59 protein-coding genes (2 of these 59 cut by a window edge) are annotated in these 57,671 nt (G+C 37.1%); 29 read left to right on the forward strand and 30 right to left on the reverse strand.

What is annotated here, in order from left to right; all coding sequences use genetic code 11:
• On the reverse strand, positions 1-1,213 hold the 5' portion of the coding sequence (locus P1K33_RS06845; protein WP_284652174.1) for an LTA synthase family protein. Its footprint begins 881 nt before the window's first position; the window shows 1,213 of its 2,094 coding nt (coding positions 1-1,213); the start codon lies at positions 1,211-1,213; the stop codon falls past the left edge of the window.
• Positions 1,214-1,355: 142 nt separating this feature from the next.
• On the opposite strand from P1K33_RS06845, the gene P1K33_RS06850 reads away from it, so the two are divergent.
• From P1K33_RS06850 to P1K33_RS06880, 7 genes are all read left to right on the forward strand, one after another.
• Complete coding sequence (locus tag P1K33_RS06850) at positions 1,356-2,024, forward strand: response regulator transcription factor (protein WP_284652175.1); 669 nt, start codon at positions 1,356-1,358, stop codon at positions 2,022-2,024.
• Positions 2,025-2,026: 2 nt separating this feature from the next.
• Entirely contained in the window at positions 2,027-3,409 is a 1,383-nt protein-coding gene (locus P1K33_RS06855) for a sensor histidine kinase (RefSeq protein WP_284652176.1), read from the forward strand.
• Between the two features lie 71 nt (positions 3,410-3,480).
• Positions 3,481-3,978, forward strand: a complete 498-nt coding sequence (locus tag P1K33_RS06860) for a DUF2231 domain-containing protein (RefSeq protein ID WP_284652177.1) — start codon at positions 3,481-3,483, stop codon at positions 3,976-3,978.
• Positions 3,979-4,166: 188 nt separating this feature from the next.
• Positions 4,167-5,309, forward strand: coding sequence for an alpha/beta hydrolase (locus P1K33_RS06865; RefSeq protein ID WP_284652178.1), 1,143 nt, complete (start codon positions 4,167-4,169; stop codon positions 5,307-5,309).
• 3 nt (positions 5,310-5,312) lie between these two features.
• Positions 5,313-6,734 carry a leucyl aminopeptidase family protein gene (locus P1K33_RS06870; protein ID WP_284652179.1) on the forward strand — a complete coding sequence of 474 codons (1,422 nt, stop codon included), beginning with the start codon at positions 5,313-5,315 and terminating at the stop codon, positions 6,732-6,734.
• A gap of 3 nt (positions 6,735-6,737) precedes the next feature.
• Positions 6,738-7,955, forward strand: coding sequence for an ATP-grasp domain-containing protein (locus tag P1K33_RS06875; RefSeq protein WP_284652180.1), 1,218 nt, complete (start codon positions 6,738-6,740; stop codon positions 7,953-7,955).
• Between the two features lie 3 nt (positions 7,956-7,958).
• The gene (locus P1K33_RS06880; protein ID WP_284652181.1) at positions 7,959-8,504 is read left to right on the forward strand and encodes a hypothetical protein; all 546 of its coding nucleotides are present in this window, start codon (positions 7,959-7,961) and stop codon (positions 8,502-8,504) included.
• Here the strand turns inward: P1K33_RS06880 and P1K33_RS06885 are convergent.
• The 7 genes from P1K33_RS06885 to P1K33_RS06915 all read right to left on the reverse strand — a co-directional run bounded on the left by P1K33_RS06885 (position 8,501) and on the right by P1K33_RS06915 (position 15,570).
• Positions 8,501-9,694 (reverse strand): hypothetical protein, encoded by a 1,194-nt coding sequence (locus P1K33_RS06885; protein ID WP_284652182.1) that lies wholly within the window; start codon positions 9,692-9,694, stop codon positions 8,501-8,503. The two genes, P1K33_RS06880 and P1K33_RS06885, sit on opposite strands and share 4 nt — an antisense overlap.
• Before the next feature lie 9 nt (positions 9,695-9,703).
• Positions 9,704-10,528 (reverse strand): type 1 glutamine amidotransferase, encoded by an 825-nt coding sequence (locus tag P1K33_RS06890; protein WP_284652183.1) that lies wholly within the window; start codon positions 10,526-10,528, stop codon positions 9,704-9,706.
• 100 nt (positions 10,529-10,628) lie between these two features.
• A complete protein-coding gene (locus tag P1K33_RS06895; protein ID WP_284652301.1) occupies positions 10,629-11,735 on the reverse strand; it encodes a carboxylate-amine ligase in 1,107 nt (368 codons plus the stop codon).
• Positions 11,736-11,766: 31 nt separating this feature from the next.
• Entirely contained in the window at positions 11,767-12,714 is a 948-nt protein-coding gene (locus P1K33_RS06900) for an ATP-grasp domain-containing protein (RefSeq protein ID WP_284652184.1), read from the reverse strand.
• A gap of 63 nt (positions 12,715-12,777) precedes the next feature.
• Positions 12,778-13,491 carry an alpha/beta hydrolase-fold protein gene (locus P1K33_RS06905; protein ID WP_284652185.1) on the reverse strand — a complete coding sequence of 238 codons (714 nt, stop codon included), beginning with the start codon at positions 13,489-13,491 and terminating at the stop codon, positions 12,778-12,780.
• A gap of 245 nt (positions 13,492-13,736) precedes the next feature.
• The gene (locus P1K33_RS06910) at positions 13,737-14,129 is read right to left on the reverse strand and encodes a glyoxalase (protein WP_284652186.1); all 393 of its coding nucleotides are present in this window, start codon (positions 14,127-14,129) and stop codon (positions 13,737-13,739) included.
• Between the two features lie 115 nt (positions 14,130-14,244).
• Positions 14,245-15,570 (reverse strand): OmpA family protein, encoded by a 1,326-nt coding sequence (locus P1K33_RS06915; protein WP_284652187.1) that lies wholly within the window; start codon positions 15,568-15,570, stop codon positions 14,245-14,247.
• A gap of 202 nt (positions 15,571-15,772) precedes the next feature.
• On the opposite strand from P1K33_RS06915, the gene P1K33_RS06920 reads away from it, so the two are divergent.
• The gene (locus P1K33_RS06920; protein ID WP_284652188.1) at positions 15,773-16,165 is read left to right on the forward strand and encodes an acyl-CoA thioesterase; all 393 of its coding nucleotides are present in this window, start codon (positions 15,773-15,775) and stop codon (positions 16,163-16,165) included.
• On the opposite strand, the gene P1K33_RS06925 is transcribed toward P1K33_RS06920, so the two are convergent.
• Both P1K33_RS06925 and P1K33_RS06930 read right to left on the reverse strand, forming a co-directional pair.
• Positions 16,159-17,421, reverse strand: a complete 1,263-nt coding sequence (locus tag P1K33_RS06925) for a mechanosensitive ion channel family protein (RefSeq protein WP_284652189.1) — start codon at positions 17,419-17,421, stop codon at positions 16,159-16,161. The genes P1K33_RS06920 and P1K33_RS06925 overlap by 7 nt on opposite strands.
• On the reverse strand, positions 17,414-17,698 hold the full coding sequence (locus P1K33_RS06930) for a DUF3817 domain-containing protein (RefSeq protein WP_284652190.1): 285 nt from the start codon (positions 17,696-17,698) through the stop codon (positions 17,414-17,416). The genes P1K33_RS06925 and P1K33_RS06930 overlap by 8 nt, the downstream gene beginning before the upstream one ends.
• A gap of 83 nt (positions 17,699-17,781) precedes the next feature.
• Here P1K33_RS06930 and P1K33_RS06935 point away from each other — a divergent pair, with 83 nt between their 5' ends.
• The 4 genes from P1K33_RS06935 to P1K33_RS06950 all read left to right on the forward strand — a co-directional run bounded on the left by P1K33_RS06935 (position 17,782) and on the right by P1K33_RS06950 (position 22,659).
• On the forward strand, positions 17,782-18,297 hold the full coding sequence (locus tag P1K33_RS06935; RefSeq protein ID WP_284652191.1) for a DUF6155 family protein: 516 nt from the start codon (positions 17,782-17,784) through the stop codon (positions 18,295-18,297).
• Between the two features lie 77 nt (positions 18,298-18,374).
• Positions 18,375-19,901, forward strand: coding sequence for a DEAD/DEAH box helicase (locus P1K33_RS06940; protein WP_284652192.1), 1,527 nt, complete (start codon positions 18,375-18,377; stop codon positions 19,899-19,901).
• Between the two features lie 243 nt (positions 19,902-20,144).
• The gene (locus P1K33_RS06945) at positions 20,145-22,061 is read left to right on the forward strand and encodes a DUF294 nucleotidyltransferase-like domain-containing protein (RefSeq protein ID WP_284652193.1); all 1,917 of its coding nucleotides are present in this window, start codon (positions 20,145-20,147) and stop codon (positions 22,059-22,061) included.
• A gap of 1 nt (position 22,062) precedes the next feature.
• Positions 22,063-22,659: a 3'-5' exonuclease gene (locus P1K33_RS06950; RefSeq protein WP_284652194.1), complete on the forward strand. Its 597-nt coding sequence runs from the start codon at positions 22,063-22,065 to the stop codon at positions 22,657-22,659.
• Between the two features lie 65 nt (positions 22,660-22,724).
• Here the strand turns inward: P1K33_RS06950 and P1K33_RS06955 are convergent, their stop codons facing one another.
• Both P1K33_RS06955 and P1K33_RS06960 read right to left on the reverse strand, forming a co-directional pair.
• Positions 22,725-23,219, reverse strand: coding sequence for a CAP domain-containing protein (locus tag P1K33_RS06955; RefSeq protein WP_284652075.1), 495 nt, complete (start codon positions 23,217-23,219; stop codon positions 22,725-22,727).
• 320 nt (positions 23,220-23,539) lie between these two features.
• A complete protein-coding gene (locus P1K33_RS06960) occupies positions 23,540-23,821 on the reverse strand; it encodes a hypothetical protein (RefSeq protein WP_284652195.1) in 282 nt (93 codons plus the stop codon).
• Positions 23,822-23,882: 61 nt separating this feature from the next.
• Between P1K33_RS06960 and P1K33_RS06965 the strand changes: the two genes are divergently transcribed.
• The 4 genes from P1K33_RS06965 to P1K33_RS06980 are packed head-to-tail and all read left to right on the forward strand — an operon-like array spanning position 23,883 to position 28,070.
• A complete protein-coding gene (locus tag P1K33_RS06965; protein ID WP_284652197.1) occupies positions 23,883-24,776 on the forward strand; it encodes an aldose 1-epimerase family protein in 894 nt (297 codons plus the stop codon).
• 19 nt (positions 24,777-24,795) lie between these two features.
• Positions 24,796-25,356 (forward strand): GNAT family N-acetyltransferase, encoded by a 561-nt coding sequence (locus P1K33_RS06970; RefSeq protein WP_284652198.1) that lies wholly within the window; start codon positions 24,796-24,798, stop codon positions 25,354-25,356.
• A 9-nt stretch (positions 25,357-25,365) separates the two neighbouring features.
• Entirely contained in the window at positions 25,366-26,535 is a 1,170-nt protein-coding gene (locus P1K33_RS06975) for an ABC transporter ATP-binding protein (RefSeq protein WP_284652199.1), read from the forward strand.
• Positions 26,536-26,546: 11 nt separating this feature from the next.
• The gene (locus P1K33_RS06980; protein ID WP_284652200.1) at positions 26,547-28,070 is read left to right on the forward strand and encodes a hypothetical protein; all 1,524 of its coding nucleotides are present in this window, start codon (positions 26,547-26,549) and stop codon (positions 28,068-28,070) included.
• Here the strand turns inward: P1K33_RS06980 and P1K33_RS06985 are convergent.
• On the reverse strand, positions 28,067-28,297 hold the full coding sequence (locus tag P1K33_RS06985) for a VF530 family protein (protein WP_284652201.1): 231 nt from the start codon (positions 28,295-28,297) through the stop codon (positions 28,067-28,069). The genes P1K33_RS06980 and P1K33_RS06985 overlap by 4 nt on opposite strands.
• A gap of 58 nt (positions 28,298-28,355) precedes the next feature.
• On the opposite strand from P1K33_RS06985, the gene smpB reads away from it, so the two are divergent.
• Positions 28,356-28,808 carry an SsrA-binding protein SmpB gene (smpB, locus tag P1K33_RS06990; RefSeq protein WP_284652202.1) on the forward strand — a complete coding sequence of 151 codons (453 nt, stop codon included), beginning with the start codon at positions 28,356-28,358 and terminating at the stop codon, positions 28,806-28,808.
• Here the strand turns inward: smpB and P1K33_RS06995 are convergent.
• A complete protein-coding gene (locus P1K33_RS06995; RefSeq protein ID WP_284652203.1) occupies positions 28,805-29,446 on the reverse strand; it encodes a protein-L-isoaspartate(D-aspartate) O-methyltransferase in 642 nt (213 codons plus the stop codon). The genes smpB and P1K33_RS06995 overlap by 4 nt on opposite strands.
• Before the next feature lie 156 nt (positions 29,447-29,602).
• On the opposite strand from P1K33_RS06995, the gene P1K33_RS07000 reads away from it, so the two are divergent.
• The 10 genes from P1K33_RS07000 (at position 29,603) to P1K33_RS07045 (ending at position 38,323) form a co-directional block, all read left to right on the forward strand.
• Positions 29,603-30,568: a Gfo/Idh/MocA family protein gene (locus tag P1K33_RS07000; RefSeq protein WP_284652204.1), complete on the forward strand. Its 966-nt coding sequence runs from the start codon at positions 29,603-29,605 to the stop codon at positions 30,566-30,568.
• Positions 30,569-30,631: 63 nt separating this feature from the next.
• Positions 30,632-31,519, forward strand: a complete 888-nt coding sequence (locus P1K33_RS07005; RefSeq protein WP_284652205.1) for a 3-hydroxyacyl-CoA dehydrogenase family protein — start codon at positions 30,632-30,634, stop codon at positions 31,517-31,519.
• Positions 31,520-31,592: 73 nt separating this feature from the next.
• Positions 31,593-32,810: a DUF1015 domain-containing protein gene (locus P1K33_RS07010; RefSeq protein WP_284652206.1), complete on the forward strand. Its 1,218-nt coding sequence runs from the start codon at positions 31,593-31,595 to the stop codon at positions 32,808-32,810.
• 5 nt (positions 32,811-32,815) lie between these two features.
• The gene (locus P1K33_RS07015; RefSeq protein WP_284652207.1) at positions 32,816-33,166 is read left to right on the forward strand and encodes a hypothetical protein; all 351 of its coding nucleotides are present in this window, start codon (positions 32,816-32,818) and stop codon (positions 33,164-33,166) included.
• A gap of 17 nt (positions 33,167-33,183) precedes the next feature.
• A complete protein-coding gene (locus P1K33_RS07020) occupies positions 33,184-33,843 on the forward strand; it encodes a YggS family pyridoxal phosphate-dependent enzyme (protein ID WP_284652208.1) in 660 nt (219 codons plus the stop codon).
• A 23-nt stretch (positions 33,844-33,866) separates the two neighbouring features.
• The gene (locus P1K33_RS07025; RefSeq protein WP_284652302.1) at positions 33,867-35,228 is read left to right on the forward strand and encodes an exonuclease domain-containing protein; all 1,362 of its coding nucleotides are present in this window, start codon (positions 33,867-33,869) and stop codon (positions 35,226-35,228) included.
• A 79-nt stretch (positions 35,229-35,307) separates the two neighbouring features.
• Entirely contained in the window at positions 35,308-36,231 is a 924-nt protein-coding gene (gene miaA, locus P1K33_RS07030; RefSeq protein WP_284652209.1) for a tRNA (adenosine(37)-N6)-dimethylallyltransferase MiaA, read from the forward strand.
• Positions 36,232-36,283: 52 nt separating this feature from the next.
• Entirely contained in the window at positions 36,284-36,946 is a 663-nt protein-coding gene (locus P1K33_RS07035) for an Ig-like domain-containing protein (protein ID WP_284652210.1), read from the forward strand.
• Between the two features lie 2 nt (positions 36,947-36,948).
• A complete protein-coding gene (locus tag P1K33_RS07040; protein ID WP_284652211.1) occupies positions 36,949-37,575 on the forward strand; it encodes a hypothetical protein in 627 nt (208 codons plus the stop codon).
• A gap of 10 nt (positions 37,576-37,585) precedes the next feature.
• Positions 37,586-38,323, forward strand: coding sequence for an acyl-[acyl-carrier-protein] thioesterase (locus tag P1K33_RS07045; protein ID WP_284652212.1), 738 nt, complete (start codon positions 37,586-37,588; stop codon positions 38,321-38,323).
• A 31-nt stretch (positions 38,324-38,354) separates the two neighbouring features.
• Here the strand turns inward: P1K33_RS07045 and P1K33_RS07050 are convergent, their stop codons facing one another.
• The 13 genes from P1K33_RS07050 to P1K33_RS07110 form a co-directional block, all read right to left on the reverse strand.
• Positions 38,355-39,056, reverse strand: a complete 702-nt coding sequence (locus P1K33_RS07050) for a response regulator transcription factor (protein WP_284652213.1) — start codon at positions 39,054-39,056, stop codon at positions 38,355-38,357.
• A gap of 10 nt (positions 39,057-39,066) precedes the next feature.
• Positions 39,067-40,650: a sensor histidine kinase gene (locus P1K33_RS07055; RefSeq protein WP_284652214.1), complete on the reverse strand. Its 1,584-nt coding sequence runs from the start codon at positions 40,648-40,650 to the stop codon at positions 39,067-39,069.
• 70 nt (positions 40,651-40,720) lie between these two features.
• Positions 40,721-41,305 carry a dephospho-CoA kinase gene (gene coaE / locus P1K33_RS07060; RefSeq protein WP_284652215.1) on the reverse strand — a complete coding sequence of 195 codons (585 nt, stop codon included), beginning with the start codon at positions 41,303-41,305 and terminating at the stop codon, positions 40,721-40,723.
• On the reverse strand, positions 41,302-42,306 hold the full coding sequence (locus P1K33_RS07065; protein WP_284652216.1) for a glycosyltransferase family 2 protein: 1,005 nt from the start codon (positions 42,304-42,306) through the stop codon (positions 41,302-41,304). The genes coaE and P1K33_RS07065 overlap by 4 nt, the downstream gene beginning before the upstream one ends.
• Positions 42,307-42,416: 110 nt before the next feature.
• Positions 42,417-45,068 (reverse strand): T9SS type A sorting domain-containing protein, encoded by a 2,652-nt coding sequence (locus P1K33_RS07070; RefSeq protein WP_284652217.1) that lies wholly within the window; start codon positions 45,066-45,068, stop codon positions 42,417-42,419.
• A 105-nt stretch (positions 45,069-45,173) separates the two neighbouring features.
• Complete coding sequence (gene fabV, locus P1K33_RS07075; protein ID WP_284652218.1) at positions 45,174-46,367, reverse strand: enoyl-ACP reductase FabV; 1,194 nt, start codon at positions 46,365-46,367, stop codon at positions 45,174-45,176.
• 67 nt (positions 46,368-46,434) lie between these two features.
• A complete protein-coding gene (gene recN, locus P1K33_RS07080; RefSeq protein ID WP_284652219.1) occupies positions 46,435-48,087 on the reverse strand; it encodes a DNA repair protein RecN in 1,653 nt (550 codons plus the stop codon).
• Positions 48,088-48,128: 41 nt separating this feature from the next.
• Positions 48,129-49,016: a type IX secretion system protein PorD gene (gene porD / locus P1K33_RS07085; RefSeq protein WP_284652220.1), complete on the reverse strand. Its 888-nt coding sequence runs from the start codon at positions 49,014-49,016 to the stop codon at positions 48,129-48,131.
• Between the two features lie 28 nt (positions 49,017-49,044).
• The gene (gene coaBC, locus P1K33_RS07090) at positions 49,045-50,250 is read right to left on the reverse strand and encodes a bifunctional phosphopantothenoylcysteine decarboxylase/phosphopantothenate--cysteine ligase CoaBC (protein ID WP_284652221.1); all 1,206 of its coding nucleotides are present in this window, start codon (positions 50,248-50,250) and stop codon (positions 49,045-49,047) included.
• 5 nt (positions 50,251-50,255) lie between these two features.
• Positions 50,256-50,576, reverse strand: a complete 321-nt coding sequence (locus P1K33_RS07095; protein ID WP_284652222.1) for a DNA-directed RNA polymerase subunit omega — start codon at positions 50,574-50,576, stop codon at positions 50,256-50,258.
• A 6-nt stretch (positions 50,577-50,582) separates the two neighbouring features.
• Positions 50,583-51,377 (reverse strand): outer membrane protein assembly factor BamD, encoded by a 795-nt coding sequence (locus P1K33_RS07100; RefSeq protein WP_284652223.1) that lies wholly within the window; start codon positions 51,375-51,377, stop codon positions 50,583-50,585.
• 109 nt (positions 51,378-51,486) lie between these two features.
• On the reverse strand, positions 51,487-52,371 hold the full coding sequence (dapA, locus tag P1K33_RS07105; RefSeq protein ID WP_284652224.1) for a 4-hydroxy-tetrahydrodipicolinate synthase: 885 nt from the start codon (positions 52,369-52,371) through the stop codon (positions 51,487-51,489).
• 1 nt (position 52,372) lies between these two features.
• Positions 52,373-52,891, reverse strand: coding sequence for a DUF6913 domain-containing protein (locus P1K33_RS07110; RefSeq protein WP_284652225.1), 519 nt, complete (start codon positions 52,889-52,891; stop codon positions 52,373-52,375).
• Between the two features lie 48 nt (positions 52,892-52,939).
• Here P1K33_RS07110 and P1K33_RS07115 point away from each other — a divergent pair, with 48 nt between their 5' ends.
• Together P1K33_RS07115 and P1K33_RS07120 are read left to right on the forward strand one after the other, a co-directional pair.
• Positions 52,940-53,719, forward strand: a complete 780-nt coding sequence (locus P1K33_RS07115; RefSeq protein WP_284652226.1) for a 5'-nucleotidase C-terminal domain-containing protein — start codon at positions 52,940-52,942, stop codon at positions 53,717-53,719.
• A gap of 1 nt (position 53,720) precedes the next feature.
• Positions 53,721-54,635, forward strand: a complete 915-nt coding sequence (locus tag P1K33_RS07120) for a bifunctional metallophosphatase/5'-nucleotidase (RefSeq protein ID WP_284652227.1) — start codon at positions 53,721-53,723, stop codon at positions 54,633-54,635.
• On the opposite strand, the gene P1K33_RS07125 is transcribed toward P1K33_RS07120, so the two are convergent.
• The 3 genes from P1K33_RS07125 to P1K33_RS07135 all read right to left on the reverse strand — a co-directional run.
• Positions 54,621-55,304 (reverse strand): hypothetical protein, encoded by a 684-nt coding sequence (locus P1K33_RS07125; RefSeq protein ID WP_284652228.1) that lies wholly within the window; start codon positions 55,302-55,304, stop codon positions 54,621-54,623. The two genes, P1K33_RS07120 and P1K33_RS07125, sit on opposite strands and share 15 nt — an antisense overlap.
• Before the next feature lie 69 nt (positions 55,305-55,373).
• Positions 55,374-57,371 carry an NAD-dependent DNA ligase LigA gene (gene ligA / locus P1K33_RS07130; protein ID WP_284652229.1) on the reverse strand — a complete coding sequence of 666 codons (1,998 nt, stop codon included), beginning with the start codon at positions 57,369-57,371 and terminating at the stop codon, positions 55,374-55,376.
• A 148-nt stretch (positions 57,372-57,519) separates the two neighbouring features.
• Positions 57,520-57,671 carry the 3' end of an OmpA family protein gene (locus P1K33_RS07135; protein WP_284652230.1) on the reverse strand. Its footprint extends 1,783 nt past the window's final position, so 152 of the gene's 1,935 nt are visible here — the last part of the coding sequence; its start codon lies off the right edge, out of view; the stop codon is at positions 57,520-57,522.

The following is a 57,671-nucleotide window of genomic DNA, read 5'->3' on the forward strand; positions in this document are numbered from 1 at the left end:
TAGAAAATTTGTTTTTATTGTCTCTGCGCTTTACAACACTCTCTGCTGCACTTGGAGGCAAACACAAAGTCACCGCTTCCAGTCCCCGAACCGTTCTGTTGCCCACAGCGTATAAATTGGTGAACTGTAAACTTTGTTGGGCCAATGAATCGAGGAAAGGCGTAATGTGTTTTTCATTGCCATATTCTGTCATAAACTCTTCGCTCAAACTTTCCACCGTAATCAAAACCACATTCTTGTGGAGTTCAGCAGCATTTGATTTAATTGTCCTTAAAGTACTTTGACCACTAATTCCCGGTATTTCCTTTTGTAAAAGTGAAAAAGTTTCGGCTGTAGGTATGGTTTTATAGAATTTATCAAATTCCAATTCGTTATTCATAAACGCCAAATAGAACTTATATATACCGCTGGCTTGCAACTCATTGGTATAAACATTAGCGCTGTTTTCCTGTTTGGACAAAAGCGGAATGGCAAACAAAGAAACAGCAAACAAAGCAACATAAATTCCGAAACCTTTCATTTTATTCTTAAACAAAGGCAAATCATTAAGGAAAGGTTTTGATTGCTTTACAATGACATACGTTATAAAAGCAGTTATGAGCCCAACACCTATAAGTAAAGGAATTACAGGGTAAGATTCCATGATATTGCCGATAACAGTATTGGTATAAACCAGATAATCAACGGCTATGAAATTGTAGCGAACGCCAAACTCGTTCCAAAAGAAAAACTCACTAATGGCATTCTGAACGATAACCAAAACGAAAATGAATACCGCCATGGAAAAAAGGACCAATCTTATGGTTTTGCGATGCTTTGGCAAGAAAAGCATCAATCCAAAAAAGATAGTTTTGACCGCAATAAAACTGATTCCGACTTCCGGTAACGAACCGCCATATTCATTAAGTATCGTATTAAAAAATGAAACATAAATCAGCAATGAAATCAATCCAACAAAAATGACTAATCCCCAAGGTTTCTGGTATTTGACATTGGACAAAAACAATAAATAAAGCCACAAAAAAGCACTACCAACAATGAATACAAACAAATCAGAAGCAGAACCCAATACAAATATTTTAATGATTTCGAGGACATGAAAACAGGATTGTGTGATAGGATGGAAGAGTAATACAACCCTCAGGATGATATTGACAATAAGAAACAGAAAAAGCAGATTAAGGAATGGAGAGTGTTTTTTGAAATAGCTCATATAAATGTGACTAATGGTTAACTGATGTTACTGTAACCGTTTAGAACTCAAATACCCTAAATTAATTTTGACTTAAAAACAAAACCTCGCTCGCATTAAAAACATAAAAAGTACTACTTTAGCACAACAAACCCAATGACTCATGAAACACATCCTAATAGTCGAAGATGAAGACGGAATCGTCCTGTTCTTAAAACAAGGCTTAGAAGAAGAAGGTTATCAGGTTTCGTCAGCCAACAATGGAAAATCCGGTCTCGAACTTTTTCAAAGCGAAAAGTTTGATTTGGTTCTATTGGATTGGATGATGCCAAAAATGACCGGGCTTGAAATCTGCAAAGCCATCAGACAGCAAAATACCAAGATTCCCATTATATTCCTAACCGCCAAAGACACTGTTCAGGAAACGGTTGAAGGATTAAAAGCTGGTGCTAATGATTACATAAAAAAGCCATTCAGTTTTGATGAACTGGTTGAACGCATCAAAGTACAATTGCGTGAACAACCCGAAAATGAAATACTAACGCTTGGTCCGGTGGAAATCAACCTGCAAAAACATCAGGTGACTGTCGATAAAAAAGAAGTGTCACTAACCCAAAAAGAGTTTGATTTATTGCATTATTTGGTAAAAAACAAAGGAACTGTTTGTTCCCGAACCCAAATTATTCAGGACGTTTGGGATATTCATTTTGAATATGATACCGGTGTAATTGATGTTTTCATGAATGCTATACGCAAAAAACTAAACCTAAAAGTAGATGAAGATTATATCAAAACCATTCGTGGTGTTGGTTATATCGCTAATGACGAATAAAAATGCAACAGCTTTCCTTTAAAAACCGAATCGCCTCCAATTATATCATCACGACCGCATTATTGATTTTTGTGGTTTTCTTTGTGATTTATTCCATCGTGCGATTTAGTGTCTATATCAGGGTGAATAACGAAATTAAAACCGAAGTTGCCAAGCATTTAAAAGAGATCGAGGTTATTGAAAACTGTGTTTTATTGGTTGAAGAAGAAGAATGGAAAACCAGCCAGTTTAACAAAATTGAAGTCAGCCCTGCTTTTATTCAGTTTGTTGATGAATTAGGTGCGCTGGTTGAAAAATCACCCAATCTGAAGAAAAAACAACTGACCTATAAACCCGATGCTCCGGTTAATGAACTGTTTGATACAAGATTGGACAATATTTCAGTCAGACAAATCCAGGTTCCGCTGTATCAAGGCACCAAAATCATCGGCTATCTGATTGTGGCCATGTCATTGGAAGATTCAGCGATGGTATTACACAACCTGTTTGTCATTCTTTTAGTAGCCTATCCAATCATCTTGATTGTATTGTTCCTTATCGCCCGATTTATTGCCGGTAGAAGCATCAAGCCGATTAGTTCCATTATTGAGACTTCAAATGTAATCACCAAAGACAACCTGAAATCCAGAATTCCATTGCCACAAAACCGTGATGAGTTGTTTATTTTGTCACACACCATCAACAATTTACTGGATAGGGTTGAGAATGCCATTGAACGCGAAAAACAATTCACATCTGATGCATCACACGAACTCAGGACTCCATTAGCAGTTATTAAAGGAACTTTAGAAGTGTTAATTCGTAAACCCCGTAATCCTGAGGAATATAAAGAAAAAATAGACTTTTGTATTAGTGAGGTAAACCGCTTGAATCATTTGGTAGACGAACTGCTTTTGTTGGCTCGTTTTGAGAATCAAAAACAAACTTTAAAGATTGAACGGGTTTCTTTAAATGCCATTTTCCTTGATGTCATATCCCGAAATACAACCATCATTGCAGAAAAGAAAATCAAGTGTATTGCCAATTTCTCTAAAGATTTCTACATCAACACTGATTCCTATTTACTTTGCATCATCGTCAATAACATCCTGACCAATGCGGTAAAATATTCAAAACCAAATGACACGATTAATTTCGACATTTTAGAAAGCGAAAACGAATTGATTTGTTCTGTTTCCGATCACGGAATAGGCATTGCTGAAGAAGATTTGCAGAAAATATTCGACCAGTTTTATCGTTCTAAATCCAATGAACATCCCGAAATCAAAGGAACCGGACTAGGATTGTCTATTGTGAAAAGATTGTCTCTTTTGCTTCAAATCGATTTACAGATTGAAAGCAAAGAAAACGAAGGTACCAAAGTCATTTTAGGTTTTACTAAATAGTTAATAACTGATATTTATCATTTTCTGGGAAGTAAATTAGCAGTATTTTTGACTAAACTAAACAACAAACTATGAACGAAGCACACTTACACATGTTAGTCAACCATTTTCCAATTATCGGGACGATTTTTGGATTGGGAATTTTAATTGCCGGTATTGTTTTTAAAAATAATGCAGTAAAGAATACAGCTTTTGTAGTGTTAATTGTTTCAGCTGTCTTTGGCTTTGCCGCAATGTCAACCGGTGAAGGCGCTGAAGAATTGGTGGAAGACATGCCAACTGTTGGCAAAAAAATCATTCACAACCATGAAGAACTCGCCGAAAAATTCATTTTGGTGTTATACATCACTGGTGCTTTTGCTTTACTGTCTTTAATCGCAACCGTTAAAAAGCATTCTAAAGCCAAATTATTCACCTGGATCACATTGCTGCTAACTATAGTTACCGTAGTTTTGGTAAAGGAAGTTGGTACTTCAGGCGGTGAAATTCGCCACACCGAAATCAGAGCCAATGCCAATAATTTGCAAACTGCAACTCCGGAAAACGGAGATGAACATGAAGAAGATTAGACTCTTTAAACATTATAAAACACAAACCTAATAGCCAATTCTGTTAGGTTTTTTTATTTTAAAGCCATATAAATTGGAATATTTCAATAAAAAATGCGCAATACAGAATATCTACTAATTTTGTCAAAACGCTTTGCCATCAAACGGCAATAAAGTATATTTACGTTTTACGTAAAATGAAATTAAGCATGCGCAGAGCGGAAGACAATGTAGCGGAAGATTTAGCAATCAAGAAAATTATTGAACCCCAACTCAATATTATTTTAACTACTGACGAAGACGACGAAAGACCGGTTTATATCTCCGGAAACTTCAATAACTGGGAAACCCAAGACAAAAAATTTGAAATGGAACGTGTCGGACAAGGTTTGTATCACTACAAGTTTGCCCACGATTTTACTTATCCAGACGAGCTTTTATACAAATTCACCCGTGGAGACTGGAGCGAAGTGGAAATTGACAAGTTCGGAAACAGAACTGAAAACAGAAGTTGCAAGCAGCACAATGGTGTTCGTAAGGAACATGTGGCCAAATGGCGCCACAATTGGTTGCCATTTAAATCAAAGTTTCTGCCCAAAGTACATCTGATTTCCGAAGAATTCGAAATCCCGCAATTGAACAAAACCCGTAGGGTTTGGGCATTATTACCGCACGATTACGATAAATCCACTGAGACGTATCCCGTGTTGTATTTACAGGATGCCCAGAATCTGTTCAATGAGAAAGCCAAATATGGCAACTGGGAAATCGATAAGAAGTTGGCTGTAATGGCCGAATACAAGATTGGCAAAATCATCATCGTCGCTGTTGAACATGCCGAAAAGGAAAGAATCAAGGAATACAATGTGGGCAATACGGTTTTGGGTGCCGGAGAAGGCAAGAAGTACATTCGTTTTGTAACCGAAACGCTGAAACCTTTTGTTGATAATAACTTCAGAACCAAGCCTGAACGTGAATACACCGGAATTGGCGGTAGTTCAATGGGAGGATTGGTCAGCATTTTTTCGGGGATTATGTATCCTGAAATCTTTGGCAAACTGATGATTTTCTCGCCATCGCTTTGGGTTGTGCCAAAGATTAAATTGTCCTTCCTCGATATGGATGAACCGCAGGACACCAGAATTTATCTGTATGCCGGAGGCGATGAAAGTGCCACTATGATTGACCATGTCAAGAATTTCAAAAAACGATTACTAAAAAAAGAGGGCTTTGCCGATAAAATGAAAGTGCGTTTGAGCATCAATATGGAAGGCAAACACAACGAAAGATACTGGAGTGATGAATTCCCAAAAGCGATTGAATGGATTTATTTCAGTAATAAAGAAGATTAAACTATGAAGACAAAACATATAAAAACCTTAGACGGATTCACAGGAGCAATTCTGATTCCGGTTTATGAAACCAATGCCAAAAGCATCGTGCCGATAGAATACCATGGCGTTTCTGTTGCTGCAAAAGTATTTTACGGAAAGAAAGACACACATTATTTGGTGGAGAAATACGACTGCACACATATTTTTATTGGGCTTGGAAAAGAACTTGATTATAAATCGATTAAAACCATTTTCAGGAGAATTTCGGCCAAGCAGAAAGAAGTTTTCGGCTCAAATGTTGCCTTAGTATTTCCTGATAAATTCAACGTAAATGAGGTGGAAGCAGCTGTTTCCGGATTGGTTTTGGGCACCTATGATTTAGGCCATTACAAAAAAGGCGAAGCACATCCTTTTACCAATGATAATTTTGAATTGCAATACATTTCAAAAAACGAGGTTGAGGAAGCTATCAATAAAGGCATTAAAATTGCCAATGCCCAACTCGAAACATTCAACCTCGTTGATTTACCACCAAATAAAGTCAACCCTAAATACTTAGCCCATTGGGCAACTGAAACCGGTAAAAAATATGGTTTTGACGTAACGGTTTTTGGTAAAGAAAAATCAAAAGAACTCGGATTGCATTCGTTTCTTGCTGTGGGTCAGGGCAGTGCCAATGAACCACAATTCATTATCATGGAATACAGACCGGCAAAAGCCAAAAAACATATCGGTTTGGTTGGGAAAGGAATCACTTTTGATACCGGTGGCTTGAATATCAAAACAGCGGGAATGGTACAGATGAAATGTGACATGGCCGGAGCCGGAGCGGTTTTGGGAACCATGCAATTGGTTGCCGATTTGCAACTGCCTTATCGTGTAACAGCGATTGTTCCTGCGTGTGAAAACGCCGTAGACGCACATTCCTTTATGCCAAGTGATGTCATTCAGAGTTATGCCGGACATTCAATTGAAATCATTGATACAGACGCAGAAGGCCGATTGATATTGGTTGATGGTTTGTCTTATCTGATTAAGAATTACAAGCCCGAAACCGTAATTGATTTGGCCACATTAACCGGAAGCGTTGTTGGTACGCTAGGCTACGAATGTGCCGGATTGTTTACCAATAACGCTGAATTGTCCAAAAAACTACAGGAATCAGGTGATGCAATAGGAGAGAGACTGTGGCAGTTGCCACTTTGGGATGCTTACAAGCCGGATATCGACAGTGAAATTGCCGATGTCAAGAACTATTCAGGGAAACCGGTTGCCGGAGCGATTTCGGCAGCGAAGTTTTTAGAATATTTTACCGAAGAGCACAAAGCCTGGGCGCATTTGGATATAGCCGGTGTAGCTTTTGGCGATGACGAATTCGCCAAGACCAAACATGCCACGGCTTATGGCGTACATTTAATTACTAAATTTATTGAAAATCTATAGCGTATGGAAAGTCCAATCAAGAATTTCATCTGTATTTCTAATTATTTTAAAGGGAATGATTTCCTGATTAATTTAAAAAAGCAGGGCAATAAAGTCTACTTAATCACTTCCGAAAAACTGCGCGACAAACCGTGGGCTTTTGATTATATTGACGAAATTCATTTTATGCCCGGACAGGATATTGATTGGAACCTGGAAGATTTATTGGCTGGGGTTGCCGGTTTGATGCGCGAAAGAAAGATTGATGGTATTGTCGCTTTAGATGATTTTGATGTTGAAAAAGCAGCCTATTTGCGTGAGAATCTTAGAATCTCCGGGATGGGACAAACCACTGGAAGATATTTCCGCGATAAGTTGGCCATGAGAATGCGGGCACAAGCGGCTGGCATTCCAATTCCGGCATTCAGCCCATTGTTTAATGACGAAGAAATCAATCAATATGCAGATACTGTTTCGCCGCCATGGGTTTTAAAACCGCGTTCGGAAGCTTCAGCTTCGGGGATTATGAAAGTACATTCCAAAGAAGAACTTTGGCAAAAAATCCATGAACTGGGTGACAATCGCATCAAATATTTGGTCGAACAATTCAAACCCGGAGCAGTCTATCATTGTGATGGATTGAATTGGCACGGCAAAACTTTGTTTTCCATTACCTCACAATATTTGGCCACACCAATGGAAATCTCCCAGGGCGGCGGTATCTTCAGAAGCGCCAACATACCTTATGATTCCAAAGATGACAAAGAAATTAAAGCCCAAAATGAACAGGTTTTAAAAGCCTTTGGTATGCAGCATGGCGCCAATCATACTGAGTTTATCAAATGCAATGATGATGGCAAGATCTACTTTTTAGAAACGGCTTCGCGTGTTGGCGGTGCGCATTTGGCCGAAATGGTCGAAGCGGCTTGTGGTGTGAACCTTTGGGCAGAATGGGCAAAAATAGAAAATGCTTTGGTCAAAGAAAAAGAATATAAACTTCCGGCAATCAAAAATGAATACGCTGGCATTGTCCTGACCTTATCTAAGTTTGAGCATCCCGATTTATCAGGATTCAGTGATGGAGAAGTTTGTTTCAGGGTGCCGTTGGAATACCACGCCGGATTGGTGGTAAAAAGCGATAGTCATGCCCGTGTGCGTGAACTGCTGGATGATTATGCCGAGCGATTAATCAGGGATTTTGCCACTGTGGCGCAACAGGAAGCAGTTAAAAAATTGCATTAGATTTTGACAAAAAACTACACCAAACTTAACTTTCACTCTCATACATTTTGTATTTGGAAAGAAGTGCCTTTTGCCGAAGTCGCAGCCATGAAAATCAGCTATACCAGTCAATCGGGTAGCCAATATATTTTCACTGCTGAAGGGTTGTACCGCATTTCCAATCACTGGGGAAGAGTGGCCAATTGTCATTGGCGGTTGATTCCGATGACTGAATTTAAAAACCAAAATGTTACTGTGGCTTTTGCGCATTGGACCGATTTTTATTCGAATGATGATACTTCGAAATTATTTTTTGTCAAAGTCGATTGGGAAACAAATGAAGTGAATTTCTATCACAAACTCACCGCAGAAAACAATGAAAAAGTCGTGTTAAGAAATGCCAAAGAAACTGCTAAAATCATACGAACCATCAAAGAAGTCCTGACGCAGGAAGATTGGGCCAAGTATTTAAAATATGAGGATTTTGAGGTGCTGCGAAGAGAAATTGTAAATGAATTAGTGAATTCCAACAAGACTTTTTTAGAAGTAAAAAAAGCTTATCTGGGTTAGTCTTGTTCAAACATTCCAACTGTTCCGCCAACCCAGTCTTTGTCCTTATTGAATTTTACGCCTATCATTTCTCCACGACTCAATCGCACTAAGTTTGTAACCAGAGTAGGAGATGGTGCGTCTTTTTTCCAAACTGCCAGTATTCTGACTTCGGCTTTGACTTTGCCATCGGGCGATTGAATTACAGGTTTGTAGTTGACTTTCTTCTGAAGTATGTATAAATCTTTTTCTTTTACGGCTTCAATATCTTCACGCTTTACATGAAAGATTACGCCACTGCCGGAGAAGGAGAACAATGGTTTCAATACATAGTTTTCCAAATCAGTCGGGATTTCCTTTAAATCAGAAAGCAAAGTTGTTTCAATGAAATATTTTCCTTTTAAATACGGCAAGATAAACTTACTGATCCTGAAAAACCAGTTCGGATGACCGGCCCATTCTACATCGTAGCTTTTGGAGAAGTCAAAATTCAATTTTAAATCGGTACGCAAATCCAGTTCGTCAAAAATGACACGATTGTAAATGCGTTTTACCTGAATTTCTTCGCCATTTTCATTTGTATAGAATAACTGATTTCCTTTTTCGTATAAATCGGTCACACAAACAATCGAAATGCCTAAATCTCTGTGGCAGTAATAGAAATCAATTTTGGTGTTTTGCTTTTCGGGCTCGATTTCCAGAAGGATTACATTCTCTTTTGGCAAACCATTGCAAATTACTTCTTCGATTAATTTCAAATAGCTCTCATGATTCAAACCGCTCAGAAACGGCGTCAGCTCTGATAGAAAAGGGTAGTAGTTGACAAATTTTTGGGACAGATGATTCTGAAAATTGAATAGTGAAGGAAATCCTTGCACTTCAATCAGTTTGGGAACAATTTCACCATCTTCTTCACAAATCCCAAAATCAATCGCCAAAAACGTAGTATGATTGTCTTCGTTTGGTACTTTTCGGTTCAATTCTAAAGCTCTGTCGGTAAGTGATTTGAATTCGTCCTTTTGAATGAAACTAATAACTTCCTGACAACCTTCCAGCAATTGCTCTTTTAATGTATTCGGAATAAAAAATGGAGATTCGCCAATGCGAAACGTAACTTTATAATTGAAATCAGAAGTGATATCATCCTGCATGGCATCATATTTGGCCACTGAAAAGTTATCGTTAAAGCGTTGTCGGTATTTTGGATTCATTGTCTAAATCTAATTGGAAAGCGATTTTCTGTGTTTCATCAGGTCATTAATGGCTATGCGCAGGAAATTTGGGATAATGGTTTCATTGGTTTTATAGATTTTATCTTCGTCCAATAAATCCTCCAACATATCGCGGAACTTGGTTTTGCCTTTCATCGCAATGATATGTTCGCGTCTTTCCTTGTTTTTTAAATTGGCTACAAAACTCAATGCATCTGCTTCAGGATGGAATTGCAATCCGACAAACTCATCCGAAAAACGCACGCCCATAATGGCACGTTCATATTCTACATGGCTTCGCATTTTTTCCAAAGCAATAATCATGGCGCCTTTTTTGCTGAAAATGCTCAGTTTAGGCTGAACTACCTGGTAATCGCGGCTGTCAATCGCATAAAATGGATTGTTCAAACCTTCTAAAATTGGGTCATTGGTTCCGGCTTCTGTCTTGTGAATGGTCATGACTCCAAAGGAAGTGGCTTTTCTTTTATTGATTGTCGCCAATCCGAAGTGATGACAAGCCATTTGGAACGAATGACAAATAAACAACATGTGTTTTTTTTCTTTCTGATCTTTGTTCCAATTCCACAATTCATCCACAAAATCATACCATTTCAAATCCCAGCCATCACCTTCTAAAGGATTTCCGGGTCCGCCTGTTGAAATATAAATATCAAATTCCTTAATATCCGGAAACTCTGATTTGCCTCTGACATCAAAAATCTGAAAGGTTACAATTTGGTTAAATCTGTTGACAATATCAATGATACAACGCATTCCTTGGTTAGGCTCTCCGTTGTACATATCTAAAATCGCTATGCGAATGGGGTGACTCATTTTTTTACAATTTGGTGATGCAAATTTAAACAATTCGCAATCAATGCTTCCTTTTTAACAATGCGTTAATAACAATTACATTAACAGCAAACTGCTGAATTTATAATCCTTTGGTAAATTCGCTGGTAATCATATCTACCACTTTAGTCAAATCCTGCGTATTCTCAAAAACAGCCAATTGTTTATCGGCTCCGGTTCCATCTCTTAAAATATTGTGCACAAAATTGATTTCGTCACGACTGCCTAATTCATCCACCACATCATCGACAAATTCCAATAATTCCAAAATCAGGCATTTGGTATCAACTTCCTGTTGCAGACCAAAATCAATCATATGATTGTCAATTCCATAACGTGCAGCACGGAATTTATTCTCTTTAATCAAAGCAATTCGGTAGATGTTGAAACTGGTATTAGCCATGGTCAATTTGTACAACTTCGCCACAACAGCTTGGATTAAGGCCACAATACACATGGCTTCATCAACGGTCAAACTCATATCGGTGATGCGAAACTCAATAGTATCATAGAACGGATGCAAGCGCAAATCCCACCAGATTTTTTTTGGGTTGTCGATACATTTGGTTTTCACCAAAGTCTCAAGATAATTATCATACGATTGCACGCTATCGAAATATTCGGGTAAACCGGTACGCGGAAACTTGTCAAAAACCTTAGTCCTAAAAGATTTATAACCGGTATTTCGTCCTTCCCAGAAAGGAGAATTGGTTGACAGTGCAAAAATATGCGGCAGGAAGTAAGTCGCCTGATTCATCAACTGCAAACCAATTTCGCGGTTTTCAATCCCAACATGGCAATGCATCCCAAAAATCAAATTGGAACGCGCAGCATCCTGCAATTCGTTCACAATGTGATGGTATCTTGGATCATCGGTAATGGGTTGGTCCTGCCAGCGTGAAAAAGGATGCGTTCCGGCGCCGCCGACAACGAGGTTTTGCTTGGCCGCCAGTTCAACAATTTTGCTGCGTAGGAATTTAATTTCGGCTTTGGCTTCCTTAACATTTTTACAAATATTGGTTCCGACTTCCACCACAGACTGGTGCATTTCAGCCTTTACCTGTTCGTTTAAGATGATTTTGGCACCATCGACAATTTTGGATAAATGCGACCGCAAATCACGGGTTTCCGGATCTATAATTTGGTATTCTTCTTCAACTCCGAGTGTAAATACAGGTAGTTTTCTAATCATGATTTCTCTTTTTAATTGGTAGAGAGTTTTATTTTCCTGTTGCAGCTTCTTTAATAAATGAACCCCAGGTTAGGTTGATTTTTCCCGGTTTTTGTTTTTTGGCAAAAGCAATCGCCATTTTTGCGGCTTCTTCGACAACCCATTCGAAATTCTCGGCACCTACAGAAGTATATTCGGCATCCGGTGCCGGATTTCCAAAATCAATCGCGTAGGGAATTCCGTCACGAACGGCAAATTCCACCGTGTTGAAATCATAACCTAATCCTTTGCAAAGGCGAAGCGTATAATCCTTAATCGTTGCCATCAATTTTTTATCGGTATTCGGGTTTTCGACGACATATCTTAAATGGTGCGGATTTCTTGGTTCGTAGGGCATGATCCTAACGGCTTTTCCGCCCAAACAATACACGCGATAATAATCCTGAAAAACGATTTCTTCCTGCAACAGCATCACCAATTGTCCGGTTTCACGGTGCTTTTCAAAGAACTCTTCCTTGTTTTCCAATCGATAAACGTTTTTCCAACCACCGCCGGCATAAGGTTTCATATAGGCCGGAAATCCGATATATTCAAAAATACCTTCCCAATCCATTGGGTATTTGAGGTTTCTGAATGATTTGGAAGTCGTATCAGTTGGATGTTCTGCCGATGGCAGAATTACGGTATTGGGCAGCGGAACGCCTAAGGTATCGGCCAAACAGTTATTAAAGAACTTGTCATCAGCGCTCCACCAAAACGGATTATTAATCACGTTTGTTCCGGTTAAAGCTGCATTTTTGAGATAGGCGCGATAAAACGGAACATCTTGTGAAATCCTGTCGATGATGACTGCATATTCGCCTCCTTTATTTTGCACTACTTTATCTATAGTTACCGCTTCGGCGATAATGTCTTTTTCGTTTTTTGAGTTTACCCTTTCAATGAAGGCGTAAGGGAAAGTATCTTCCATTCCGAATAAAATACCAATCTTTTTCATATCTCTTGTGTTTTACTGCGTCAGTTCGCTGCGCTCGTGTGTCTTAATTCTGATTATGTTATGTTAAAAAAATTTAATTCTCGATAAATAATGTGGAAACATTTCGCGCCAGACCGGCCAATCGTGTTCGCGGTTTTGACGAATGTCCAACCAATGTGGCATCTCTCTTTGGGACAGGATTTTGCTCAGCTTCAAATTGGCATCAAAACAAATATCCCAGTTGGAAGTACCTAGTATGATATCCATATTCCACAATTCGCCATCATTGAGTCCGTATAAATAATCCTCAGGGCTATTGTAAAAGACATTGTCATCCCAATGGCCATCCATAAAACTTTTGATGGAAAACGCACCACTCATAGAAAACATATGACTAACATAACCGGGATGCTTGAAAGCAAAGTTGACAGCATGATAACCCCCAAAACTGCAACCGGCTACAGCCACTTTCCCTGAATAAGTATTATTTTTTACTTTTTCGACAATTTCATGGCAAATCATTTTATCGTACCAAACATGGTTTTGTATGCGATGAACAGGATGAATGCTTTTATTGTAAAAACTGTCTTTATCAATGCTATCAGGGCAAAATATTTGCACCAAGCCTTGCTCGATATACCAGCGGGCACTTTCGATTAAACCTTGGTCTTTGTTTTCGTGATAACTTCCCATAGAAGTAGGGAAGAGGATGATAGGATAACCGGAATGACCAAAAACAAGCATTTGGATTTCCCGGCTCAGATTAGGCGAATACCACTTAAAATACTCCTCTTTCATAATTGTTATTCGTTTTAACAATTATAATGAAAAATTCGTTGTGAAATGCGCAAAACTTTGAATCTTATTAAATTTTACGATAAAATATTTATTAATATTTAGTTTTTGAAAATTCCCCAAAAAAAGCGGCAAATACAAATACGGAATTTAATTATTGTCAAGAATCCAAAGCACAAGAAGCGGGCTACTATGCCTAAACAGTAGTTAAAATAGTGCTTTTCGCAGCTAAACAGGTGAAAGCAAGCCTAAACTTCAATTAATTGAATTTGACTTTTGAGTCTTTCAATCAGCATATTCATCATGCGCTTATTGAGGTTGGATGAATTTTGTATGTACTCAGCATACTCATCTAAGGTAAAAAAAGCGATGACCATTCCTTTTAATGAGTTTCTGAATTTGATGTCTCTTTGGATGACATTTTCAACATAGGCCATTTTCTTTTCGGGAGTCAATGAAAAGAAAACATTCTTTTGCTTCATGGCATAATTGATAAATACCTGAATGAACAAATCATTCTGTAACTTTAAAATAGGGCGAAGGGTTTTATTCTGGAAAACTTCTTCGATTGAAGATTGATTGGTGATTGTTCCTAAAGATTCTCCTCTTAATTCTAGAACGTTGTTATCTCGAGCTTCCATGGTATTTATTTTAAAGGTTAAGCATTCTATAAACTCTTCATATCAATAATTGAAAGTTATAAAAAAACCTCTGTTGAAAAACAGAGGTCATATTATAGTTATCAATAATTAATTGTTAATTAGTTATCTTGAATACTGCCTTACGAACTAAGCGTCTCGCATACTCAGAGTTTTTATCAACTGAACTGTCAATTCCGGCGCCTTTAGCCACTAAGCGTGAAGGATTGATACCTGCTTTAACTAAGATAGCTTTTACGTTTTCAGCTCTGTCGGCTGCCAATTTCTCGTTTTTAGCACTGTTACCAACTTCATCTGCATAACCTGAAATTTCAAGAGAAGCTGTTGGATTGTTTCTTAAGTAATTCAACACGAAACCAATGTTATCCGCAGAAGAAGGGTTTGGTTGAGCATAACTCTTATCGAAGTAAGCCGCAATGTAACCTTCATTGATTAATTGCTCTAACATATTTTTAGACAGTGTCGTATTGTTAGTGTTATTGTTATTGGTAATTGAGCTGTCAATATATTTCTCTAGCTCATCCGGCACACCATTAGTATTTTTATCAACCATTCTACCTTTAGTATCAACTGCAACACCTGCAATAGAATTGTTTTCAACATCTAAATAATCAGGGACACCATCTTTATCGGCATCATTCATCAATGTTTCGATTTCACCGATTCTGTTATTCAACTCAGCAAGCTCTTTGTCTTTCTTGTCCTGGATAATTGCCCAGTCTCCGTGGATTTTCTCGTTTCCGAAAGAAAACGATAAACCAAGAGAGGTTACCACCATCTGTCCTGATAAGTTATTAGACTTTTCAGAATAAGAACCATCCCAGTTATAATGTTGTCTGTAGTTGTTTAAAACACTAAAATCAGTAATAATAGCTAATGACTTGGTTATTCTGAATTGGGGAGAAAAACCAACAATTAAACCACCATTATATTCTGTAGAACCAGTAATCCCCGGTCTTGGCGGACCCACTTTTTCCGGTGTCATTGCCGCTAACTGCAAACCACCATGAAGCAATAGTCCAAATCTTCCGGCAGCTTCTTCAATACCAAACAAACGAACGGCATTAACAACTCCCTGAAAACCTAATCTGTATTGTCTTAATTCAAAAGGTAAGCTTCCGCTCCCTGACTGATTGTTAAATTTATCGTAGCTTACATCAAACTTAAGTCCGAATTTAGGGCTAACCATATAACGAGCACCTAAACTGAAACTATTAGCCTGTAAACGGCCGAAAAATTTCTCAGGGTTGCTTGAATAATACCCATCTGCATAAGGTTTAACACCTTTTCCTTGACCAACCGTAACTTCAATTGACCACTTGTTATAGCTATCACCAAGAACTCCTGTTGTGTCAACAGCAACTTGAGCATTAGCCATATAGAATGCTAAAAATGCAAATAATGTCAGTAGGTTTTTTTTCATACTTGAAAGATTTAATATAATAATTAAATGTTAATTGTTGCAAATATAAATGTTTAGAGTTAATAATCAACTTTTTTACTCATTATCGAATTGATAACATTGATTTTCTTCCTATGAAATCGATTTCGGTTAATAAATTGCCAAACTGGTAAATTGCTCAGTCTGAAATTCTTAATTTTGTTATGGAAAAAAATAAGAAAATATGAGATTCCATACCAGAAAATGGGTAAAACCGGAAGATTTAAATCCCAACAGTACTTTATTCGGGGGAAAACTTTTAGCTTGGATTGATGAAGAATTAGCCTTGTATTCGATTGTTCAATTAGAGAATCCAAAGATTGTCACCAAGCATATGTCGGAGATTAATTTCAGAAGCTCAGCCAAACAAGGCGACATTGTTGAAATTGGGATTGATGTTGTAGCATTTGGCAGATCATCATTAACATTGACTTGTCAGGTGAGAAATATGATGACCCGTGAAATCATCATCACCATTGACACCATTACTATGGTAAGTCTTGGACCTGACGGCAAACCAAAACCACACGGGAAAACACAAATAGAATATATCCAGGACAGACTGACCGGTTATTGATCTACAAAATCACTTTTACCCGAAGGCATTTCGTAAATCTGCAAATCAAAATAAGGAACAGAAGCAAAGATATGGTCGAAGATATCGGCCATAATGTATTCGTAATTCTCAAATCTCTGGTCTTTTGAAAACGTATAAATTTCCAACGGAATTCCCTGAGCCGTTGGCTGTAGTTGACGACAAAGCAAAATCATATCCTTATTCAAGCCCGGATACTGACTCAGATATTGGGTAATATACTTTCGGAACAAACCAAAGTTGGTCATGTTTCTTCCGTTAATCAACAATGTTTTATCAATTTGATTGGCCTTATTGAACTTGTCAATTTCAACCTGGCGATGGTCAATATATTCGGAAACCAACTGAATTTTTTTCAATTCCTGCAATTCATTCTCGTCTAAAAACCGAATACTGTTGGCCTTGATCAGAATATGCCTTTTGATTCTTCGACCATCTGAATTCAGCATACCGCGCCAGTTTCTGAAAGAATCTGAAATCATGCTATACGTTGGAATCGTCGTTGTAGTGTTGTCAAAATTTCGAACTTTTACCGTAGCCAAATTGATTTCGATGACATCACCATCAGCGCCAAATTTGTCAAACGTAATCCAGTCACCAATACGCACCATATCATTTAGCGACACTTGTACACTGGCCACAAACCCTAAAATGGTATCTCTGAATATCAAAATGATAATCGCTGAAATCGCTCCGAAAGTTCCCAACATGGCATTGGTACTGATATCAAAGATTTTTGAAACAATCATGATAAACCCAAAAACCCACAGCACTATCATAATTACCTGTATGTAACTATCGATTGGCTTATCGCTGTAAGATGGATTGGATTTCAAATGATCACGGAAAGCGTTGAGTATGGTTTTAATAATCCACAAACTCAGCAATACGATATAAATCGCGACCAGTTTCCCAAAAATGCCTTCCCAATACACAAAGTTTTCTAATATAATAGGAACCGATTTGTAGATAAACAACAGTGGAATAAGGTGGGCAATGTATTTGGCTGTTTTATTGGAAACCAATAAATCATCGAATTTGGTTTTGGTTCTTCGGGCAACGATAATCATGGTTCTGACCAGAACAAACCGAAATATCAAAAAAATGATATACGAAATGAACATCAAGACCATAATGTTTATCGCCAAACTCAAATAGGAAGAAAGGGTTTCGCCAAAATCCCATTTTTTGAACAGCGGATAACTCCAGCCAAATATTTTCTCAACGACTTTATGCATTTCTCACGTATTTTTTCTCAACATAAAAAGTAGCAAACGGCAATAGTGAGGCTAATTCAACCAAAAACAATTCTTTTAGGCTCCAGTTTTGCTTTTTGAAAATAGCCAATGCCAATACAACATAAGCAATGAATAATAATCCATGTGCCATTCCAATCGGAAACAGTAATGTTTTATACAAATCCATATTTGTTGGCTTGATGACTAACATATTAAAGAATAAAACTAAATAGGAAATACCTTCAGAGATGGCGATGAACTTAAAAAGCTTGGTCATGATTTTTTTATTTGAAAGCAAAATTAAGTAATAACATCAATAAAGCGCGAAAAAGCTGTTACTTTTGTTGGTATAAACAGAATATGAGCAAAAGAGATTTAAAGAAATACCTCCATGAACTTTCCAAAGCACAATTGGAGGATCAAATCATAGAGTTGTATCACAAATTCAGTGATGTAAAAGTCTATTATGATTTTGCTTTCAATCCCAATGAAGACAAGCTTGTAAGAGAAGCCAAATTTAAAATCTCCAACGAATATTTCCCGGTTAAAGGTAAAAAATCAAAAATGCGCCGTTCTGTGGCGCAAAAATTTATCAAGCATTTTATTTCACTTGGCGTTGACTCTTTTATCATTGCTGATATTATGCTGTACAATATCGAAATTGCACAGACCTTTTCTGCCGAAAGAACTGTTAAACAGGAATTGTTTTATAAAAGCATGCTCACTTCATTCCAACAAGCCGTTAGTTTTATGATTGAAAAAGGCGTTCTGGATGAGTTCAAAAGTAGAGTAGTGGCTATCAAAGACGAAGCTATTGCCCAGAATTGGCTCAACTATTATGAGTTTATGGCTGTCGTTGAAAGACTTGAATATTAATTTTTTGTTATTTAGACTAATTCAATTGCGCATAAACTCTTTTTTAGCTGTACTTTTGCAAAATTGTACAAATCACCATGTCTCATAAAGATTTTAATGCCGAAATTGAAGAGAAAAAGGAACTTTACGGTTACCAAAAGGGAGATATTGACAAAATTTTTGACCGTTTAGACAACGCGCCAAGTGATCATCATTTGTTGTACCAACTGCCAACCGGTGGTGGAAAGACCGTAATTTTCTCCGAGATTGTACGTCGTTATTTATCCCAGCACGATAAAAAAGTCGTTGTGCTGACGCATCGGATTGAACTTTGCAAGCAGACATCCAAAATGCTCAAAGGCTTCGATGTCAAAAATAAAATCATCAACAGTAACATCAAGGATTTGCCTGATCAAGATGAATATTCTTGTTTTGTGGCCATGGTGGAAACACTCAAAAACCGTCTGAATGATGAGAAATTGATGATTGACAATGTGGGTTTGGTTATCATTGACGAAGCCCATTATAATTCGTTCCGAAAATTACTCAGCCAGTTCAAAAAATCGTTTATTCTTGGCGTTACCGCAACGCCTTTAAGCTCGAATATCAAGTTGCCAATGCATCAGAATTATGATGAATTAATTGTTGGTGACACCATACAATCACTTATAGATAAAGGCTTTTTGGCCAAAGCAACGACTTATAGCTATGATGTTGGATTGACCTCGCTTAAAGTGGGAATCAATGGTGATTATACGGTAAAATCTTCCGATGATTTGTATATGAATATGGTCATGCAAGAAAAATTACTGCATGCTTATACCGAGAAATCATTAGGTAAAAAGACTTTGATTTTTAATAATGGTATCAATACGTCCTTATATGTGTATGATACTTTCAGGGAAGCTGGTTATCCTATAAAACACTTGGACAATACAACTTCTGCAGAAGATCGGAAAGAAATCCTTCATTGGTTTAAAAAAACTCCGGACGCCATTTTAACCTCTGTCGGAATCTTAACCACAGGTTTTGACGAACCAACAGTAGAAAGCATTATCCTGAATCGCGCTACAAAATCATTGACTTTGTATTTTCAGATGATTGGCCGTGGTTCGCGTAAATTGCCACATAAAGATGAATTTACGGTTATCGACTTAGGAAACAATGCGTTGCGATTTGGTTTGTGGAATGATCCGGTAGATTGGCAGCATATCTTTAAAGCACCTGAGTATTATTTGGAAAGCCTTCGTGATGATGCTGAAATTGAATATGGTTTCAGATATACCATGCCCGAAGCTACCCGAAAAATGTTTGCCAAAACAGCGGTAATAGATATGGACATCGAAGAAGAATTCAAAAAGAATACAGCACTGAATTTGCGTTCCAAAGAAGTACTCGAAAAATCCATAAACCAACATGCCTTAATGTGCGTTGAAAATTCATCTGATTTGAATGGCGCCAGAATGTTATCCAAATTATTATCGGATGATATCGATAGCCGTGTCAAACGATTTGTGAGTTGTCTTGGAAAAACCAGCAAGAATTATCGTGAATGGCTGATTGAAGATTATAAAACTAAATTAAGTTTGGCCATCGGGAAAAAGTTCAGAGAACTAAATTTCTAAGACACCGATTGAAGTAAGGTATTATATAATGTTATTTTACAACGATTTACAAATAAATTAAAAGTCCTTTGAAATTTATATAAATGAAACTATAATTTATATTATGTAAAATAGAATTTTTAAGAATTCCTGCATTCTATCTTTACATAGTTATTAAAATGTTTTTAACAATCACCTCTATCTTGCGCAAACCTTTACTATTTTTGTCAAGTCAAAACAATCAGATTTATTTAAATAAAAGCTATGAGTAATTCAATTGCTGAAAATATTGCCAATTTTTTAAAAGAATATCCACCATTCAATTATCTGAGTTATGATGAATTGATTCAGGTTGCTGTCAATATTGGTGTTGTTAATTTAGACAAGCATAAAATTTTGTTTCAAATTGACGACAAACTGCACGATAGTTTTTATGTAGTGGCTTCCGGCGCTATTACGCTGACTGTGATTGCTGATGCAGAAGAAACCTTATTGAATAAATGTTATGCCGGAGATGTGTTTGGTTTGCGTCCGTTTTTTGCCAAAAACAATTACATGATGACGGCCAAAGCCCGTGAAGACAGTATTGTTTATGCTATTCCTATTGCTACTTTTAAGCCTTTTGTGGCGCAGAATCCTCAGGTGCTTGACTTTTTACTGGAAAGTTTCGCTACCAATACGCGCAATCCTTTCGATAAGGAAAATCGCGGCAAACTTATTACCGATAACGTTTACACTGAAAATCAAACCAGTGAAATACAATATTTTCAGTCCTTAACCTATAATAAAACACCGCTTAAAATTGCTGGTACGACTGCCGTTAAAGACGCTGCGCAGTTAATGACCGAGAATCTTGTGGACAGTTCTATTATCATTGAACAAAATTACCCTATCGGTATTGTTACTGATACCGATTTCAGGACTAAGATTGCCAATGGCCGCTTTCCTATTTCTACTGCAGTAGACAAAATCATGTCTTCTCCTGTAATTACAGTGCCTGAAAATGTTTCAGTTGCCGAAGCACAATTGTTATTGTTAAAGTATAATGTCAGCCATTTGTGTGTGACTACCGATGGTTCCGATAAATCTGAAGTAAAAGGCATTATCTCTGAGCACGACCTGATTGTGGCTCAAGCCAATAATCCAGGCGTTTTAATAAAAGAAATCAAGCGTTCCCTATCGCCTAAAGAATTGAAATTGGTTCGTGAAAAACTAACCGATTTGATTCAGACATCGATTGCCAAGAACATTCCGCTGCCACACATTTACAATATTACCGGTGAAATCATTACCGCCATTATAAAACGTTCTGTAGAATTAGCCATTTTAGATTTGGGTTCTCCTCCATCGCGTTTTGCCTGGTTGAGTATCGGAAGTCAGGGAAGAAAGGAGCAATTGCTATTGACCGATCAGGACAGCATTCTGATTTTTGAAGATGTTGCGCCCGAAAAATATCGTGATGTAAAGGATTATTTCCTGAAATTGGCCAAAAGAACCACTGCTATTCTGGAAAAAGTGGGCTACCAATTTTGCCCTAATGGACACATGGCGAGCAATATGCTTTGGTGCAAATCACTGTCAGACTGGATGAAACAATACAACAACTGGATGAAAACACCGGGAGAATCATCAAATGATATCGCCAGCATCTTTTTTGACTACGAAATTGCCTTTGGTGAAGGAAAAATTGAAGATGCCATTTCTGATTTGATTTTCAAAAACACTAAGAACAATGCGCTTTTCTTTGATTATTTGGGCAATGATGCTTTGCGTAAAAATCCACCGCTGAACTTTTTCAAAAAATTCAATTTGGAAGAAGAAGGCGAACATAAAGGCAAATTTGACATCAAAAACAAAGCAATCATGCCGTTGGTTGACGGCGCCAGATTGTTTGCCATCAGTATGAATTTAAGAGGAATCAACAATACCTATTCCCGTTTTAAACAGTTGGCTTTGGTTGATCCTAAGTTCTCAGAAATCTATTTGAACTGTGCCGATGCCTTTTTAATATTGTCCAAATTCAGGACTTTGGAAGGTTTGAAGAATGACAGTTCCGGCCAATTTGTCAATATTGAGGAATTGACCAAAGTAGACCGTGAAAAGTTAAAGAATGCTTTAGCTCCAATGAGAGAATTGGAGGAATTAATAAAAGACAAATTTCAATTAACACAATTCTCCTGATATGCTGGATTGGATTAAGAATATCAATAAGGAATACCCCGAATTTTGGAAATCTTATTTGGCTAAGTTTGAAACGAAGTCCAATAGGTATATCATTTTAAGCACTGAAACTACCGGCTTGAATCCAAAAAAAGATGTAATCTTATCTTTTGGAGGTTTGGCTGTGGTGAATGATATGATTAAAATTGGCGACAACTTTGAAGTGGTGATCCTGCAATACAAATACCTTCATGATAACGGGTTGTCCAATGAGTTCCTGATTGAAAGTAAATTACCTAAACTGGCTGAATACAACGCCATTCAGGCCTTGGTTGAATATATTGAAAACTCCGTTTTGGTTGGTCACCGCATTCATTTTGACATTGAAATGATTAACGAAGCGCTTGAAAAGATGGATTGTGGCAAACTCAAAAATGAGGCATTGGATATTGAAATCATGCACCAGAAGTTACTGGATATCACCAACAAGTCTTTTTCCATTGAGGATTTGATCAAGCATTACAAACTTCCGTTAAGCGAAAAAAATTCTGCTTCAGACGATGCTTATGCCATTGCCTTATTGTTTTTGAAATTAAAGACACGATTAGGTTTTAAATAACAAAAAGCCCGTTTGGGGAACGGGCTTTCAGAGATCTGTCAAAATCAAACAAAACAATAATCAAACTATTTTCTCATAAACATGTTAGTGTAATATTTTCTTCCGGTGTCCGGATTTGTTGTAACTGATATTCCTAAGTGCGTGTAGTCACCTTCAATGTTTGCTTTGTGTGATGGGCTGTTTAACCAGGCCGCAAATACACTCTCAGCAGTCAAATAGTTATAAGCGATATTCTCGCCTACTCTTTCCGCTCCTAATACTCTGATTAAATTATCAGAACGTTGTTGGAAATAATCGTGGTTGAACACATTGTTATCAATCATATATAAGTTATGCTCTTCCGATTTGTAAGAGATATGATTGATCACTTCAAGGGTATTTAGTCCGATACTTTGACGGTAGTTGTTAATTAGCGTTACTAATTTTAACTCTGTTTCGTTGTAATTGTAGGTAGTTACAACTTGCTTGTCTGAAGTAGATTCTTCTGTGTCAGAAGAACAAGATACCATAGTGAACACGATTGCTAACGGCAACAATGCTCTAAACATTTTTGCTTTCATAGTAGTAGGTTAAGTTTTTAATAAAGTAGATGTGGGGCAAACACTTTATTTGATTAATATTGACAGTTTTTAATAAAGTAGATGTGGGGCAAACACTTTATAGATTTTATTTTTAAGAACGTATTGTTTGATTTGGTTAGACAATACTACCATTTTTACCGTTTAAGTGACAAATAAAATCGATGAAATGCACTTTTTTATATTTATTATAAGATATTTTCTTACTTATATGCATTTCGTCGATTGTGTTTAACGTTATAGTATGAAATAAAAAAACCACTCATTTGAGTGGTTTTTTGTTTTATTGGGTTTCTAAAAAATCAGGCTGACTTATATATCCTGTTTATGGGTATAGAATGACCTTGTTTGAGAATAACTCTTTGATCGGTTACAGCCCAAACTGTAGTTTCCACTACTTTTTTAGAATGATTGTCTTCAAAATAAATTCTGATTTTAGAATGTTCCAGATTGCCTAATGCCAAAGCTCTCTGCAAATCGGAATGCCTTTGCTGGATTTCTTCCCGGGTTTCAAGTACGTCTGATTGTGGAAACGAAAGAAGCTGGATTGCCTCCTTATCGATAGATTCAAAGTTGGGTTTCATAATACATAGATTAAGTTTGTAAATAGATTAATGGGCAGAATAAAATTAATAAAATATATTTGTGAGCCAAATTTTTGCAAAAAAAAACACCAACTCCATTTTGACTACAACTATCTCAAATTCAATATTATCTGCCACAATTAACCACAAAGGCGCTGAACTCATTTCACTTCAATCTGTCGATACAAAAAAGGAATACATTTGGGAAGGAAACCCCCAATTTTGGGGCAAGCACTCACCTATCCTGTTTCCGATTGTGGGAACTTTAAAAAACAATTCCTATCGATACAAAGACAAAATCTATTCATTATCCCGGCATGGATTTGCAAGGGATTTTGTTTTTCAATTAATTACAGAAGAAAAGAATAAAGTAGTTTTTTCTTTACAAGATAACGAATCAACTTTTAACATTTATCCGTTCCATTTTGAATTACAGCTCATTTATACTTTGAAAAAATCGGAGTTGATTGTGACTTATAAAGTGATTAATAAGAGCACTGAAACGATGCCTTTTTCCATTGGTGCCCATCCGGCTTTTGCATTGAAAAACGGATTTGAAAAGTACAATCTGCAATTTGAAACCGATGAGAATTTAGTCAGCTATGCTTTAGAAAATGATTTGCTGTCTGAAAACACACAACATATTGATTTGAAAAACAATCGATTGCCTCTCTCTTATTCTTTATTCGAAAATGATGCTTTAGTATTTAAAACATTGAAGTCAAAGCAAATTCAGATTCTTGAAAATGATAAACCCATCCTGAATTTCAAGTTTGATGACTTCCCGAATTTTGGAATTTGGACTAAAACAAACGCACCTTTTATTTGCTTGGAACCTTGGTTAGGCTACGCCGACACTGTAAATGCCAATGGAAATATCCTGGAGAAAGAAGGAATTCAATTATTAGAAAGTAATTCTTATAAAGAATTTAATTTTAGCATGGAATTTGTATAAATTTACAAAAAACGAATTTATGCTTACCATTAATTTCCATCCCTTTCAAAACATAGAAACCGAACGTTTGCTCCTGCGCAGAATAAACGAAAACGACGTTGATGAAGTCTTAGCGCTTCGCGGCAATCCCGAAATCATGAAATATATCCCAAGACCTTTGGCTAAAACCAAAGAAGATGCCTTAGAACATATCAATATGATTGAAGATAAAATCGTTAGTAATGTTGGCATCAATTGGGGAATTACCATTAAAGGAAGTAACAAAATTATTGGAATCATTGGTCATTACAGGATTCAACCTGAAAATTACCGTGCTGAAATTGGTTATATGTCGTTACCTGAATACAATGGGAAAGGCTATGTCACCGAAGCCATAAAAGCGGTTGTAGCATACGGTTTTGAGCAAATGCAGTTGCATTCCATCGAAGCAATTATTGACCCTGGTAATCTTGCCTCTGAAAGAGTATTGCAAAAGAATGGCTTTGTAAAGGAAGCCCATATTTTGGAAAACGAATTCTGGGACGGAAAATTTTGGGACACCGTCATCTATTCCCTGCTAAAACGAAACTTTAAAAAATAACACCATTTCATGAACGAATTTGAAAAACAATTTCAAGAGTTACTCAACTTTTTAAAGTTTGAAGACTATGTCATCTTAACCAAAAGGATTATTGACTTAGCACTTGATACAGAAGATCTCAATTATTACAAAAAAACACTCGACTTCCTGGATTGGGTTGATACCAATGAAAATACAGTTGAAGGAAAGAGGGAAAAATACGAAGCCATTTTAAATGATTTGCATTCTTTCTTATCCAAAAAACCATTAGCCAACAGAGGAACTTTGGTTTCTACCAAAGCGTTGGTGAAATCTTATGGAACATCTGGTTTTGCACTCGGACCAATTGACATGGAACTAAAACAAGGAGAAATCCTGGGCTTGGTCGGTGAAAACGGAAACGGGAAAACTACTTTACTCCGTACACTTTGTGGAGAATTATGTGCTACGCAAGGTGATTTGAAATACCATTTCAATTATAAAGACAGCTACGACTTGAGAACCAAGTTGGTCTATATTCCGCAGCGAACAGAAACCTGGTATGGTTCAATGCTTGAAAACCTGCAGTTTGCAGCGGTTACTTATGGTTACAAGCCTGAAGAAAACGAATTGGTTGTCGAATTGACCATTGCCCGTTTAGGACTGCGAAAATTCAGAAACCACAGTTGGAAAAGCCTATCATCAGGATACAAGATGCGTTTCGAATTGGCCCGAATGCTATTGAGAAAACCGAAGATATTATTAATTGACGAACCTTTAGCCAACTTAGACATCATCGCACAACAAACTGTTTTGGAAGACTTCAGGGCTATTGCCAAATCACCTTTCCGGCCATTGGGAATTGTTTTGAGCTCTCAACAATTGTATGAAGTAGAAAAAACTTCAGATCAGGTTATCTTTTTGAAAAATGGTGTGCAAAAAAATCTTCACCAGGATAAGTCTGTAGCAAAAGTAGATAACGTTGAAACCGTAACTCATTTGGTGATAGAATTTGAAAGCAGTTGGGCACAAAATGAATTGGGCGACTTGTTCGCCAAACACGGAATGATTTCCATCCAATTTAACGGCGGAACCTACATTATCACTTTCCCTGATCATGTTTCGGTACATGATTTTCTGAAAATCATCTCAGACAAACAAGTGCCTCTACTCTATTTTAGAAATATTTCCAACTCAACCCGAAGATTCTTCGTTTCCTAAAGCCATTCCTCATGTTTAAAAAAACTCAAAAATATTTACTGCTCAATCATCCTTTGCTTTGGAATACCAAAGTGGTTCCTTTGACTTGCTTTGCCCTACTGATGCATGTCGTTTTTCTTATTGTCGGATACATTAATGGCGCGCTTAACTTTAATGAAACAGATCAAAATTACAGCTCCGGTAGTAAGGATATCATCCTCTTTTTTGGTTTTCTAATTTCGTTTCTGTCCGTTGTCATTTGGCTCGTTTATTACTTTAAGAACAATGCTTTTAAAGCTTTTTATCCAAAAAGTAATTTCGCACTGTTCAGAGAATGGCTTTTGATTTTATGTATTTCATTCATGCTTTGTTCATTTACCATCAGCTTTTTGTTTGGAAATGACCTCAGGATTAAAAGTTATTATACCGAAAACGAGGCTCGAAAAAGATGCGAAACACTCAGCAAAGCCAGTATTTTCTATGGAGAAAATTTTGATGAAGCCCAATACGAAAAGAAAATGGTCAATGACACATTGAGACCTGTAGAATTAGATCATGTTTTATTCAACAACAAAAAGTATTCATTAACTTCATTAATCAACAAAGGCATTGAAAACTATTCTTTCTTTGATACTAAATGGGATTCTCTAACCAAAATCAAGGTCAAAAACTGGTTGGTGAATGACGAAAAAGATTCTGTCAAAGTAGTCATGAAAAACTTTTTTGCGATGGTAAAAGAGCATAAACTACAGTCTAATATTGACGAAAATCAATGGTTTACTTTAGTCTATACAGCTCCTAAATTTATTCAAAAAAGAATCATTGCCGGACGTGAACGCGATTATTATAGCGAAGTATACAACTATGAAGCCGATTATGCCAGATCGGTTACCTACCCGGATTTGCCTCCAACAGCAATAGATACGCTAAACCAATATCTTAAAATGATTGGTAAAGACAAATTTATCTATTACAAAACCTACGTTCCGGCGGATGAATTGGAGTACAATTATCAAAAAATAGCCTATACTTATGTTAGCCCTTCTATTCAACTGGAAACGTTTTTAGGGTTTATCTATTTTGCCATAGGCATTTCAATTGTAGTGTTTTCGTTTAAAGTAACCTCAGGAAAAAGTTGGCTGATTGCTCTAATTTCCATGGGAGTTTTAAACATTGCACTTGGCATCTGCGCCGCTACTTCAAGCTCTGAATATTATTATTTTGGTGGTTTGATTCTAGTCACTTTGGTCCTATTTTTCTATTTTGTATTTGTCCTATACAAAAAAACGGAAAAAGGAATATCCGGAATTACACTAAACGGTTTATTGTGGTTACTTCCTGCTTTTATACCAATGGTTTATATTGTGACGGTACATATAATGAAAATCATCTGCGGATATTATAATTCCAACTTCAATTATGACGACCATCCTGTATTGAGGTTTTTGGATGAAAATGATGAATTGATGTTGTGCACCAACATTATCTTTATTGTGGTCATGATGTTGTTCTTCTCGATAAAAATAAAAGCTTGGCGCGCGTTAGCCGATAACTAATTAGAAAACTTTGGAAGGGTTTTTATATAAAGCGCTTCCACTTGTTTTCTGGCCCAGTCGGTTTTCCTTAAAAACGTCAAACTTGATTTTACGCTGGGATTGCTGTTAAAACATTTGATTTTAATCAGTTCGCCCAAAGTGTCGAAACCATAATAGTCAACCAACTGTTCTACAATCATTTGCAATGTAACGCCGTGAAGCGGATTGTTTGCGTTATTCTTTTCCATAAAGCAAAGTTACAAAAGTATTGCTGTTTGCCTCATTTGTTATTACATTTGCCATCCGATGTTGAAAACCGTTAACATATTAAACAAACGTGCTAAGTTCGATTACGAGATAATCGAAACCTATACGGCTGGTATTGTCTTAACCGGAACCGAAATCAAATCGATTCGTCTGGGTAAAGCCAATATTACTGAAGGATTTTGTGAGTTTCACAACAACGAACTATTCGCCATCAATACCCAAATTGATGAATACTTATATGGCAATCAATTCAACCATAAAGCCAAAAGCGAACGCAAACTGTTACTCAACAGACGCGAGTTGAAAAAGCTGGAAAGAGCTATGGATACTAAAGGTTTAACTATTATTCCGTTGAAATTGTTTACTAATGAAAAAGGAATAGCCAAATTGGATATCGGGCTTTGCCGTGGAAAGAAAACCTATGACAAACGCGAAAGCCTGAAAGAACAAGACGTCAAACGTGACATCGACCGCATTAAAAAATCATTCTAATTTTTATCTTCCAATAAAGGCACAAAACGGAAATCACCAAACTCGTGTTTCTCGAATTGGGTTTCATTTTTTCGGATGAGTAATGTCATTACCTGTATGTCTTCGCCAACCGGAATAACTAACCTTCCTCCTATTTTTAATTGTGCCATCAGGGCTTTTGGAATAATTGGTGCACCGGCTGTCACAATGATACTGTCAAACGGCGCATAATTCGGTAAGCCTTTATAACCATCACCAAAAGAAATGTGTTTTGGGCGAATGCCTAATTTGGGTAACAAAACGGAAGTGGTTTTGAACAATTCATTTTGTCTTTCAATAGTATAAACTTTGGCACCCAACATGCACAAAACAGCTGTTTGATAGCCCGAACCGGTTCCTATTTCTAAAACTTTATGGTCTTTTTTTATCTGCAGCAATTCCGTTTGAAAGGCAACAGTATAAGGCTGCGAAATGGTTTGGTTGGCCGCAATCGGGAAGGCTTTGTCTTGATAAGCGAAGTCTTCAAAACTCGAATTCAGAAATAAGTGTCTTGGAATTTTACGGATGGCGTCTAAAACGTTTTTATCAGTAATTCCTTTTTCTTCCAATTGTTTAGCCAATTGATTTCGAAGTCCTTGATGTTTGCTAGTGTCTTTCAATTTGGGTAGAGATTTATTTGGTAAAATTAGCAAAGAAATCGACAATTAAAAATTCAAAAACAGAGATTGCATTTTTTTCAATATTTTGCTTTAATTTTCAAGTTCAAATATCGAATTTCGAATGAAATCATTTATTTTTGTTTAAAATACTTTTTTATGCTCAAAGTTGGCGTTTTAGGTGCAGGTCACCTCGGAAAAATACACTTGCGATTACTACAACAATCTGAAAAATACGAACTCGTTGGCTTCTACGATGAGAATCACGAAAACGGGGCCAAAATCGAAGCGGAATTTGGATACAAACAATTTGACACCATTGCCAAATTAATCCACGCGGTAGATGTGATTGACATCGTTACGCCTACGCTTTCGCATTACAAATGTGCCAAGGTTTCGATCAAATCGGGCAAACACGTTTTTATTGAAAAACCTATTGCGACAACCGTTGAAGAAGCCGAAGAAATCATTGCTTTATCTAAGGAATACAATGTCAAAGGCCAGGTTGGTCACGTTGAACGATTCAATCCGGCGTTTACAGCGGTGAAAGATCAAATCGAAAATCCAATGTTTATCGAAACCCATCGTTTGGCAGAGTTCAATCCACGTGGTACTGATGTTCCTGTGGTTTTGGATTTGATGATACACGATATCGATGCGATTTTGAGTGTGGTAAAATCAAAAGTTAAAGCGGTTCACGCCAGTGGTGTTTCAGTGTTGAGTCAGTCACCCGATATTGCCAACGCGCGTATCGAATTTGAAAATGGTTGTGTTGCCAATATCACCTCAAGCCGTATTTCGATGAAAAACATGCGCAAGTCGCGTTTCTTCCAAAAGGATGCCTATATCTCTGTCGATTATCTGGACAAAGTTTGCGAAGTCGTAAAAATGAAAGAAGCACCGGAAGTTCCGGGCGATTTTGATATGATCTTGCAAAATGCCGAAGGCGAAAAGAAACAAATCTATTTTGCCAATCCTGAAGTATCGCCAAACAATGCGATTCTGGATGAATTGGAAACTTTTGCCGATGCCATCAATAACAACACTACGCCCATTGTTCCTTTAGAAGACGGAACAGAAGCTTTGAGAGTTGCTTATATGATTATTGATTCTATGAAAAAATAACTAAAACACCCGAGGCGTAGCCGAATTGTATGGAGCGCAGCGGAATAAAACTAAAACCATATAATGAATACAATTGCTGTAATAGGCGCAGGAACGATGGGTAACGGAATTGCCCATACTTTTGCACAAAGCGGTTTTACCGTAAAACTAATTGATGTTTCCGAGAAATCATTGGAAAAAGGAATGGCAACGATTGCTGCCAACTTAGACCGAATGGTAACCAAAGGAAGCATCACCGAAGAAGACAAACACAAAACCATTGGCAACATCATCACTTACACCGACATCAAAGATGGCGTGGTTGGTTGTGATTTAGTGGTTGAAGCCGCTACTGAAAACGTAGGCTTGAAACTCAATATCTTCAAACAACTAAGTGACATTTGCGACCATAATGTGATTTTGGCCACCAATACGTCTTCGATTTCGATTACGCAAATCGCTGCACAAGTGGTGCATCCGGAAAGAGTGATTGGAATGCACTTTATGAATCCGGTGCCAATTATGAAATTGGTGGAAATCATCCGCGGTTACAATACTTCAAACGAAGTGACCAAAATTATTATGGATTTATCGGTGAAATTAGGCAAAACACCAACAGAAGTTAACGATTATCCGGGCTTTGTAGCCAATAGAATCCTTATGCCAATGATTAACGAAAGTATCGAAACTTTATACAATGGCGTTGCCGGCGTAAGCGAAATTGATACCGTGATGAAACTCGGAATGGCGCATCCAATGGGACCATTACAATTGGCGGATTTCATCGGATTAGACGTTTGCCTTTCAATATTAAACGTAATGTACGACGGTTTCAAAAATCCAAAATATGCACCTTGTCCGCTATTGGTCAATATGGTCATGGCGGGAAAACTGGGCGTAAAATCCGGTGAAGGTTTTTATGATTATTCAGAATCTAAAAAAGCTGAGAAAGTTTCGAAGCAATTTAATTAAAAGCAGTCAGCCATTAGCAGTTAGTTTTTTAGATTATGCTGACAGCTAATAGCTAATTGCTAAAAGCTATAATATGAGCAAAATAATCCCTTTCAAAGCCGTTCGCCCTACGCCTGATAAAGTGGCATTGGTAACTTGCAGAAATTACGATGATTACAGTTCGGCTGAGCTTGCTGCCTGGTTGAGTTTTAATCCGTATTCTTTTTTGCACGTGATCAATCCTGCTTATATGTATTCGCAGAAAATCACGCTGGACAAACGTTTTAAAGGTGTGGCGCATAAATATCAGGATTTTAAGGATGACGGTATTTTTATGGAAGAAGACAAAGCAGTTTTCTTTCTCTACGAAATCCAAACCAAAACACAGTCATTCACTGGAATAGTAGCCGGAACTTCGATTGAAGATTACAAGAACAATGTCATCAAAAAACATGAAGATACCTTGCAGTATCGCGTGGAATATTTTAAGGATTATTTACACCAAACAGGTTTCAATACCGAACCGGTTTTGATTACGTATCCCGACAATGACACGCTGAACAATTGGATAGCAGAAAAGAAAAAAAGCGCACCGATTTACAATTATTCAACAACCAATAAAGAGAAACACCAACTTTGGAAAATTGAAACCGATGCTGAAATCAACTGGTTGACCAAGCAGTTTGAAAATATTCCCGAGTTGTATATTGCCGATGGTCATCACCGCTCTGCTTCCGCAGAATTGTTGTATGATGAAGACAAACATTTAGGCAATGAAAACCTAAACTATTTTATGAGTTTCCTGATTGCCGAAAGCAATGTCAAAATCTACGAATACAACCGAATCATCCGTGATTTGAATGGTTATTCCAAAGAAGATTTTATGGAAAAGCTTTCTGAATTCTTCATCATTAAAGACAAAGAACAGGAATTATGGAAACCGCAAAGCAAGTTTGAATTTGGAATGTATCTCGATGGCAGTTTTTATGCATTGTTTTATAAGCAGGAGAATAAACAGCCTTCGATTTTAGAAAACCTGGATGCTCAAATCTTGTATGATAAAGTATTGCAACCGTTATTAGGCATCGAAGATTTGCGAAACGACGAGCGAATTGAATACATTCCGGGAAAGCAATCCATTTCAACGATAAAAGAATTGGTAGATGAAGGCGAATTTGAAGTAGGCTTTATGCTCTACCCTTCTGACATCTCAGAAATAAAGGCTTTGGCGGATAACAATTTGATTATGCCGCCAAAAAGTACCTATATCGAACCCAAATTCAGAAGTGGATTGATGGTTTATGAACTTTAGGATTTATGGTAAATCAATTTAAAATTATCCATAAGGAATCTGAAGATGGAAGAATCTTGTTCATTCCTCAAGGAATTGATACTCTAACCAGAAATGCTTCTTTAGTTCCCGATTTCATCAAAAAAGATTTAAAAGCTGATGAAATTGATTATATCATTGATTTCTTTGATACTTATGAAAAAGGATATTTCATTAAAAACAATATCAAGGTTGAAATTGAATGGAGCATTTACTTTGATTATTTCTTTTTTATAAATGGTAACAGTAAAGAAGATGAAATATTAAAAGTGCAAGATTGGGTTGTTTCGATTTATAATGCAATCGTTAAGGATGAAAGAACAGAAACTAAATTTTAAAAACCAAAAGTTTAAGCATGTCTATAAAAGATAATCTTGTTCACATACAATCCTCTCTTCCGTCACATGTGACTTTGGTCGCGGTTTCCAAAACCAAACCAGTGGCCGATTTGATGGAAGCTTATAATGCAGGTCAACGTATTTTTGGGGAAAACAAAATCCAGGAAATGACCGAGAAATGGCAACAAATGCCAAAAGACATCGAATGGCATATGATTGGTCACGTGCAATCCAACAAGGTAAAATATATGGTGCCTTATGTGAAACTGATTCATGGTGTTGACAGTTTGAAATTACTCAAAGAAATCAACCGACATGCGGTTCGCTGGAGAAAAAACATCAATTGTTTGCTCCAAATCCACATCGCCGAGGAAGAAACCAAATTTGGTTTAGACGAAAAAGAACTGGAAGAATTACTCCATTCCGATGAATTCAAAACCTTTGAAAACATTAAAGTCATTGGCTTAATGGGAATGGCTACGTTTACTGACAATCAGGAACAAATCAAACGCGAATTTGAACATTTAAAATCTATTTTTGATAAAAACAAATCACTGAACACTAACAACTGTCAACTGAACACTCTTTCAATGGGAATGTCGGGCGATTATCAATTGGCAATTGATTGTGGCAGTACAATGGTTCGGATTGGAAGTAGTATATTTGGAGGAAGATAATCAACTAAAAAAAACTTAAGCTCATTTACGCAATACTCGACATAGAAACTACCGGAGGTCAATTTAATGAAGAAGGCATTACAGAAATCGCTATCTATAAATTTGACGGACATGAGATAGTGGATCAGTTTATCAGTCTGGTCAATCCAGAAAAACCCATTCAGCCTTTTGTGGTGAAATTAACCGGAATTAACAACGCCATGCTACGCTCTGCTCCGAAGTTTTATGAAGTGGCCAAACGCATTATCGAGATTACCGAAGATTGCATTGTAGTGGCGCATAACGCTTCGTTTGACTATAGGATCCTGCGTACGGAGTTTAGCCGATTGGGTTATGATTATGTCAAGCCAACGCTTTGTACGGTTGAATTGTCACAGAAACTCATTCCAGGTCAGGCATCTTATAGTTTAGGTAAATTGGTTCGCTCACTAGGCATTCCCGTAACCGACAGGCATCGCGCCAGCGGAGATGCGATGGCCACCGTGAAATTGTTCAAAATGATTTTGGACAAAGATGTCGAAAAGGAAATCCTTATCAGTCTCATCAAAGCCGAAATCAAAAAAGGATTGTCTCCTAAATTGCTCGATATAGTGGAGAGCATGCCTACTCGCACCGGTATCTACTATGTTCATAACGAAAAAGGCGATTTGATTTATATCGGTAAAAGTAAAAACATCAAAAAACGCATCAACCAACATTTCACCGGAACTTCGGGCAAAAGCAAAAAGATGCAACGCGATGTCTTTGCCGTAACTTATGAAGAAACCGGCAGCGAATTGATTGCGCTGCTCAAGGAAAGCGAAGAAATTAAAATCAACAAACCGATATACAACCGTTCCCAACGCAAAACCATTTTTCATTACGCCTTATATGCCGAAAAAGATGCCAATGGCTATTTGGCCTTAAGAGTACTAAAAGCAGATGGCCGCAAAAAAGAAATCACTTCCTTCACCTCTGTTCAGGAAGGCAAAAATCTTTTGCATAAAATCACCGCCGAGCATCATTTATGCCAGAAAATAAACGGTCTGTATGATACCAAAAACGGCTGTTTCCAACTTAAGATAAAAGAATGCAATGGCGCCTGTTTGGGTCAGGAATCACCCGAAGAGTACAACGAGCGCGTTGAAGAATTTATCCGTGAAATGAAGTTTGACAACAACAATATGGTCATTATCGACAGAGGCCGAAATGTCAACGAACGCAGTGCAGTACTGATAGAAAACGGAATTTACAAAGGCTATTGTTTTTTTGACTTGAACTATCAGGTGAACAATATTGAAATACTCAAAAACCTTATCATCCCAATGCAGAACAACCGCGATACCCGAACCATTATCCAAGGATATTTGAGGCGTCACAAGGTCATACGCATTGTGAAATTTTAATTTATCAGGAGCTTTTTCCCGCTATTCGTTGCAATCTCTTCGAGGATTTCCACTACTATCGGGGCTAAAAACAAACGCATTGAACTACTTAATCACCATCATCGGACCAACAGCCATCGGAAAAACTTCCCTGAGCATTGCTTTGGCCCGACATTTTGGTTGTGATATCATATCTTGTGACAGCCGGCAGTTCTTTAAGGAAATGAAAATTGGTACTGCTGTTCCAAATGAGGATGAACTCAATTCGGCGACACATCATTTTATTCAGAACAAATCCATTTTTGAATCCTATTCCGTAGGCGATTTTGAACTGGAAGCCATTACCAAACTGGATGAATTGTTTCAAAAGAACAATGTCCAGATTATGGTTGGCGGTTCCGGTTTATATGTTGATGCCGTACTCAAGGGCTTTGATGATTTTCCAGATATTGACGACAATATCAGAAAACAAATTAACACTGATTTTGAGCAATTTGGAATTGATTACCTTCAGCAACAGTTAAAAGAATTAGATGTTGATTATTATCAAAAACTATCTATTGAAAACCAACAAACACTGCAAAATCCACAGCGCATGAAACGCTTTGTTGAAGTTTGTTTGGGCACCGGAAAACCCTATTCCAGTTTTATTGGGCAAAAGAAAAACCAGCGTCGCTTCACTCCTATTGTCATCGGTCTGGAAGCCGAACGGGATATCATGTATGACCGAATCAACCAACGCGTGGACATTATGATCAACGAAGGTTTATTGGCGGAAGCGGAACAATTATATCCCAACAAGCATTTGAACGCATTGCAAACCGTTGGTTATCGTGAGTTATTTGATTATTTTGACGAGAAAACAACTTTAGCATATGCCGTAGAGGAAATAAAGAAAAATACCCGTCGTTTTGCCAAACGACAGCTGACTTGGTTTAAGCGAACGGAAAATGCCATCTGGTTTGACTATCTAACAGACAGAAACCAAATAATAAAACATATTAATTCTTTGTTATCAAAGTGATTCTTACGCAACCTTTTGCCACAAAATGAGTCCTCAAAGAAAATCTCTCTCTATGAAACAAACACTCTTATTATTTATCCTCGCCATGTTGACTTCCTGCGAACAAATTCATTATGATGGCGAAACCAGATTGGTATTTCAAACCGTTGTTAAAGATGCTAATGGTCAGCCTTTACCCAATACTCATGTTGAAATTCGGCCTACAACAGGATATGCCTCTGATTTAATTTCCAAAGGGAAAACCAACGAAAATGGAGAAATAACGCTGCTTTTTCCTGCTCCTGATGGTGATGCCATTGACATCAACTTAAAATTTTATAATGATGACAATACTTACATGGAGAGGGAAACCCTAAACTTAAGCAGAGCTGATTTTGTGAATTATAAATTCGTTTTCCCAGACACTTATCTTTTAAAAAATGATGAAGTCGCATTATTAAATGTGATTTACAATCAAACCAATCCTGCTGTAATTTTAAGGAAAGTCACCATTCAGGGAATTTATTCAACACCCGAAGAATATTATCATGTTCCGCAAGATGATGATTATTATTATGATTATTCCTTTTTAATGCCTTCCCCGTTTTTTATTAAAAAGAATCAGAGTTTTCAATTGAAGTACACGACCTTAAACTTACAGACAAACGTCCATACACAGCAATTCGTAGACCTTCAGATTGGGAATGACAATATCGATTACACTTTAAATTACTAGCCATGAAGCATTGCTTTTTACTCTTAGCCCTATTGTCATTTGGGAATTTCTCCTTTGCCCAGGACACGACCAACATCAAAGAACGGGACACCACTGTTAATAAAGATTTAGAGGTTGACACCTATTTCAGAATACAGACTTTTTACCCGATACATTATGGCAACACTGCTTTAGCCAAAGCACACCAACCCAGACCTGCATTCTCAATGCAGATGCAATTTTTGGACTTTAGAAACTTCAAAGCGGGATTTGGTTTTGACTTCGTCACATATAGCATTACCGATAAGGAAATGATTGCCAATTTGAGCACTTCAAAATACACCAGCGCTTATTTCTTACTAAGCTACGAATACAAAGCTACCAATAAGATACAAATCACGCCTAATATCGGTTATGGCGATGCGCGGCTCGATTTAGGCAGCAGGAATTCCCGATTTGGCAAACAAAACGGCAATGAATTCAGGATTGGTGCCTATGTCGATTATAAAGTAAGCAAGGCTATTTTTGTCTTTGGCGGAGTTCATTATATAAGCAATACATTTGACATTAAGACTTCACCGGAATATGAATCATTTTTTTCAAAAGCTAATCAAATTCAAATTAACTTTGGTGTTCGATTCGGAAACTAATTAATATACAATGCCAATTTCTCCTGATTTTACTTCAAAACTGCAACAAAACTGGGAAATCACTTTTCTGCAATGCTATCCAAACGGTTATTTGAAATACACCGATTTGTGCAACATCCTGCAATTAACGGCAGGTTTACATGCCGAATTAGGCGGTATTAGCTTTAGCGACATGCAGGCGCATCATCAGGCTTGGGTTTTGAGCAGAATGCGGGTTGAAATCAGTCGTTTGCCCAAATGGAAAGAAGTTGTGACCATAAAGACCTGGATTAACTCGCTGGAGAATTCGCGTTCGATTCGCTGTCTGGAAATGTACATTGGTGATGAAAAGATTATTGGCTGTGAAACTTTCTGGGCTGTATTCAATACCGAAAAACGCCGTCCTGAAAATTTGGCTTTGCCACATGACCATTTTGGAAAATACCCCGACAGGGCAACAGTACAGCCTTTCAGCAAAATTGATGTCCAGCACGACATGCAAGAAATCGGAACCCATACTGTAAAACTTTCCGATTTGGATATCGTGAATCACGCCAATAGTGTGAAATACCTGGAATGGTGCCTGGATCTAGTAGATTTAAGCCTGATACAAAATCAAAAAATAGCCAGTTTTGAAATGAACTATCTGAAAGAAGTCTCACTAAACGATATTGTTCAGATAAAACGAAAAACGGCAGAAGACTCAATTACTTTTGCCATTCAGCGTGACGACAAAATGAGTTTTGCTTTGCAACTGCATTTAAAATAAAAAGGCTCCGGTTTCCCGAAGCCTTTTTTGTTTATTTTTTCACGACCAATCTAAAGCCTTCACCGTGAATGTTGAGGATTTCAACATTTGGGTCTTCTTTCAGGTACTTACGCAATTTGGCAATATAAACATCCATACTTCTTGAAGTAAAGTAATTGTCTTCTCTCCAGATTTTGGTAAGCGCCAATTCTCTTGGCATCAAATCGTTTTCGTAGATAGCCATCATTTTCAACAAATCAGACTCTTTTGGAGACAATTTGATTGGTTCGTCATTTCCAAATTTCAAATAACGCAACTTAGAGTTCAAAAGGAACTTACCAATCTGAAATTCAAATTTGGCCGGTTCATTTTTAGTCTCTGCAGATTTTCTTTGGATAATGGCTTTGATCTTCATCAACAAAACATCAGAGTCGAAAGGTTTGTTCAGATAATCATCAGCCCCAACTTTGTACCCTTTCATAACATCTTCTTTCATTGATTTTGCCGTTAAGAAAATCAATGGCACGTCTTTGTTTTTCTCTCTGATTTCTTTGGCCAAAGTATAACCATCTTTGTAAGGCATCATCACATCCAAAATACACAAGTCATAATTGTCTTTTTTGAATTTTTCAAAACCTTCCATCCCGTTTTTGGCTAAGGTAACATCGAAATCGTTTAGCGTTAGATATTCTCTTAACACGATTCCGAAGTTCTGGTCATCCTCGACTAAAAGTATTTTTTTGTTTGCTTCCATAGTATTTTTTTTAATTTATGAGTGGGACTTTTATTATAAATGTGCTTCCTTTTCCTTTTTCACTTTCAACAAAAATTTGACAATTGTGGTCGTCAATAATTCGTTTAACATAGGCCAATCCTAATCCGTGGCCTTTAACATTGTGCAAATCACCAGTGTGTTCGCGGTAAAATTTTTCAAATATTCTCTTTTGAGCTGTTTTTGTCATTCCTGCACCTTGATCCTTAATTTTAACAACAACAAACTCTTTTACATTTTCGGTATATATATCTATAACGGGATTATCGGGAGAATATTTTATAGCATTGTCTAAAATATTCACAAAAACATTCGTGAAGTGAACATCATTCAGTAAAACCGTTGTTCTTGTTGCGTCAAAATGTGTTGTAATACTTCCGTTTCTGTCATCTATAATCAGATTCACATGATCAATAGCATCTTCAATAATGCTGTGGATATCATTTGATTCTTTATTAATTTCAAGCTCTCTTTTCTCCAGTTTAGAAATACGCAATACATTTTCCACCTGTGCATGCATTCGCTTATTCTCGTCTCTGATCATTTGGAGATAGCGATGTATTTTTTCTTTGTCTTCGATCACCTTTGGATTCTTAATCGCGTCTAAAGCCAAATTAATAGTGGCAATCGGTGTTTTGAATTCGTGGGTCATGTTATTGATGAAATCGGTTTTGATTTCAGAAATCTGACGCTGTTTAATCAATTGATTCAAAGCACTTGAATAGGCAATGATGATAATCAAGGTGAAAACGATTGACAATACACAAATCCCAATCAATTCAGAGAATAAAAATTTCTTCTTTTGCGGAAAGGTGACTAATAATTGGTATTTATTGTTTCCATCTCCGTCAATAAAAATCGGAATCGAATACGTTGAGGATTTTTCATACTTAAACCGTTCTGATTTGATTTTAGTAGCCAGGCCGTTGCTGTAAACATTAAACTCAAATGGCGTTTTAACACCATATTCGTTGAGCTCGTCAGTGAGCATTTTTTGCATCATTTCATTGGAAACTCTTTCCTGAATTGGCCTTAATGCGGCAATATCCCTATAAAACATTTGAAAACGGGCATTGTCTAAAAAAACATTTTTGCCTTCCTTTTCAATTTTAATATCGGGTTCCTGAGTTTGCTTGATTGACGGATTATCAATGTCATCCGTATAAATCTCTGTTTTTCGTTTGGCGGTATAGTTTTTAATTTCTTTTAAACTATCTATTTTACTATCAAAGAACGATGATCCAACCCCGTATTCCTCTGCCACTATACTGTTAGAATAGACAATAGTTTCATTAGTTCTGGAATCTCTTTGAAAATATCCAAATTCTAAAAAATCACTTTTATCCGGAACTTTTCCGGTACTGTCAATTACATTGTTATACTGCTCAAAATAGGAAAAGGCCTCGTTTTTTTGCAGTTTTTCTGCAACATTTCCGAGAACTTGTTTGACATGAAATTTAAACTGCTCTTCATTATTCTCGAAAGACTTATCAAACCAGTATACTTGAACGAGAATTATACCAATAAGGGATAAGCTCATCAATATGACCAGTAAGCGGAAAAACAATTTATTCATTAAACAAATTTAGTATTTTAACATTTATACAATAAATACATTAACCAAACATTAACATCTACAATTAATATTATTGATTTTTTAATAAATTAAGAATATTATTGACTTGATTTTTAGTATCTTCCGTGGAGATGTTGTGAATTACGTAATTACTTTTTGCGATTTTTTCCTCTTCAGGCCATTGATTTTTCATTCTGTTCAATACACTTTTAAGGTCGGTTTTATCCCTGTCTATAACGCGCTGTAATCGAGTCTCTAAAGGTGCGGTAACTGTAATGATACTGTCACAATATTTATAGCTTCCGCTTTCAAATAAAATAGCGGCTTCCTTAATTACAAATGGGTAATTTTCATGGTTATTTACCCATACATTGAAGTCATGTTTGACTAACGGATGTACAATGTCATTTAGCTTTTGAAGTTTATCAGGATGATTAAAAACCAATTGCGCTAATTTCTCTCTGTCGATTTTATTTTTTGAGATAACAGTACTGCCAAAAGCATTTTTAACCAGTTCAATTACTTCCTGGGTTTCCATTATTTTTTTTGCCTCTTCATCAGCTATATAAACCGGAATTCCCAACGATTTGATATAATTGGCCACTGTGGTTTTTCCACTGCCTATTCCCCCTGTTAATCCGATTACTTTTGTCATGGCTTTACTTTAAAAAATAATTCCGGGAATGCTTCTTCTGGTTTTTGCTTTTGGATCTTGATCTTCACAAAGGATTCTAAAAAGCCTCTTCCATATCCAAAAAATTGCTTTGTCACAGCTATGACTGACAGCAATCCTATTTCTAAACTTTTATTTTGAATGGTTGCAAAAATTAAAATTAATAAATAATAAAAGGCATAACAAAGCAATGGGAATGGCATTCCAAAAAGAAAAAGAAAAAGAGCTATTGCAAAACACAGAATAAATAAGGTTGGAAAGAAAAAAGTCAGTTTGCTGTATTCGGGATACCAACTGTCCAATATAGGTCGGGCTTTACCAAATTTATTGACCTGTGTGGAAAACTTATCCCAATCAATCCGCCTTTTATGATATACAAATGCTTTTGCAAATAATCGGGTATTAAATCCTAACTTCCATAATCTGATAGACAAATCAGGATCTTCACCGGGATGGATATTCCCAAAACCATTGGAAGCCATAAAGGCTTTTTTTGAAATTCCCATATTGAAACTTCTGGGCTGGAACTTACTTAATTTTTCAGAGCCTCCGCGAATTCCACCGGTAGTTAAAAAAGAAGTCATGGCAAAATTAATGGCTTTCTGAATGGATGAAAACGAATCGAGTGCCGCATCTGAACCACCAAAGCAATCAACATAATTGGTTGTCAATTCTTTTTCGACTTCAGATAAATATTGCTTAGGGATAATGCAATCGGAATCAAAAATGATAAAATAATCGCCTTTGGCTATTTTCATTCCATAATTTCTGGAATCGCCAGGACCACTGTTTTCTTTGAAGTAGTAGGAAATATTTAGCTTGTTTTTAAAATGCTCAATCTCTTCCTTACAAGGAATCGATGAGCCGTCTTCAACAATTACAATTTCATAAGGCTTACCAAAATCAGAAATCAATAAACTCTCAAGTAGCTCTTTGATTTCATCAGGTCTGTTATAAACAGGAATTATAATTGAAAAATACATGGTTTAAATTTTAACTTCGTAACGTCTCGGGTAACAAAGATAAGTTATATACCAAAGAAAAACCACCTAAAATTTAGGTGGTTTTAATTATTGTAAAAAATATTTAAAGCTTATTCTTTAACTACTTTAATTGTTTTTACCTGGTCATCAGCAGTTACTCTTACCATATAAGTTCCGCTAGCCAAATTAGACATATCAACTTGTCCTTGGTTTCCACCAATTGCATTAACTGTCATTTTTTGACCTAATAAGTTGAATACTTCAACATTTGTGATCACTTGATTGTATGATAAATTCAATACGTTTTTAACCGGGTTTGGATAGTATGAGAAATTAGCATTATCAAAACCTTCGTTAGATAACAATTGGTTTCTCGCAACTCTTAAACAAAAAGTACCTACCCAGTCAGCAGTGTAACCTGCAACTCTTACATAGTAAGTTTGACCTGCAGTAACTGTGGCATTTATAATTAAAGAGTTCCATGAGAATCCGTTTGGCTGAACTACAGTTCCACCATCGTTGTCACAGGCAACTTGTACCAGTGAACCGCAAACACCAGAATATAATGCAACTTCAGTATCTTGTAATGTTCCTCCTAAGAAGTCAGTTGAAACATCAACAGTAGCAGTATCACTTGGGGCAACGAAAGAGTACCAAACATCATTTAAACCATAGTTGAAACAGGTTGCAGGAGCAACACCTGAATCAGTAGCGCCAATGTTGGTTCCATTGGTATTGGTACCATTGCATACACTATCATCAACAACTAAAGGAGTTGCAGCAATACACTCATCATTAACAGGTGCTGGTGGTGGAGTTACAGTCAATACACCACTTAAGTATGATGTACCATCCCATTCTCCTCCTTGGTTACTTCCATTGATTCCTCCATATACATATGGTCCACCATTCAAAGTAAATCTTGTAGCATAGTAATAAGTTCCTGGTGCTAAAGTAGCTCCGATAGTCGCTTGATATTCATCATTATTACCTCCATTGGTTTCAACGTTGAAAGTTGCCGGAACCCAAGTTGTCCAGTTGTCAGGACTTGAATTATCGCCTTCATCACTAATTCCAACCCATGCCAAAATTCCAGGCGCTTGTCCTGTAGTAGTATCTGTTAAACCTGGTTCCCAAACTTGACCATAAACTGTACCGCTTCCACCTTGAGGGAAGTTAAGCGTTGGAGGCCATTGCAAACCTACATAATCAGGTTCGTCTGTTGGTTGTGGTTCAGTTGTAAACATCCATTCTGCACATCCTACTGATTCACCAGCAGCATTGATTGCAATTACCTGCCAATAACCTACAAACTCGTAAGCACCAATTGTACCAGCATTGAAACTAGTTGTTGTTACATTACCAAAGAAAGTTAAATTTCCAGAAGTAACACCACCATAAACGTCATATGAAATTGCAGGATCACCAGTTGTTGGAGCATCCCAAGACAAAATTACATCAGAAAATGCAGGAACTGTTAAGCTTCCGTCTGCAGGGTTAGGATTTGTTGGACATCCAGGAACAACAGCAGCCGTTGTACAAACAACTTGTCTTTCTCTGTTTACGTTTTCAGTACCACAAGAAGAATCTGTATGGAAATAGAATCTCACTATTCCGTTTGCAGCAGGAGTAAATCCTGTAATACTTCCGGTTCCAACAGCAAGGGCTGTTAAACCATCGGCAGAGGTGATTGTGATATAATCTGTTGCAACAGAACTTGAGAAAGTATAAGTATTAGCAGAGAACACTTCAATATTAGAATACTCTCCTGCCCATGAATCAGTAGTTAAAACATTCAAAGTTGATCCATCACATGTAGTTGGTGTCAAAGTAGCGTTAGGATATAGACCTCCATTGATACATAGTGTACCACAAATAACGTTTGTAGATCTATCAACGTCTTCAGTTCCACAAGTAATATTAGTATTAATATGTACTCTTACTGATCCCGTAACAGTAGAAACCCATGATAAAGGTTGTGTTCCTGAAGCTGCTGCAGTTAAATCTCCATCAGTACTGATGGTAAAGAAATCAGTAGCAACTGAACTGGTGAATTTATAAGTTTGACCAGCAGTCACATTTACGTTAAAGTAATCGCCTGCCCAAGAGAAATTAGAGATTAGAGTTGGTGTAAATCCGTCGCACGTTCCAGGATTAATTGTTCCAGCAGGAAAATTGTATCCTGCTAAACACGGTACCGGAACCGAAATGATTGTTGGTGAATCAAAACAGAATCCCCATTCCCAATCAAGGTCATCGAATGCGATACGGTATCTGAAACCTGATTTTTGTGTTGCTGTAAAAGCTGACACATCTAAATCAGTACTGGCATATGCAGTTTTTGCAGGAGTACAAAAGTTATCATTCACAAGAGTATTATTTCCTGCAAAGTTTGGCCCCCAAGCTGTCCAAGCAGCAGCATCAGCATCCCAGTATTCCAAACGCAAATAACCAGCTAATATTCTGTAAGTGTACATCCCACTTACTCTTACTTTTGTTTCTCCGGCAGCTACAGCTGCAGTAAGATCGATAACCGGAGATTCAGCAGCAATATTATCAATGCTGGTTTGACCGGCATCATCATCGTCAAAAGCAAAATTTGCACTTGTCGTTGGGTTACCTTCGAATGCCAAAGGGTTCGTGTTGTACGTTCCTGTAACAGACCAGGCGCCGTTAGGCCACGCTGCATTCTGATTCAGTACTTGTGCGTTTATTTGCCAGACGAATAGTGAGACAAATAACAATAAGTAGTTTTTTTTCATTTGTTAAAGATTAAAAGTTAATTGCTCATAAAGGTATAGCAAATAAAAAAAACTCACAAATATTTGTGAGTTTTTATATCCGAATATTAAACATTTAACATAAACCTATTGCGCAATACTTGAAACCAATAGCATTTCGTTAGCATCTGCATTATAATCCACCCCGTCAAATCCAAAACCAAATAAGTTTAAGAAGTCTTGCTTATAACCTGCCAAGTCACCAATCTCTGGTAAATTTTCTGTAGTTGCAGTGGCCCATAAGGCTTTGACCCTTTCCTGGATATCATCACGCATTTCCCAATCATCAATTCTAATTCTTCCTTTGTCATCTGTTGGCACTGCTCCACCGGTATAAAGTCTCTGCGCAAACAATCTTTGTATCTGCTCAATACAGCCTTCATGAACACCTTCTGCTTTCATTATTTTATACAATAAAGAAATATACAATGGAATTACTGGAATGGCTGAACTTGCTTGCGTTACCAATGCTTTATTAACAGACACATACGCTTTTCCATCTAATGACTTTAAACTGTCAGTAATTTCAAAAGCTGTAGCTTCTAAATGGTCTTTTGCTCTTCCAATGGTACCTTTTCTGTAAACCGCTTCGGTTACTTCAGGTCCTATATAGGAGTACGCAATTGTTGTGGCACCTTTGGCCAAAACATCAGCTTTCTTCAAAGCATCAATCCACATGGCCCAATCTTCACCACCCATAACCACAACCGTATTATCAATATCGTCCTGATTAGCAGGTTCTATGGATACCTGAGTTACATTTCCGGTGTGAAAATCAACTGTTTTGTTGGTAAATGTACTTCCGATAGGTTTCAAAACCGAACGATGCAAAACGCCTGTCTTCGGATGCATACGCACCGGAGAAGCCAAACTGTAAATGATCATATCTACCTGACCTAAATCAGCTTTGATCAAGTCGATTGTTTTTTGTTTTACTTCATCAGAGAATGCATCTCCATTGATACTTTTGGCATACAAACCTGCTTTTTGCGCTTCCTGTTCAAAAGCTGCAGAATTGTACCAACCCGGAGTAGCCGTTTTGCCTTCAGCAGGTTCTTTTTCAAAGAAAACGCCGATAGTCGCCGCATTGGAACCAAAAGCACTGGTAATTCTCGAAGCCAATCCGAAACCGGTTGATGCACCAATCACTAAAACTTTTTTAGCACCTTCAATGGTTCCCTTTGATTTTACATAATTGATTTGGTTTTTAACATTTTGCACACATCCGTCAGGGTGAGCTGTTAAACAAATAAACCCGCGCATTCTTGGTTCTATAATCATATTCTATTGAAATTAAGTTGTCTGTATATTAAAATTAGAGTGGTACAAAAATAATAAATTAAAACGGTTAGTTTAGTAATGCTTTGGCATGATTCAAGGCAGAATCTGAAATTTCTTTACCCGATAGCATTTCTGCAATTTCGTTGATGCGTTCATCATTGGATAATAGTTTCAATTCGGAAACGGTATTTTCACCCAAAACAGTTTTGTACACCTTATAATGTGTACTTCCTTTGGCCGCAATCTGTGGCAAATGGGTAATCGCAAAAACCTGCATGGTCTTGCTCATTTCACGCATAATTTCTCCCATTTTATTGGCAATTTCACCCGAAACTCCGGTATCAATTTCGTCAAAAATAATGGTTGGCAGTTTGGAATATTGGGATAAAATTGATTTTACTGCCAACATGATTCTCGACATTTCACCACCGGAAGCTACTTTTTTAAGCAAACCAAAATCGGTGCCTTTATTGGCTGAGAATAAAAATTCCAAACTGTCTTTTCCGTTATTATAATAAGAATCCGAAGCAACAATATTAATCTTAAAACGAACATTAGGCATGCCCAATAAACTCAAAATTTCAACCAGCCTGTTACTGAGATTTGGTATCGCTTCGCTCCTGCTTTGACTGATTTTAGCCGCAATAGTATCCAATTGACCTTCGGAATCCTTAAGACCGTTTTCCAGTTTGATGATTTCTTCTTCCAAAGTCACGACCGAAACCACTTTGCTTTCCAAATCGTTTTGAATGTCAATCAATTCTTCAACCGTTAATACCTGATGTTTCTTTTGCAAGCTGTAAATCAATTGCAGTTTTTGATTGATCAATTCCAGTTTTTCAGGATCATTGAACACCAGTTCCGACTCACGGTTGAGTTCTTTGACGATATCATCCAATTCTATCAACACCGAATTGGTTCTTTCAAAAAGTGATTCGTATTCAGTGGAAAAATTGGCGTTTTTTTGAAGTATGGATTTGAATTCCTTTAGGTTTTTTAACAACCCAAATTCGTCTTCATTAGCCAATGCCAGAAGCGTCGAAAGGTTTTCCTTGATAAACTCAACGTTATTCAGCGCTTCATAAGTTTTTTCCAACTCTTCGAGTTCGCCAGCTTTTAAATTGGCCGAATGCAATTCGTTGAACAGAAACTCATTATAATCTTTCTCTTTCAGAATGGATGACAAACTTGCTTTTTTGGTTTCCAATTCAGCTTTATCCGAACGATATTGCTTTAAAACTATGGAATATTCTGTTCTTAATTGCTGGTTATCCGCAATCGCATCAATGATTTTGAACTGGTATTCTTCTTCAGATAATTCCAAGGTTTGGTGTTGCGAATGCACATCGATTAAGTAAAAACTCAAATCCTGCAATTGCTGCAAGTTCACCAGACTGTCATTGACAAAAGCCCTCGATTTTCCCGATGGTAAAATTTCCCTGCGGATGATGGTTTCGGCTTCATAATCCAAATCATTGGCTTCAAAAAAAGACTGCAAATCATATTTTCCGATCGCAAAGTTGGCTTCAACGATGCATTTTTCTTCTTTATTTTTTAGCGAAGTCAAATCGGCTCTTTTACCAAGAACCAATCCTAAAGCGCCGAGAAGTATTGATTTCCCTGCTCCGGTTTCACCGGTGATAATTGAAAAACCCTTAGAAAAATCAATATTTAATTTTTCAATCAGTGCAAAATTTTCAATCGAAAGCGAAGTAATCATGTGCAGGAAATGAAGTAAAGTTTAAGTAGTAAATATACTAATTATAACTTGATAGTTGCCCATTTACCGGAATTGAGTGGTGAAATTTTATTTAAGGTATCGATTGTTTCCGCTACGGATACTTTTGGCCCGCCTGATAAAATTGAAACAATTTCATCTGCTTTGGCATCAAAGAAAACCCTAGTCAAAAAAGCATTGGAACGCACTTTATATACAGCACTTAAAGTAGTAATTGATTGCTGAATTTTTTCTTTAGAAGATTTCAAATCTTTGGTCATATTGTCCAATCCATCTCTGTGGTATTGATACATCGCATCTCTGAAAGCATCAAAAGTTCCGGAAAGTATATCATTAGCCAGGAAATAGCGATTTTGATTCCCATCAGCCTGACTCCAGCCTTTAAAACCGCTTTGTTGTGCTACAGATACTATTTGCTGCGCCACATCAAACCATTGTTTTCCACCATAAAGTGTATACGTATCGGCATCAAAACCAAGAATCATATAGCTATAAAAAGCCAAAACAGAAACCAGGTTTGAATCAAAATTCGATGGATTGAATAAAAGGGTTTCAAATTCTATATAACGAAACGAAAAGTCTTTGTCATTATAGTTGAAAATCGGTGAAGAATAAGAAGAATCAAATACCGGTCTGGAAGATTCAACCTGGATAGTTGCTGAAAACTGGTTAGAGTCATAACTGTTCAGCGTAATAACCATCGAACAGTTTACTTTTTCATTTTGCTTTACACTTTCGCCTGTCCAGTCTGTTTTGTTGACAAACTCACTAATCGATTTTTCTAAGTTTTTAAAAACCTGATTATTGGTACTGGCAATCTTATCAGAGTTGACCTGAACGGTACAATTCAATTGCTGTGCATTGGTTAATCCAACAAAAAACAAAAAAAGAAAACTAACTATTTTTTTCATGTATGACTATTTATTTCCTTGTACTTAATTAATAACGGGAAATTACCTTGTTTATTATATCGTCCGCAACTTCTTCTTTTGATTTCAAAGGCATGGGTTCAATCACAAAATCTTTATCGATGAAAGTAATTTTGTTTGTCGCCGAAGCAAAACCCGCACCTTTATCCTGAAGCGAATTTAAAACAATCAAATCTAAGTTTTTTTTCTGAATTTTCAACTTCGCATTTTCAATTTCATTTTCTGTTTCCAAAGCAAATCCAATTAAGAATTGGTTCTGCTTTATTTTGCCCAAAGAAGCTAAGATATCTTTGGTTTTTTCGAGTTCAATGGTAAACTCAGCATCGGTTTTTTTGATTTTTTGGTCGGCTACAAATTTAGGTTTGTAATCTGCCACTGCAGCAGCACAAATAGCCACATCAGACTCATTGAAATATTGATGACAGGCATCATACATTTCCTGGGCAGAAGTTACGCGGATCAAATTGATATTGGAATCTTGAAGGCTCAAATCGGTCGGGCCTGAAATCAAAATCACTTCTGCACCATAATTCGCCGCACTTTTAGCAATGTCAAAGCCCATTTTCCCCGAAGAATGATTCCCGATAAATCGAACTGGATCAATCGCTTCGTATGTCGGACCAGCCGTAATCATGATTTTTTTACCTCTTAAAGGCAATTTGCTTTCCAAATCCTTTTCCAGAAAGGCAATAATATTTTCAGGTTCGGCCATTCTGCCTTCGCCTGATAATCCACTGGCCAATTCCCCATTTTCAGCCGGAATCATAATATTGCCAAATTGCTTCAGCAAATTAAAACTCGAAAGCGTTGACGGATGCTTGTACATATCCAAATCCATTGCCGGAGCAAAGTAGACAGGGCATTTAGCCGATAAATAAGTCGCAATTAAAAGGTTGTCGCAATTGCCGTTTGCCATTTTGGAAAGCGTATTGGCGGTTGCCGGAGCAATCAGCATCAAATCGGCCCAAAGCCCTAATTCGACGTGGTTGTTCCACTCGGCATTCTCATCTTCTTCGTTATAAAATGAAGAATGAACCGGATTTTTGGACAGTGTGGATAAGGTAAGCGGTGTTACAAAATCCTTAGAAGCCGGTGTCATGACCACTTGGACATGTGCACCGGCTTTTATAAATAATCGAACTAATGAGGCTGTCTTGTAGGCGGCAATTCCTCCGGAAACGCCGAGTAGTATTTTTTTACCGCTTAAAACAGACATCTGAATTAGTCTTTTGTAGTATCTCTGTAGTAAATTTTATCATCAAGCCATTCCTGAACAGCCAATGCATGTGGTTTTGGTAACTTTTCGTAGTATTTAGAAACTTCGATTTGCTCTTTGTTTTCAAAGATTTCTTCCAAACTATCGTTGTAAGTTGCAAACTCTTCTAATTTCTCAGTCAATTCTTTTTTGATTTCAGAGTTGATTTGGTTTGCTCTTTTAGCCATTATTGTTATTGCCTCGTAAACATTGCCGGTACGCTCTTCAATTACGGTCTTGTTGTAAGTAACTGTGTTTACCGGTGCATTCGTCTTTTTTAAATCCATGACTTTTTATTTAGTAAATTGTTTTAAATCTGTTTCAATCCTAGCCAACATTTCGTCAGCTTTTGCTTTGTAATGGGTATCTGCCTTATGTTTCATCAAGCCGGCATAAGCGGCTTTGGCAGCAATCAAACGCTCTTCCAATCTTGAAGGAATACTATTGATTGCCAATTGATAGGCAGAATCCAATTTGTAATATAATGCATCTTCCTTATACGGTGTTCCCGGATAGTTAATGATGAAATTATCAAACGCCACCATGGCTGCCTTATAGTCAGAAATGGTATTGTAAATTTTAGCGTTCTCATATGCTTTCTTCTCCAACTTCTCTCTCAATGCCTTAGCAATGGTATTGGCTTCCGCCAAATATTGAGATTCAGAATAGATATCAATAAAGTTCTGCAACTTATCGATGGCTTTATAAGTATCTACCTGATCCAAACTGTAAACAGGTGATAGTTTTGAAAAACATTTAGCACTCAGAAATAAAGCTTCTTCAATCTTCTCACTTTTCGGATAACTTGAAGCAAAACTTTCAAATTGATAACCGGCTAAATAGAATTGATTCGTTTTATATAGTGATTGCGAATACATATAAAACATTCTTTCCGCTTGTGGTTTTCCCTTATAAGCAGGAGCAATTTGTTCAAAAAGTTTTATCGCTTTACCGTATTTTTTTGCTTCATACATTTTTGTTGCCACCGTAAATTTAATGGCTACATCTTCTGATTTTAATGCTTTTTGGTATTCGCTGCACGACGAAAAAAAGACAACTAATGCAAATAGGGCTAAAAATTTCTTCATTATTATGTTTAATGTTGCTGATTTTAAACACATTTTGTGACTTAAAAAGCAACTGCAAATTTAGTTATTAATTGTTTACTACAAAATATTTTTTTCGCGGTTCGAAAAATTACATTTTTGAGATTTTATTGGTGAAATCATGCAAGCGTTTTGCCAGGTCTTCATCGGCATTTACCAGTGGCAAACGAACGACATTTTCAGACAAGCCTAATGATTTAAACACTTCTTTGATTCCGGCCGGATTTCCCTGTTCGAAAATCATATCAATTGAATCGGCCAAAAGGTAATGCAGTTTATAGGCTTCTTCTACTCTTTTGTTTAAACCTAAGTGAACCATTTCAGAGAATTGTTTTGGAAAACCTTCTGCAATTACCGAAATAACACCTGCGCCACCAGCTAAAACCATTGGCAACGTAATCATATCATCTCCTGAAATCACTAAGAAATCTTTTGGTGCATTTTGGATCAATTTCATCGCCTGAACAATATCACCGGCTGCTTCTTTTACCGCTACGACATTTTTAAAATCATTGGCCAAACGAATAATCGTTGATGGCAACACATTGCTGGCCGTTCTTCCCGGAACATTATACAAAATCACCGGAATTGGTGACGCTTCTGCAATCGCTTTGAAATGTTGGTAAATGCCTTCCTGAGTTGGCTTGTTATAATAAGGTGAAACCGAAAGTATCGCCACAAAATCAGAGAAATCTCTTGATTTTAATTCGGCTACCACTTCCTGGGTGTTATTGCTTCCAACACCCAAAACCAAAGGCAATCTTCCCTTGTTGGCTTCCACAATTGTCTTTATTACCAATTCCTTTTCGTCCTTTGTCAAGGTTGCGGTTTCAGCTGTTGTTCCAAGTACAACTAAATAGTCAATTCCGTTATCAACCTGGAAATTAACGATGGCTTTCAACGCATCAACATCTACTGAAAAATCTTTTTTGAATGGTGTAACAAGAGCAACTCCGGTACCGATTAATGATTGCATTTTAAATTTTGTTTAGAATTTTTAAATATTTGAATAGTTCGTCCATAAAGACTTTGTAATTTTCTGCATTGGTGTTGATCATAAAATGATTCAACCTTTTATCTATGGAGGCAAAACCTACTTTAAAACCGGCTTTTGACAAATGGGAAACCAAGAGCAACGCTACTTTCTCGGTGTCGTAATAGTTAATCAACAAATCAAAAGGTTCCGCAATAAATTCTTTGACTTCCTTTTTGTCTACTGTTCCGTGCCAACTCAAATCTTTGTGGCTGAAAGTCGGATAGTCAAAAACTTCGTTTTTTTTAATCTTGTTTTTAAAAACCAAAACTTTGATGTCATTTTCGTTAATTCCGTTTTGAATCAACTCCTGAACCAAAGCTTCTCTCTCATAAAAGTAGGTTTCATCAAATATAATCCCAACTGTTTTGATTACACTATCCGAAGGCAAATGCTTCACATTTGATAAACTATTCTTAACTATTTTTTTTGTTGAAAAATCCTTTAAATAATTTAAAAACATACTACTTTTACTTTAAATGCAAAATTACTAAAATTAGCGCCAAAAGCGATGGTAAAACTAAAAAACTATAACGTTGTATTAAAACAATTTGTTTTATTATTAACATTTACAAGCGTTATTTCCTGTGCGGAAAAAAAATACTATGTCACCCGAATTGAAGGCAAAGAAATCGCAATTACAGATAAAAATTCTGAAGTTGCTGAAATTGAAAACTTTATCAAACCGTATCGCGATAATATCGATAAGGATTTGAATCTGGTTTTGGCCAATGCTCCGGAAACAATGGACAAATCAGGAGAATGGCAAACACCGATGGGCAACTTTTTATCTGACATTACTTTGGAGAAAACCAATCCCGTTTTTCAGCTAAGAGAAAAGAAAACCATAGACATTTGCCTGCTGAATCACGGTGGCATTCGATCGATTATCCCAAAAGGCGATGTAACGGCACGAAATGCGTTTGAGATTATGCCGTTTGAAAACAGTGCGTTTGTTGTTGGCTTAAAAGGAGAACAAATCCTCGAAATGGTCAATTATATCATTACCGAAAAGAAACCGCATCCGTTGAAAGGTTTGACATTTACTATCGGTAAAGACAATCAACCAAAGAACATTTTAGTCAATGGAAAAGCTTTGGAAATTGATAAAACCTATTATGTAGTGACATCCGATTATTTGATTAATGGCGGCGATAATATGCTGTTCTTCAAAAAAGGCATTGAGAAATATGACTTAGATTATAAACTTCGGAATATTATCATTGATTATTTCAAAGCCAATAAAACCATCGTTGCCGGTAAAGATGTCAGAATAAGCAAAGAACCATAAGATGAAAAGAAGAGATTTTATACAAAAAACAGCGGCGAGTTCGGCACTATTAGGATTTGGCGGACTATCATTGAGTAGCTTCAAGACTTTGAATACCAAGCATCTTACGGTTTTACACACGAATGATGTCCACAGCTATATTGATCCGTTTCCGGCGAATCATCCTAAAAATCCCAATATGGGCGGCGTTGCCCGAAGAGCGGCTCTGATTGAAAGCATCCGAAAGGAAAATCCCAATGTATTGCTACTCGATGCCGGAGACATTTTTCAGGGTACGCCTTATTTTAACTATTATAGCGGCGAATTGGAATTCAAACTGATGACGATGATGAAATATGATTTGGCTACCATCGGGAATCATGATTTTGACAATGGTATTGAAGGTTTGTATGCACAATTGCCGAATGCCGGATTTGAGTTTGTTTCTGCCAATTATGATTTTAAAAACACCGTGATGAATGGCCATGTAAAACCATATAAGGTTTTTGACAAAGATGGCATTAAGGTTGGTGTTTTCGGACTTGGTGTAGGTTTGGATGGTTTAGTCGATAAAAAAAATTACAAGGAAACTGTTTACAATGATCCTGTTGCTGTGGCCCAGGATATGTCACGCATTTTAAAACACGAACAAAAATGTGATTTGGTGATTTGTCTTTCCCATATTGGTTACCAATATAAAAATGACCCCGATAAAATCTGTGATACCAAACTGGCGACTTTAACCAAAGACATCGACTTGATTATTGGCGGTCATACGCATACTTTCTTGGAAAAACCTACGATTTTAAAGAATGCTGAAGGCAATGATGTTTTGGTCAATCAGGTGGGCTGTTATGGTTTGAACCTGGGCAGAATTGATTTCTATTTTGAAGACAACAAGCCTGTTTCACCTCAGGGAAAATCAATTGTGATTTGAGTTTTCAGCAATGTTGACATACTTGTAAAAAGAGAAGAAAGCCAAAGCGTTAAAGGTCATGGCTAAAGGCCTGAACAGTTTTTGGAACTCATTAACCAAAAAGTACTTCTCAATAAAAACGGTAAACTGCAGCATCACAAACAGCAAAACAGCAATCAACAAAACAGAGTTTTGCTTATTGTCATTCATTATATAACTGGAAAGCGCTATTCCTGCAAACAATGAAATCAAGATACTCTGCAATATCAGCAGATAAAAACTATTCTCCGGAATTTCATTGGTCTCGATAAATAAGTAAAAAAAGATAAGCAGAAACGGCAATGTCGCAATAATCATCGGAACAAAATCCTTTACTTTCTGCAGGGTAAAGACGAGATATATGACCACAATCCTATGAATGGTAAAAGCAATCAAAGCATAATAAAGGCTTGTAGCCGTATTGGGAATAAATAGAATGTTGGTAATCATTGAGAGTAGAAATACTGCTACAACAACAACACTTCTTTTTTTTGAAATAATCAAATACATCACGGCTAACAGCAATGGAATAAGCGGTTTCAGCGAACAGATGAATGGAGTATATACCAAATACTCTGAAACTATTTCAAAAAAAGCAATGATAAAATAACTTAAAGTTAAAAACTTTAATATGTTGGCCTTTAAAACCATAGATAATCAGTTAGGGTTATTAAAGTTAACATAAATTACAATACAAAACCATTATATCGCGCTAAACTTTTAGCCCAGCATTTCCAGGAAATCATCCTCCGAAATAATCGGCACTTTGAGCTGATTGGCTTTTTCCAATTTGGCCGGACCCATATTATCGCCAGCCACTACATAATCGGTCTTTGCAGAAATGGAACTTCCCACTTTACCGCCATTGTCTTCGATGGCTTTTTTCAAATCATCACGGGAGAATTTCTCAAAAACACCTGAAACCACAAAGGTTTTTCCTGCCAGTTTATCGGTAGCGTCCGGATTGAATTTTTCGATAAGTTCCAATTGCACGCCGAATTCTTTCAAGCGTTCAATGATTCTGACGTTTTCAGCATTGTCAAAAAATTCGAGCACACTTTGGGCTATCTTCTCTCCTATTTCATCCACCAAAATCAAATCCATCAGCGAAGCATTCTGTAACGCTTCAATGGTTTTGTAATGTTTGGCTAACTTCTTGGCGACAGTTTCACCAACGTATCGGATTCCGATAGCATACAAAACCCTTTCAAAGGGAATTTCTTTGGATTTCTGGACACCATTGACCAAGTTCTCTGCCGATTTCTGTGCCATTCTTTCCAGATTGATAATATCCTCAACCTTTAACTCATATAAATCGGAATAGTCTTTTACCAGATGATTATTAAATAACAACGCCACTGTTTCTCCGCCAAGACCTTCAATATCCATGGCTTTGCGCGAGATGAAATGTTGAATCCTACCAATGATTTGCGGTGGACAGCCATAAAAATTTGGACAGTAATGATTCGCTTCACCTGCAATTCTCACCAGTTCCGAATTGCATTCGGGACAATGGGAAATGTATTGTGTTCTTTCAGAAGATTCATTTCTTTTGGTCAAATCAACACCAATAATCTTTGGGATGATCTCACCACCTTTTTCAACAAAAACGGTATCACCGATGCGAATGTCAAGCTTTTCAATTTGGTCTGCATTGTGCAGCGATGCACGTTTTACAATCGTTCCGGCTAATTGTACCGGTTGTAAATTGGCCACCGGCGTAATCGAACCTGTTCGCCCAACCTGATAGGAAATAGAATTTAAAACAGTCGAAACCTGTTCCGCCTTGAATTTATAGGCCATCGCCCAGCGCGGTGATTTAGCTGTGTAACCGAGTTCATCTTGTTGGTGGAAGTCATTGACTTTAACCACTACGCCATCGGTTTCATAAGGCAAATCATGTCGATGGATATCCCAATAATTGATATATTCCAAAACTTCGTCAAGTGAATTGGCCAATCTGGCTTCTTTGGGCACTTTGAATCCCCAGTTTCTTGCCGCTTCCAAACCTTCAAATTGGGTTTTGATATTCAGATTATTGCCCACAATAAAGTACAACAAACATTCCAAAGGACGCTTAGCTACTTCGCTGCTGTCCTGCAATTTCAAACTACCTGAAGCTGTATTTCTCGGGTTGGAATAAGGAGTTTCCCCAATTTCAATCAGTTCCTGATTCATCTTTTCAAAACCTTCAAAAGGCAAGATAATTTCACCACGAATATCGAAGCGTGCAGGAAAAGTACCTTTCAATTTTAATGGAATTGATTTAATGGTTTTGATATTATTGGTTACATCATCGCCTTGGAATCCGTCACCTCGGGTCACGGCACGTTTTAGTTTTCCGTTTTCATAAGTGATGCTGATTGACGCACCATCGTATTTTAATTCACATGTATATTGTAACGGCGCATTGCCCAAAACTTTCTGGATTCGGTTTTCCCAATCCATCAAATCTTCTTTGGAATAGGAATTGTCCAAAGAATACATGCGGTAATCGTGAACAACAGTTTGGAAATTTTTGGTAATCATACCACCAACGCGTTGTGTAGGCGAATTATCGTCAAAGAATTCAGGATGCTGGCTTTCCAATTCCTGAAGCTGTTTCAATTTTATATCAAATTCAAAATCAGAAATCGTCGGATTGTCCAATACATAATAATTGTAATTGTGTTGATTGAGTTCGTCCCGTAAGTTCCGGATGATAGTCTGAATGTCCATAAAATATAGAAAGTCTATTGGTGATTTGTTGTACTGCGTCAGTTCGCTGCGCTCGTGTGTCTAAAATAATAATTCTAATTCAAAATTAGGATTAAAAACAAAAAAACCACTCCTTTCGAAGTGGTTTTCTGCAATAAAATTTTAGTGGCTATTTTTGAATGATAATAAAGTCGGAACGACGGTTTTTAAAATGTTGTGCTTCAGAACATTTCACACCATTACTGCATTTGTTGGTCAATCGGCTTTCACCGTAACCCACAGCGCTTTCAATTCTCGAAGCATCAATCCCTTTGGATATGA

The sequence above is a fragment of the Flavobacterium terrisoli genome, assembly GCF_030167905.1.
Classification (GTDB): Bacteria; Bacteroidota; Bacteroidia; order Flavobacteriales; family Flavobacteriaceae; genus Flavobacterium; species Flavobacterium terrisoli.

Bases quoted from the DNA above. Each gene is read 5' to 3' on its own strand.
- P1K33_RS07125 (WP_284652228.1), bottom strand. From the start codon at position 55,304: ATGGTTTTAAAGGCCAACATATTAAAGTTTTTAACTTTAAGTTATTTT.
- P1K33_RS07100 (WP_284652223.1), bottom strand. From the start codon at position 51,377: ATGAAGAAATTTTTAGCCCTATTTGCATTAGTTGTCTTTTTTTCGTCG.
- P1K33_RS06885 (WP_284652182.1), bottom strand. From the start codon at position 9,694: ATGAATCCAAAATACCGACAACGCTTTAACGATAACTTTTCAGTGGCC.
- P1K33_RS06860 (WP_284652177.1), top strand. From the start codon at position 3,481: ATGAACGAAGCACACTTACACATGTTAGTCAACCATTTTCCAATTATC.
- P1K33_RS07110 (WP_284652225.1), bottom strand. From the start codon at position 52,891: ATGTTTTTAAATTATTTAAAGGATTTTTCAACAAAAAAAATAGTTAAG.
- P1K33_RS06960 (WP_284652195.1), bottom strand. From the start codon at position 23,821: ATGAAACCCAACTTTGAATCTATCGATAAGGAGGCAATCCAGCTTCTT.
- coaE (WP_284652215.1), bottom strand. From the start codon at position 41,305: ATGACAAAAGTAATCGGATTAACAGGGGGAATAGGCAGTGGAAAAACC.
- P1K33_RS07055 (WP_284652214.1), bottom strand. From the start codon at position 40,650: ATGAATAAATTGTTTTTCCGCTTACTGGTCATATTGATGAGCTTATCC.
- P1K33_RS07035 (WP_284652210.1), top strand. From the start codon at position 36,284: ATGAAACAAACACTCTTATTATTTATCCTCGCCATGTTGACTTCCTGC.
- ligA (WP_284652229.1), bottom strand. From the start codon at position 57,371: ATGGACATTCAGACTATCATCCGGAACTTACGGGACGAACTCAATCAA.
- P1K33_RS06920 (WP_284652188.1), top strand. From the start codon at position 15,773: ATGAGATTCCATACCAGAAAATGGGTAAAACCGGAAGATTTAAATCCC.
- P1K33_RS06915 (WP_284652187.1), bottom strand. From the start codon at position 15,570: ATGAAAAAAAACCTACTGACATTATTTGCATTTTTAGCATTCTATATG.
- P1K33_RS06950 (WP_284652194.1), top strand. From the start codon at position 22,063: ATGCTGGATTGGATTAAGAATATCAATAAGGAATACCCCGAATTTTGG.
- P1K33_RS06945 (WP_284652193.1), top strand. From the start codon at position 20,145: ATGAGTAATTCAATTGCTGAAAATATTGCCAATTTTTTAAAAGAATAT.
- porD (WP_284652220.1), bottom strand. From the start codon at position 49,016: ATGAAAAAAATAGTTAGTTTTCTTTTTTTGTTTTTTGTTGGATTAACC.
- fabV (WP_284652218.1), bottom strand. From the start codon at position 46,367: ATGATTATAGAACCAAGAATGCGCGGGTTTATTTGTTTAACAGCTCAC.
- P1K33_RS07005 (WP_284652205.1), top strand. From the start codon at position 30,632: ATGAATACAATTGCTGTAATAGGCGCAGGAACGATGGGTAACGGAATT.
- P1K33_RS06900 (WP_284652184.1), bottom strand. From the start codon at position 12,714: ATGAAAAAGATTGGTATTTTATTCGGAATGGAAGATACTTTCCCTTAC.
- P1K33_RS07045 (WP_284652212.1), top strand. From the start codon at position 37,586: ATGCCAATTTCTCCTGATTTTACTTCAAAACTGCAACAAAACTGGGAA.
- P1K33_RS07070 (WP_284652217.1), bottom strand. From the start codon at position 45,068: ATGAAAAAAAACTACTTATTGTTATTTGTCTCACTATTCGTCTGGCAA.
- P1K33_RS07000 (WP_284652204.1), top strand. From the start codon at position 29,603: ATGCTCAAAGTTGGCGTTTTAGGTGCAGGTCACCTCGGAAAAATACAC.
- P1K33_RS06870 (WP_284652179.1), top strand. From the start codon at position 5,313: ATGAAGACAAAACATATAAAAACCTTAGACGGATTCACAGGAGCAATT.
- P1K33_RS07095 (WP_284652222.1), bottom strand. From the start codon at position 50,576: ATGGATTTAAAAAAGACGAATGCACCGGTAAACACAGTTACTTACAAC.
- P1K33_RS07010 (WP_284652206.1), top strand. From the start codon at position 31,593: ATGAGCAAAATAATCCCTTTCAAAGCCGTTCGCCCTACGCCTGATAAA.
- P1K33_RS06865 (WP_284652178.1), top strand. From the start codon at position 4,167: ATGCGCAGAGCGGAAGACAATGTAGCGGAAGATTTAGCAATCAAGAAA.
- P1K33_RS07015 (WP_284652207.1), top strand. From the start codon at position 32,816: ATGGTAAATCAATTTAAAATTATCCATAAGGAATCTGAAGATGGAAGA.
- P1K33_RS06940 (WP_284652192.1), top strand. From the start codon at position 18,375: ATGTCTCATAAAGATTTTAATGCCGAAATTGAAGAGAAAAAGGAACTT.
- P1K33_RS06970 (WP_284652198.1), top strand. From the start codon at position 24,796: ATGCTTACCATTAATTTCCATCCCTTTCAAAACATAGAAACCGAACGT.
- P1K33_RS06910 (WP_284652186.1), bottom strand. From the start codon at position 14,129: ATGGAAGCTCGAGATAACAACGTTCTAGAATTAAGAGGAGAATCTTTA.
- P1K33_RS06925 (WP_284652189.1), bottom strand. From the start codon at position 17,421: ATGCATAAAGTCGTTGAGAAAATATTTGGCTGGAGTTATCCGCTGTTC.
- P1K33_RS07020 (WP_284652208.1), top strand. From the start codon at position 33,184: ATGTCTATAAAAGATAATCTTGTTCACATACAATCCTCTCTTCCGTCA.
- coaBC (WP_284652221.1), bottom strand. From the start codon at position 50,250: ATGTCTGTTTTAAGCGGTAAAAAAATACTACTCGGCGTTTCCGGAGGA.
- P1K33_RS06855 (WP_284652176.1), top strand. From the start codon at position 2,027: ATGCAACAGCTTTCCTTTAAAAACCGAATCGCCTCCAATTATATCATC.
- P1K33_RS06875 (WP_284652180.1), top strand. From the start codon at position 6,738: ATGGAAAGTCCAATCAAGAATTTCATCTGTATTTCTAATTATTTTAAA.
- P1K33_RS06975 (WP_284652199.1), top strand. From the start codon at position 25,366: ATGAACGAATTTGAAAAACAATTTCAAGAGTTACTCAACTTTTTAAAG.
- P1K33_RS07115 (WP_284652226.1), top strand. From the start codon at position 52,940: ATGGTAAAACTAAAAAACTATAACGTTGTATTAAAACAATTTGTTTTA.
- P1K33_RS06890 (WP_284652183.1), bottom strand. From the start codon at position 10,528: ATGAGTCACCCCATTCGCATAGCGATTTTAGATATGTACAACGGAGAG.
- P1K33_RS07120 (WP_284652227.1), top strand. From the start codon at position 53,721: ATGAAAAGAAGAGATTTTATACAAAAAACAGCGGCGAGTTCGGCACTA.
- P1K33_RS06930 (WP_284652190.1), bottom strand. From the start codon at position 17,698: ATGACCAAGCTTTTTAAGTTCATCGCCATCTCTGAAGGTATTTCCTAT.
- smpB (WP_284652202.1), top strand. From the start codon at position 28,356: ATGTTGAAAACCGTTAACATATTAAACAAACGTGCTAAGTTCGATTAC.
- P1K33_RS07040 (WP_284652211.1), top strand. From the start codon at position 36,949: ATGAAGCATTGCTTTTTACTCTTAGCCCTATTGTCATTTGGGAATTTC.
- P1K33_RS06905 (WP_284652185.1), bottom strand. From the start codon at position 13,491: ATGAAAGAGGAGTATTTTAAGTGGTATTCGCCTAATCTGAGCCGGGAA.
- recN (WP_284652219.1), bottom strand. From the start codon at position 48,087: ATGATTACTTCGCTTTCGATTGAAAATTTTGCACTGATTGAAAAATTA.
- P1K33_RS06935 (WP_284652191.1), top strand. From the start codon at position 17,782: ATGAGCAAAAGAGATTTAAAGAAATACCTCCATGAACTTTCCAAAGCA.
- dapA (WP_284652224.1), bottom strand. From the start codon at position 52,371: ATGCAATCATTAATCGGTACCGGAGTTGCTCTTGTTACACCATTCAAA.
- P1K33_RS06850 (WP_284652175.1), top strand. From the start codon at position 1,356: ATGAAACACATCCTAATAGTCGAAGATGAAGACGGAATCGTCCTGTTC.
- P1K33_RS07050 (WP_284652213.1), bottom strand. From the start codon at position 39,056: ATGGAAGCAAACAAAAAAATACTTTTAGTCGAGGATGACCAGAACTTC.
- P1K33_RS06955 (WP_284652075.1), bottom strand. From the start codon at position 23,219: ATGAAAGCAAAAATGTTTAGAGCATTGTTGCCGTTAGCAATCGTGTTC.
- P1K33_RS07065 (WP_284652216.1), bottom strand. From the start codon at position 42,306: ATGTATTTTTCAATTATAATTCCTGTTTATAACAGACCTGATGAAATC.
- P1K33_RS06980 (WP_284652200.1), top strand. From the start codon at position 26,547: ATGTTTAAAAAAACTCAAAAATATTTACTGCTCAATCATCCTTTGCTT.
- P1K33_RS06985 (WP_284652201.1), bottom strand. From the start codon at position 28,297: ATGGAAAAGAATAACGCAAACAATCCGCTTCACGGCGTTACATTGCAA.